A 57,022-nucleotide genomic window follows, 5' to 3' on the forward strand; every position below is an offset into this window, starting at 1 on the left:
GGACAGCCGCAGCATCTGGATATCCAGATCCGGCATGGCCTTCTTCGCCTCGGCCAGGAAGGCCGCGGCCTCGTCCTCCTCGTAGGCGGTGTACACCGTGATGGTTTCGGCCAGGGCAGAGCCAGCAAAGGTCAGCAGGGCCAGGGACAGAGTGGTACGACGCAAGATTCCGAAGCAACGCATGGTGTTTCTCCCGATTGGAATGGCTGGCAGAGATAAGTAGAGCAACCACTGGAAGAAAGTATTTTTTCTAATATTTATGACAGTACTAATGTTGTTTTTAAAAAATTTTAGCCAGGTCTTTCCAGTCATTTTTGATCAATTGTCGTTTCTGGATAAAAACCTCTACCTTTGCCTCCAAGAGCGACAGGAACGATCACAGTCATCCCAACACTGTTACTCTCCAACCCCATCCCGCTGGATCACATCCCCGCTCTCCCGAGGTCGATCATGAGTTCGCCATCCCCTCTCTCCTCTCAGTCCGAGCAGCCCGAGCTGGGCAAGAAAGGGCGGCGTCAGCAGGCGTTGCTGCAGCTTCTCGAAGCGACCGCCTACCTCTCCGTCGAGCAGATCGCGGAGCGCTTCCAGATCACCACCCAGACCGCCCGGCGTGACATCGCCGATCTCGCCGCCCTGGGTCGGGTGACCCGGCATCATGGGGGTGTCGCCCTGGCGCTGGGTATCGATGTCGTCACCTATCGGCAACGCCGGATCGAGCGGGTGGAGGCCAAGCGCCGGATCGCGCAGGAAGTGGTGACCCTGATTCCAGACGGAGCCTCGGTGTACTTGGATTGCGGCACGACCTGCGAGGCCATCGCCGACGTCCTGGTGCAGCGCTCGGGCCTGAAGGTGGTGACCTGCAACCTGCGGGCGGCCTCGTTGCTGGCGGAACGCACGGATTTCACCATCGCCGTGCCGGGCGGCTTCGTGCGCAACGCCGACGGCAGCGTCTTCGGCGAAGGCGCGACGGACTTCCTGCGGCGCTTTCGCTTCGACCTGGCGCTGATCTCGGTCAGCGGCATCGAGATGGATGGCCGCCTGGCCGACGACGATCACCAGGAAGTGGCCCTGGCGCGGACCGCCATCGCCCTGGCGCGGACGGTGCTGCTGGCGGTCGACAGCTTCAAGTTCGGCCGCAGCGGCCTGGTCGAATTGGGCAATCTGCGTGACGTGTCGCTGCTGGTCACCGAGGCAGCGCCACCGGCCGAACTGGTACCGGTCATTACCGATGGCAAGGTCCGGGTACAGGTCTGCCGCTGAGCGCCGGCCAGACAGCCGGGGCTAAAGGGGCGTCACCGTCACCTCTACCGCCGGATCATGGCTGCCGCCGCCGAGGATCACGCCGCGCAGGGGCGAGACATCGGTGAAATCGCGGCCCCAGGCCAGGGTGATGTGCTCCAGATCCGGCAGGACGTCGTTGGTGGGATCGAAGTCGACCCAGCCGAGTACCGGGCAATGTACGCTGACCCAGGCGTGGGAGGCATCGGCGCCGATCAGCCGCGGCTTGCCGGGCGGCGGCCGAGTGAGCAAATAGCCGCTGACATAGCGGGCCACCAGCCCCAGGCCGCGCAGGCAGGCCAGCATCAAATGGGCGAAGTCCTGGCAGACGCCATGGCGGTGTTCCAGCACCTCGCGCAGCGGTGTCGCCACCTGGGTGGCGGTGGCATCGAAGCGGAATTCGCGGTGGATCTTTTCCATCAGCGCCCGGCAGCCCAGCAGCAGCGGCCGGCCCGCGGGGAAGCAGTCCGCGGCGAAGCGGGCGAAGGTCCGGTCGATGGGCACCGCCGGCGACTCGAAGCGGAAGTGGTGGACGTCCAGGGCCACGGTGGCAGCCGGATAGCGCAGGCCGGCGCGCACCTGTTCCCAAGCGGGCGAGTCCTCCAGCCGCAGCCCGGCGCGGGAATCCACCTCCACCTCCAGGTCGGTGCCCACGTAGAGCTCGTCGTGCGGCCGCTCGAAGGCCAGTCGCGTCAGGGGATTGCCGAAGGCATCGGTGGCGTCCTGACGCTGGGTCGGCGCCGGTAGGATGGCCAACTGTCGGGACAGGCAACGTTGCCAGGCGCAGTCGCGCGGCAACAGGTGCAGCAATTGCTGCGACAGCGACACCGGGGCCTCGTAGCGGTAATGGGTGTCGTGCTGGATGCGATAGCGAACCTGATTCATCACATGGATACCGTTCGTTGGCTCACGGCGTCGACATGGGCGAAGCAGCGATAGATGACCCGCTCGGACAGTTGGCCGCTGGCATCGGCGATCTGCCGCAACAGCCGTGCCAGGCCCTGCTGCACCTCAAGCCGGCCGACATCGCCGAACAGGGTGCTTTCCAGGGTGCCGAGGTCGAAGCGGCGCAGGCGATCATAGGCATCGTTCAACGCGGGCTCACGTGGCAGGCCGTGGTAGCGCTCCAGGTGCTCCACGGCGTTGATCAGCGCATGCAGCTGGAAGCGGATCGAATAGGGGTTGTGCTCGTGCAGCATCAGCAGGTCCAGCACCGGGATCAGTTGGGGCGCCGCCTGGTAGCGGGAGCGATAGGTGATGATGCTGTTACCCAGCTCCAGCAGCCATTCCAGCCCGGCCGCGTCCCAGGTGGCCCCGCCTTCGAGGAAGTGCGCCACGCTGCCGGCGAGGAATTGCACCCGCTCGATGCGCCGGCCGATCATCAGGAAGCGCCAGCTCTCGTCGTGGGTCATATCGTCGAAGGTGAAGCCGGCCACCGCCGCCAAGGCCATGACCAGGCGGTTGAGGCTTTGCAGTGCCTCGCCCGACTCGCTGCCCACCTGGCCCAGACCGCGGGCCTCGCGCTCCACCTCGCGGATGGCGCGCCAATTCTCCGGGGACAGCCGCCCACGGACCTGGGCCGCAGCCCAGTGCAGGCGTTGCAGGTTGGCGCCCAGGCCACTGGGGAATTCGCCGGGGCCGAGGGCCGCGTGCAGCTGTTCGGCGAGGGTGCCCTCTTCCGGCAGCAGTTCCAGAGCCATGGCCAGTTCGATGGCGGCCTGCACCGCCGGGCCCTGGTCGTCGGCATCCAGGTAGCGGCTGAGCACGATGCGCAAGAGGCGCGCGGCGTCCTCGCAGCGCTCGCTGTAGCGACCGTACCAGAACAGATTTTCGGCAGTACGCGAGGGCAGGAAGGGATCCTTGCGCACCAGATCGCGCACGCCCAGGACCCGGGCGCTCGGCACCTCGGTCGCGCTGCGCCCGCCACCCAGTACCCAGGTGTCCTTGCTCGAACCGCCGCGCTGCATGGAGACCACCTCGGCGCCCTCGTGGGCGACCCGGGTCAGGCCACCGGGCATCACCCAGTAGCCGCCTTCGCTGGCCACCGCATAGACGCGCATGCCGATGGCCCGCGACTGCAGGCTGCCGCCCTGCCAGACCGGCGCCCGGGAGAGCTGGATGCGCTCCTGGGCGACATAGGCATGGGGCCGCGCCTCGATGCGCTCGCGCAGAGCGGCACGCTCCGCGGCATCCAGTGCCTTGCCGAACACCGGTTCGAAGCGCTGGGAGGGATAGGCTGGCTTGATCACCAGTTCGCCCAGCCGCGCCAGGGCCTCCTCCCGTACCGGCGTCTCGCCGCACCACCAGGTGGCGACGGCGGGCAGCGCCAGGGACTCACCCAGCAGCGCCTGGCACACCCCCGGCAGAAAGCCCAGCAGTCCGGGCGACTCCAGCAGACCGCTACCCAGGGCGTTGGCCATGATGACGTTGCCCTGGCGCACCGCCTCCAGCAGGCCGGGCACACCCAGGGCCGAGTCGGTGCGCAGCTCCAGGGGATCGCAGAAGTCGTCGTCCAGCCGGCGGAACACCGCATGGACGCGTCTCAGGCCGCTCAGGGTCTTCAGGTAGAGGCAGGCGTTGCGCACCGTGAGATCCTGGCCTTCCACCAGGGGAAAGCCCAGTTGCCGCGCCTGGTAGAGGTGCTCGAAATAGGTCTCGTTGTAGCGGCCCGGGGTGAGCAGCACCGCCAGGGGCGCCTCGTCGCCGGTATCCAGTCCGGCGCTAAGGGTGCGTTGCAAGGCCTGGAAATAACCGTTCAGCGACTGCACCTGCAGGTCGCGGTGCAACTCGGGAAAGGCCCGCGCCACGATATGCCGGTTCTCCAGGGCGTAGCCGGCGCCGGACGGCGCCTGGGTCCGGTCCGCCAGCACCCACCAGCGGCCATCCGGTGCCCGCGCCAGGTCTACCGCGTAGACGTGCAGCCAGGTATCGCCAGGCGGTCGCAGGCCCTGGCAGGCCCAGAGGAAGTTGTTATGGCCGAACACCAGTTCGGGCGGCAGCAAGCCCTCGCGCAGCAGGCGCTGCTCGCCGTAGAGATCGCCCAACACCCGGTTCAACACCCTGGCCCGTTGCGCCACCCCGGCGGCCAGCGGCGCCCACTCCTCCGCCGAGATCAGCTGCGGCAGCAGGTCCAGGGCCCAGGGTCGATCGCTGCCCTTGGGATCGGCGTAGACATTGTAGGTCACGCCGTTTTCCTGGATCTGCCGGGCGATCAGCGCCTGGCGCTGGTCGAGCTGCGCCGGGCGCAGACCGGCCAGGTGCCCGTAGAAGCGCCGCCAGGTCGGACGCACGCCACCGCGGGGGTCCCAGAGTTCGTTGAAGCTGCCGGCCGCCTCGAGGGCGGCACGTGGGGGGGTTGGGTGCATGTCTAGTGCGGTCGGCTGACGTGGGTCTGACGCAGATCCAGGGTGAAGGGCGTTTCCAGACTGCTGTCGAGGGGCAGCGGCACCTGGCGTCCCGGGGTGTGCCCGAAACGGAAGAACCGCGCCAGGCGTCGGCTTTCCGCCTCGTAGGCGTTGACCGGTAGCGTAGCGTAGTTGCGACCACCGGGATGGGCCACATGATACTGGCAACCGCCCAGGGAGCGCTGCATCCAGGTGTCCAGCAGATCGAACACCAGGGGTGCATCCACCCCCAGATTGGGTTGCAGCGCCGATGCTGGCTGCCAGGCGCGGAAGCGCACCGCGCCGACGTATTCCCCGACCCGGCCGGTCGGCCGCAGCGGTACCCGGGCGCCGTTGCAGAGCAAGGCATAGCGATCGGGCGCCAGGCCCGTGACCTTCACCTGCACCCGCTCCAGGGAGGAGTCGACGTAGCGCACCGTCCCGCCGATGGCGCCCTCCTCGCCCAGCACGTGCCAGGGCTCCAGCGCCTGGCGCAGTTCCAGCTCGATGCCCTTGACCGCGAAATCGCCGTACTTGGGAAAGCGGAATTCGAAGTGCGCGGCGAACCAGGCGGGATCGAAGGCATAGCCGGCCTCGCCGAGCTCGGCGAGCACGTCCTGGAAGTCTTCCTGGATGAAATGCGGCAGCAGGTAACGGTCGTGCAATTCGGTACCCCAGCGCGCCAGCCGCTCGGGGGCATAGGGCTCCCGCCAGAAGCGCGCCACCAGGGCGCGCAGCAGCAGTTGCTGCACCAGTTGCAGGCGGCCATGGGGCGGCATCTCGAAGGCACGCAACTCCAGCAGGCCGAGGCGACCACTGGCGCTGTCGGGCGAATAGAGTTTGTCGATGCAGAATTCGGCGCGGTGGGTGTTGCCGGTCACGTCCACCAGCAGGTTGCGCAGCAGACGGTCGACCAACCAGGGCGGGCAGTCCGTTCCCGGCGCCGGGAATTGGGCGAAGGCCAGCTCCAGTTCATAGAGGGCGTCGTTACGCGCCTCGTCGACCCGCGGCGCCTGGGAAGTCGGACCGATGAACAGGCCGGCGAACAGGTAGGACAGCGAGGGATGGTTGTGCCAGTAGCTGATCAGGCTGCGCAGGAGATCGGGACGGCGCAGGAACGGCGAATCGGCCGGCGTCGCTCCGCCGAGCACGCAATGGCTGCCGCCGCCGGTGCCGGTGTGGCGGCCATCGATCAGGAACTTCTCGCTGGTCAGGCGCGACAGGCGCGCGGCCTCGTAGAGGAATTCGGTCTGCTCGACCAGGGCATCCCAACTCGCCACCGGATGGATGTTGACCTCGATGACACCGGGATCGGGGGTCACCCGGAAATTGATCAGCCGGGCATCGCGTGGCGGTTCGTAGCCTTCGAGCACCACCGGGCAGCCCAGGGACGCGGCGGTGTCCTCGATGGCGGCGACCAGCTCCAGGTAATCCTCCAGCCGCGCCAGGGGTGGCATGAACAGGTACAGCCGGCCCTCGCGCGGTTCGGCGCAGAAGGCGGTGCGGACGATGTCGGCGGCCGAGGTGAAGGCCTCCGGGGCGGTCTGGGCGGCTTCCCGCACTGGCCGCGGCTGACGCCAGCGCTCCTGCAGACGGATGGGATCGGGCAAGGGCGCCAGCGGCTGGTTGGGATCGGTCGGATGCAGGTAGGGATAGTCTTCTTCGCGCACCCAGGGCTGGGAATCCAGCGGTAGGCGATAGCCCAGCGGCGAATCACCGGGCACCAGTCGGCACTGTTCCTCGCGCAGGAACCAGGGCCCGCTGCGCCAGCCGTCCTCGGCCGCGGTACGGGCCAGCGGCAGCACGTAGCCCACCACCTGATCCAGGCCCTGGGCGAACACCCGGCGCAGACGCTCGCGCTCCAGCGGATCGCTCAGCCGCGCATCGCTGGCGTCGACGTTGATCGGCAGGCGCTGCTCGCGCCAGAGGTAGTAGAGCCAGTCTTCGAAGGCCGGGAAGCGGTGCTCGTCGGCCACCCCCAGGCGCTGCGCCACGCCGCGCACGAAACGCTCGGCCAGCTCGGCATCGGCGCCGTAGTCGAGGCGTTCGTCGGCGAGCAGCGCCGCATCGCGCCACAGCGGCTGGCCGTCGGCCCGCCAGAAACAGTTGAGCGACCAGCGCGGCAGCTGCTCGCCGGGATACCACTTGCCCTGGCCGAAATGCACCAGGCCCTTGGGCGCATAGTGCTCGCGCAGGCGCTGGAACAACTTGGTGGCCAGACGGCGCTTGTTCGGCACCAGGGCGGCGGTGCTCCACTCCTCGTCGTCGGGATAGTCGAGGGCGACGAAGGTGGGCTCGCCGCCCAGGGTCAGGCGTACGTCCTGCACCAGCAGGTCGCTGTCCACCCGCTGGCCGAGGGCGAGGATGTCCCGCCACTGGTGCTCGGCATAGGGCCGCGTCACCCGCGGCGCTTCCCACAGGCGTTCCACCGCCATGTGGTGCTCGAAGGTGCATTCGCTCTCGCTGACCAGCCCGGAGATCGGCGCCGCCGAGGCCGGTTCAGGGCTGCAAGCCAGCGGGATATGCCCTTCGCCCGCCAGCAGTCCACTGGTGGGGTCCAGGCCGATCCAGCCCGCGCCGGGCAGATAGACCTCACACCAGGCGTGCAGGTCGGTGAAGTCCACGGCGGTCCCCGAGGGGCCGTCCAAGGCCTTCTGGTCGGCCGTCAACTGGATCAGGTAGCCGGAGACGAAGCGGGCCGCGAGGCCCAGGTGGCGCAGCAGCTGCACCAGCAGCCAGGCGCTGTCGCGGCAAGAGCCCGAGGCCTTGTCCAGGGTTTCCTCGGGCGTCTGCACCCCGGGTTCGAGGCGGATCAGATAGGCCACGTCGTGGCTGAGGCGCTGGTTGAGGGCGACCAGGAAATCCAGGGTCGGCACCGGTTCGCGGGAGATCTCGGCCAGGTAGCGCGCGAATGCCGGGGTGGCCGGCAGGCATTCGCGGAAGGCGCTCAGCTCGCGGCGTTCTTCTTCGGCATAGGCGAAGGGAAAGCGCTCGGCGTAGGGCTCCAGGAAAAAATCGAAGGGATTGAACACCGCCATCTCGGCGACCAGGTCGACTTCCACGCGGAACTCACGGGTAGACTCTGGGAACACCAGACGGGCCAGGTAATTACCCTGAGGGTCCTGCTGCCAATTGATGAAATGCCCTTCCGGCTGCACCCGCAAGGCATAGGAAAGGATCCGGGTCCGGCTATGGGGCGCCGGGCGCAGGCGGACGATCTGCGGGCCCAGTTCCACCGGGCGATCATAGGCGTAATGGCTGACGTGCTGCAGGGCGACATGGATGGACACAGGGAGACTCCGTTCACCGGTTATGCGGAAGTTAAGAGCAAATCTCGTGCCCCGGAATCCAGGCAGGGCCGCAAAGGGCCTAACGCGCGGGTCAGGCGACGAACAACCCGGAACTCCAAGCGCCAGCCACTCTACTAAATCGCTAGCACGATGCCAGCGTTTCGCTGGTCGTCGGTCGTCCTCGCCAGGTATCTCTCATGCGCAATTTTCTTGGAAGCTACAGTTCGAACCGTTTGCAGCGCAACGCCCTACGGGCTCTGCCCGTCCAACGCAAGGTCGCCAACTGCACCTGCGGCCAGTCCATCTTCTTTCCCAACAGCGAATGCCTGGCCTGTGGCAATGCCCTGGGCTATGCCCCGGATCAGGGCACGCCGACCGCCCTGCAGCCCGTCGACGACGGCCTCTGGCAATTGCCGGAGACCTCGAGCAGCCTCTACCGGCGCTGCGCCAACCTGGATACCCCGGCGGCTTGCAACTGGCTGGTACCGGCCGAGGCCACCAGTGAATTCTGCCTGGCCTGCCAACTCAACCACACCATCCCGGATCTGTCCTTCGAGGGTAATGGCGAGCGCTGGCGCAAGCTGGAGTTGGCCAAACGCCAACTGGTCGCCCAGTTGCTGGGCCTGGGCCTGCAGGTGATCCCGCAGAGCGTGGATGCCGAACGTGGGCTCGCCTTCGACTTTCTCGCGCCCGATGCCACCGGCACGCCGACCACCGGTCACGCCAACGGCCTCATTACGCTGAACATCCTAGAAGCGGACGACGCCCACCGGGAAAAGGTGCGCGCCGACATGCACGAGCCCTATCGCACCCTGCTCGGCCACTTCCGTCATGAGGTCGGTCATTACTACTTCGATCGCCTGGTCGCGGGGACCGATTGGGAAGAACCCTTCCGCGCCCTGTTCGGCGACGAGCGCGCCGATTATGGCGAAGCCCTCCAGCGGCACTACGAGCAGGGCGCACCGGCGGATTGGGAAAGCCAGTACGTCAGCGCCTACGCCACCATGCACCCCTGGGAGGACTGGGCGGAGACCTGGGCCCACTATCTGCACATGATGGATACCCTGGCCACCGCTGCCAATCTCGGCATGAACGCCACCACCACGCAGCTGGATTTCCAGCCGTTCACCCGCGAGGCGCTGTACGAGGCCGAAGACCGCAGCGACGATGAATTCCTCGGGTTCGCCAACGCCTGGATCGAACTGGCGGCCATGCTCAACGAGCTGTCGCGCAGCATGGGGCAACCGGATTTTTATCCCTTCGCGCTACCGGCGCCGGTGATCGCCAAGCTGCATTTCATCCACAAGGTCATCCATTCCGCGCAACCCAGCGTATTGGAACAGGGACTGGCGACCGATCAGACCGCCGCTGGGGCCACGCTCGGGGCAACCGTCTGACCGCTGCCGTCCTGCTCAGCCGAGCAGGACGATTCCCCAGACCGCGGCGATGATGAACATGGCCACGAACTGCGCGGCACTGCCAAGATCCTTGGCGTTCTTCGACAGTTCGTGCCAGTCCAGGGAAATGCGGTCGACCACCGCCTCGATGGCGGCGTTGAACAGCTCGACCACCAGCGACAGCAGACAGACCGCCACCAGCAGGGCCCGCTCGCCGCGGCTCACCTCCAGCCAGAAGGCGATAGGCAGCAACACCACATTGAGTGCCACCAGGGAACGAAACGCCGCTTCCTGGCGGAAGGCCGTGCGCAAGCCAGCGAGGGAATAGCCCGTCGCGTTGATGACCCGGCGTAGACCGGTCTTGCCTTTGTAGGGAGAAATCACCGAGAGCTCCATCAGCAGGGTCGAGCCGCCGCGTCTAGCCGACGGCAGGTACAGAAAGTGTGAAATCCAGCGCTTGGTCGCCGCTTGGCCGCCCTGGTATGAGCGCAACCGCCGAAAGAGCGTCGGTCTAGCTAGAGGTACTCTCCAGTTGCTGCAGCAACAGCGCCGCCTGGGTCCGGGTGCGGACGCCCAGCTTACGGAAGATGGCCGTGGCATGGGCCTTCACCGTGGCTTCGGAGACATTCAGCTCGAAGGCGATCTGTTTGTTCAACAGCCCTTCGCAGAGCATGGTGAGCACCCGGAATTGCTGGGGCGTGAGGCTGGCGAGGCCGGCGCTGGCGGCCTTGGCCTCTTCGCTGAGGGCGACAGCGCCCTCGACCTGCGGTGGCCACCAGGTATCGCCATCCAGCACCTGATTCACCGCCTGCTGCAGGGTGCTCAGATCGCTGGATTTGGGAATGAAGCCACTGGCGCCGAACTCCCGGGCGCGCTGCACCACGGCGGGTTCTTCCTGGGCCGAGATCATCACCACCGGCACCTGCGGATACTGCCCGCGCAACAGCACCAGGCCGGAGAAGCCATAGGCACCGGGCATGTTCAGGTCGAGCAAGACCAGATCCCAATCGGTACGGTCAGCCAGGCAGGCCTGGAGTTCGGCGATGTCGGCCACTTCGGTGAGCCGCGCCTGGGCGCCCAGGCCCAGGGTGAGCGCCTGCTGCAGCGCGCTGCGGAACAGCGGGTGATCGTCGGCGATCAGGATCTGATAGGCAGCCGCCATGGTGTAGCTTTCCTTCTTGTAGTAGGGGTCGCGAAGACCAGGCGCCTGGCGCGCCGGCTGCGTTCAAGATGGCGCCAGCATGCCGAACGCCGTGGACGGCGGCAAGGCCGAACGGACCGCGGACGGTAGGCAAAGGCTTAACGATTACGGCACAGTGGCGGTTTTTGCCAAGAGATACCCGATGCCCAGCGCCGCGCTCCGTGCCGATCTGCTCATGCTGCTCACCGCTCTCATCTGGGGCAGCGCCTTCATCGCCCAGACCGGCGGCATGGAGCATATCGGCCCCTTCCTCTACACCGGCCTGAGATTCGCCCTGGGCGCCCTCACCCTGGTGCCGCTGCTGCTGTTCCTGCGCCGGGGCGGACGGCAGCAACCCTTCACCCGGGATACGCTCAAGGGTGGCCTGCTGATGGGCCTGGTACTGACCCTGGGTATCAATCTGCAACAGGTCGGCCTGCTGTTCACCAGCGTGACCAACTCCGGCTTCATCACTGGCTTGTACGTCATCGTGGTACCGCTGCTGGGGCTGCTGCTCGGTCAGCGCAGCCATGTCGGCACCTGGGTCGGCGCCTGCCTCGCGGTGGTCGGCATGGCACTGCTCAGTATCGGCGACAACTTCCAGATCGCCGCGGGCGATCTGCTGCAACTGGCCGGCGCCCTGGCCTGGGGCGTGCACGTACTCTTGGTGGGGCACTACTCCAGCCGCCACGACGCCACGGTGCTGTCCATCCTGCAATTTCTGGTCTGCACCGTTCTGAGTCTGCTGCTGGCGCTGGTCTTCGAACCCATCCAATCGGCTCAGATCGGCCTGGCCCTGCCCGAGCTACTCTATGGCGGGGTGATCGCCGCCGGCATCGGCTACACCCTGCAGGTCTTCGCCCAACGCGGCGCCATCGCCTCGCACGCGGCGGTCATCTTTTCCCTGGAAGCGGTATTCGCCGCCTTCTTCGGGTCCTGGCTGCTGGGCGAGTCGCTCAGCGGTCGCGGCTATCTGGGTTGCGCCCTGATGTTCGCCGGCATGCTGGCCGCCCAGCTCTGGCCGCGGCAGCAGCCGGTGGAAGCCAAGCCGGTCAACTAGAGCTCAGAGTCTTCAACTGCTGACTGGCGGGACTGTCCGCCGCCAGCGGCAGATGGTGCTTGGCATCCAGATAGCGCTCGCTGAAGACGTCCAGATAGGCTTCCAGCAGTCGCCCGGCAGGCGCCTCGCCGGCCAGTTCCAGGCACAGAGCCGCCACCTCGGCGGTGCAGAGATGCTCGCCCCGGGTGGAGCGCCGCAGCCGATAGCGGGACAGGGCATTGGGCTGGAAACTCAGCACCGGCAGGCCGTCCAGATAGGGACTCTTGCGAAACATCTTGCGCGCCTCGGTCCAGGTAGCATCCAGCAGCACGAACAGCGGACGCTTGCCGGGCGCCAGGGGCAGGCTCTCCACCACCCGTTCGGGCGCGGCGTATTCGCCGGGAAACACCAGTAGCGGCTGCCACTCGGGCTGCTGCAACAAGGCTGGCAGCGCCGGATCGACGGAGGTCCGACTCCAACCGAAGGCATGGGTGTCGGCCACCACGTCGGCGATCAGCCAGCCGGTATTGCTCGGCTTGAGCGGCTCCACGTCGTGCATCAGCAGGCACATTCCGGCATGGGTCTGGCGGAGTGGACGCAGATCGCAGAGGCAATGACTGGGCGCCAGCCGGCACTGCGGACAACGCGCCATGCGTGAACCGCGCGCGATGAAAGGCTTGATGCTGCGCGCCAGGCGCTCCTGGCGCAGACGAGCCACGGCATGCAAGGGGATATCGGGGATGGAGATCATGCCGGGCTCGTGGGCAAAAGCGTAGTTTACCAGAGCGATCAGGATGCCCGCGGCGGCCAGGCGAGGTACCCTGCATAGACGCTGTGCGAACCCCTGCCCGTGACCACGGTCGAAACGGGCTCCTCTACGCTGGAGATTACGATGCCTCGTTTTGCTTTGCTCGTCCTGACGCTCGCCCTGCCCTTCACCGTCCAGGCGGCCGAGTCGCTCAAGGAACACGAGCTCAACCAGATGCTGCGCAAGGTGGCCGCCGAGAGCAGCCAGGGTACGCCCCGCGCCATCAACGAAGACATCCTCGACCGTGGCTACACCGTGGAGGGCAAGCAGTTGATCGACCACCTCAGCGTTCGTCCGGCCCATGCCGCGCGCATGCGTGAGAATCCGGCCACGGTGCGGGTGCAACTCGCCGAGAGCGTCTGCCAGAGCAACGGCTACCGCCAACTCCTGGCCCGCGGCGCCACCCTGGTCTATGACTTCACCGAATACCAAACCAACAAGCCGATCATGGTCGAGCGCTTCCAGGCGGCCGACTGCGGCCTGGGCCAGTAAGAGAACCTTCGCCCCATGACCGAGGACAACGACGACAGCTATCTGGCCCGTCACGTGGAGCCCAGCGCCGCCGATCTCGGTCAGCGGATCGATGAACTGCTGCAGCACGCCCTACCCGGGGGCAGCCCGAACCTTGCGCTCTACCGCGAGATGCTGGAGACGGTGGTGCGCATGGCGCAGACCAATCCGGCGCGCTGGGATGCCAAGATCATGCTGCAGACGCTCAAGGAGCTGGAGCAGGCCTTCCGCACCCTGGAACGTTTCCGACGGCGGCGCAAGGTCACGGTGTTCGGCTCGGCGCGGACCCGGATCGACCATGCCCTCTATGGGCTCGCCCGCGAACTGGGCGCGGCCCTGGCGCGACGCGACATGATGGTGATCACCGGTGGCGGCGCCGGCATCATGGGTGCGGCCCACGAGGGCGCCGGACCCGAAGCCAGCCTGGGCTTCAACATCACCCTGCCCTTCGAGCAGCGGGCGAATCCGACCATCGAAGGCACGGATCACCTGCTGTCCTTCCACTTCTTCTATGTGCGCAAGCTGTTCTTTCTCAAGGAAGCGGACGCCCTGGTGCTCTGCCCGGGCGGCTTCGGCACCCTGGACGAGACCTTCGAGGTGCTCACCCTGATCCAGACCGGCAAGAGCCCGCTGGTGCCGCTGGTCCTGCTGGACACCCCCGAGGGCCACTTCTGGGACGATGCCCTCGCCTACCTGCAGCGCAATCTGCTGGAGGAAGGCTACATCCTGCCGGCCGATCTCAAGCTGGTGCGTCTGGTCCGCTCGGCCGAAGCGGCGGCAGCCGAGATCGAACACTTCTATGGCAACTACCACTCCACCCGCTGGCGCGATCGACGCTTCTACGTCCGCCTCAAGCATCCGTTGACAACCGCCTGCCTGGAGCGCCTGGCCACCGACTTCGGCGACCTCTGCCGAACTCCCGGCTTCACTCAGTTGCAGCCGGGGGAAGGCACGGCCGACGAAGCGGAATTCGCGCATCTGACCCGACTCACCTTCGACTTCCACGGCCGCCACTATGGCCGCCTGCGCGAACTGGTGGACGAGCTCAATCGGCCGGAGCATTGGGTGACCTGAAAAGGTACGCCCGGTAGGTTGGCGCTGAGCGCGGCGAAGCCCAACAAGGTTTGCCGGCCCGGGCGATGTTGGGCTTCGACGATAGAGCCGTCTCAACCCAACCTACGGCGAGCGCGGTAGGTTGGCGCTGAGCGCGGCGAAGCCCAACAAGGTTTGCCGGCCCGGGCGATGTTGGGCTTCGACGATGGAGCCGTCTCAACCCAACCTACGGCGAGCGCGGTAGGTTGGCGCTGAGCGCGGCGAAGCCCAACAGGGTTTGCCGGCCCGAGCGATGTTGGGCTTCGACGATGGAGCCGTCTCAACCCAACCTACGGCGAGCGCGGTAGGTTGGCGTTGAGCGCAGCGAAGCCCAACACCCCCGGCTTCACGACACTACCGCCGACTCAACACCCGATTGATCCCGTCCATGGCATAGCCGCGATAGGCCAGGAAGCGGCCCTGCTTGGCGCGTTCCTTGGCGTCGGCTGGTGGTGTACCGAACTTCTTGCGCCAGACCTCTTCCAGTTGCGCCTGCCAGTCCACCTCGGACTCACGCAAGGCGGCCTCTATCTGGTCGCGCTTCAGACCGCGCTGGCCCAGCTCTTCGCGGATACGCAGGGGGCCATAGCCGGCCCGGGCGCGGCTGGCGATGTAGCTGTCCAGGTAGCGGCTTTCATCGAGCAGGCCGTCTTCGGCCAGGCGATCCAGCACCGGGCCGAGCAGGCTCTCCTCGGCGCCGCGCCGACGCAGCTTACGCGACAATTCCTCACGTCCGTGCTCGCGCCGCGCCAGCAGGTCCATGGCGGCCAGGCGGATGGCGGCGGTGGTATCCAGTGGATTGCCCAAGATAGGTCTCCCTTATGCACTCCCTATGCGAAGACCCCCGCACGGGGCGGGGGTCGTCTCAAGCATGGGTGCGCGATCAGAAGTCGACGTCGGCGTCTTCTTCGACAGCCACTTCGGCTTTCTGATTGCTCGGCTGGCTCAACAGCTTCTCGCGGATAGCCTTGTCCACGGCAGCCTTGACCTCGGGATTGTCCTCCAGGAACTTGGCGGCATTGCCCTTGCCCTGGCCGATCTTGCTGCCCTGGTAGCTGTACCAGGCGCCGGACTTCTCGATCAGGCCCAGCTGTACGCCCAGGTCGATGATCTCGCCGTTCAGGTAGATACCCTTGCCGTAGAGGATCTGGAACTCGGCCTGGCGGAACGGCGGCGCCACCTTGTTCTTGACCACCTTGACGCGGGTTTCGCTACCGATCACCTCATCGCCTTCCTTCACCGCGCCGATGCGACGGATGTCCAGGCGAACCGAGGAGTAGAACTTCAGGGCGTTACCACCAGTGGTGGTTTCGGGGTTGCCGAACATCACGCCGATCTTCATGCGGATCTGGTTGATGAAGATCACCAGGCAGTTGGCGTTCTTGATGTTGCCGGTGATCTTGCGCAGCGCCTGGGACATCAGGCGCGCCTGCAGACCCACGTGCATGTCACCCATCTCGCCTTCGATCTCGGCCTTGGGCACCAGGGCGGCCACGGAGTCGACGATGATGACGTCGACCGCGTTGGAGCGCACCAGCATGTCGGTGATTTCCAGGGCCTGTTCACCGGTGTCCGGCTGGGACACCAGCAGGTCGTCGACATTGACGCCCAGCTTGCCGGCGTAGTCCGGGTCCAGGGCGTGTTCGGCGTCGACGAAGGCGCAGGTAGCGCCCTGCTTCTGGGCCTGGGCGATGACCGACAGGGTCAGGGTGGTCTTACCCGAGGATTCGGGACCGTAGATCTCGACGATCCGGCCCTTGGGCAGGCCGCCGATGCCGAGCGCGATGTCCAGCCCCAGGGAGCCGGTGGAGATCGCCGGAATGGCCTGGCGCTCGTGATCGCCCATGCGCATCACGGTGCCCTTGCCGAATTGCTTTTCGATCTGTCCCAAGGCCGCGGCCAGGGCGCGCTTTTTGTTGTCGTCCATTAGATTCCTCTCAGAGAAAGAAGGGGCCAGACGGCCGTGGATACCTGTATAAGTGAACAGTATTAAACCATAGTCGCCACCCGGTTGCTACACCTGGGCGGCTTTTTCCTCGTCCAGAAACGCCAAAACACCCTGCAGGGCGCGGACCTGGGTCTGGTGGCGTACGGCGGCCCGATCACCGGCGAAAACCTGCCGTTCGGTACGCAGTTTTTCGCCATCCAACCAGGCCAGCCAGACGGTGCCTACCGGCTTGCCAGGCACCGCGCCACCCGGTCCGGCGATGCCGCTCACCGCCACCGCGAAGCGGGCCATGGCACGGCGTTGGGCACCGCGCGCCATGGCGACCACCACCTCTTCGCTGACCGCCCCGACCTGATCGAACAGGGCCGCGGGGACGTCGAGCTGCAGCGTCTTCTGCCGATTGGAATAGGTGACGAAACCGGCCTCGAACCAGGCCGAGCTACCCGCGATGCGGGTGATCGCCTCGGCGATGCCGCCCCCGGTACAGGATTCGGCGGTGGTGACCTGGGCACCGGCCGCCTGCAGGGCTTCCCCCAGGCGTATGGCGAGACTATCGATGGCGTCCATCAGCACCTCTCTGGCAAAAGCGGACATAGCACGTGACCGCGGCAAAGCACCTCCTGCGGCGACCACTGGTCGGCACGCACCTTAGACCGGCTTGCCGGCCAGCGGCAGAAAAGATTTACTGAAACCGGTTTCAGGCACCTACAAAATCCTAACAGCGGTACGCCATGAACGATGTCTTTCTTCCCGGTCTGCGCACCTCCCGCGCGACCATCGCCGAAGTGGCCGCCGCCGCCGGCGTGTCCAAGGCCAGCGTATCCCGCTATATCAGCGGTGATCGCCGCCTGCTGTCCGACTCCCTCGCCGCCCGTATCGAGCAAGCGGTGACCGCCCTCGACTTCCAGCCCAACCAGATGGCCCGCGGCCTAAAGCGCGGTCGTAGCCGGTTGATCGGCATGCTGGTGGCCGACCTGCTCAACCCCTACTCCACCGCGGTGATGCACGGCGTGGAAACGGCGTGCCGCCAGCAGGGCTATTCGCTGCTGATCTGCAACACCGACCAGGACGCCCGCCAGGAACGCCAGCAACTGGCCGCGCTGCAGTCCTACAGCATCGAAGGCCTGATCGTGAACACCTTCGGCCAGCACGCCGCCGATTTGCGCCAACTGGGCAGCCGGCTACCCCTGGTCTTGCTGGATCGTGAGTTGCCAGGGGTCGAGGCCGATCTGGTCGGGCTGGACAACTACCAGGCCATCGCCTCGGGGGTCGCGCATCTGCAGCAGCAGGGCTATCGCGATCTGCTGCTGGTGAGCGAACCCCTCAATGGCACCAGTTCCCGCGTCCAGCGCCTGACCGCGTTCGAAGCCCTGCTGGTCGAGCATCCCAGCTGCCAGGGCGCCCATTGCACGGAGGCCGACGATCCCCAGGCGCTCCAGGCCGCGCTCGCCGGCTTCCTGGCCAGCCCCGGACCCGGCCCCAAGGCCGTGCTCACCGCCAATGGCGTGGCGACCCTGGCGACCACCCTGGCGCTGCAGGCCCTGGGCGAACCCCTGTTCGAGCGGATCGGCTTGCTGGCGCTGGATGACCTGGACTGGTTCCCTCTGGTCGGCGGTGGCATCAGCGCCCTGGCCCAGCCCACCCACGCCCTGGGCGTCGCCGCCTTCGAACGACTGCAACAGCGTATCGACGGCGACCGTAGTGCGCCGACCCAACAGACCTTCAGCGCGGAGTTGCGTATCCGTCAGTCGACTCGCGCCCGTAACTGCTCGTAACCGGGGCACCTTTCGCCCTTTTGCTCGTCTTTTGATGAAACCGGTTTCAGGAGAACAACAATGCCACCGGAGATCGCCATCACCACCTCGGCCTTTGGTGCCGATGCGGTGCGTAGCCAAGGCCAGGCCGCCTGGCTCGACCTCATTGCCGCCGCGTGCGCCACCCATGTGGAGATCCGTGCGGAACTGTTCAACGCCGCTCCCGATCTGGCAGCCCTGCGCGACGCCATCGCGGCGGCGGACCTCGGCTGCGTCTATTCGGTGCCGCTGGAACTCTGGCCCGAAGCGGGTGCCGGCCTGTCGCCGCGTCTGCCCCAGGCCCTGGCCGAAGCCCGCCAACTGGGCGCCGACACCCTCAAGGTCTCGCTCGGCCACTATCGCCCTGCCATCGATCTGCGCGCCCTGGCCGAGTGGCTGGACGACAGTGGCCCGCAGCTATTGGTGGAAAACGACCAGACCGCCCAGGGTGGCCGGGTCGAGCCGTTGCGCGCCTTCATTCAGGCAGCCCGCGCGGCCGGACTACCGGTGGGGCTGACCTTCGACGTCGGCAACTGGCGCTGGCAGGACGAGGACCCGCTGCAAGCCGCTCGCCTGCTCGGCCCGGATGTCCGTTACCTGCATTGCAAGGCGGTGCGCCGGCGGGCGGGCGGGCTACACGCCGTGCCGCCGGAGGCCGCCGATCTGCTGGCCTGGCAGGGTCTGCTGGCGCACTTCCCCGCGGGCCTGCGGCGCGCCATCGAGTTTCCCCTGCTGGGTACCGATCTGCTGGCCGAGACCCGGCGCCAGGTGGCGGCCCTGCGTACCCTGGACGCCCCTACCTACGAGGAGCGCCGCCATGGCTGAATTCGACATCCTCGCCTTCGGCGAAACCATGGCCATGTTCGTGGCCGAAACCCCCGGTGATCTCGCCAGCGTCGGCCAGTTCGGCAAGCGCATCGCCGGTGCCGACAACAATGTGGCGATCGGCCTCGCCCGCCTGGGTTTCAAGGTCGCCTGGCTATCGCGGGTCGGCAACGACTCCTTCGGTCGCTTCGTGCGCGCCAGTCTCGAAGCCGAGGGGCTGGACTGCAGTCGATTGAAAGTCGATCCCAAACATCCCACCGGCTTTCAGCTCAAATCCCGCGCCAACGATGGCAGTGATCCGGTGGTGGAGTATTTCCGCCGCGGTTCGGCGGCCAGTCATCTGAACATCGAAGAAGACTTCGACGCCAGCCTGCTCCAGGCGCGCCATCTGCACGCCACCGGCATTCCGCCGGCGCTGTCGCCCAGCGTCAGGGCCTTCAGCCGCCATCTGCTGGAAGCCATGCGCGGCGCCGGACGCAGTATCTCCTTCGATCCCAATCTGCGCCCCTCGCTGTGGGACAGCGAAGACCAGATGCGCCGCGAACTCAATGAACTCGCCGGCCTGGCCGACTGGGTCCTCCCCGGCCTGGCCGAGGGGCGGCTGCTGACCGGCTACGACAGCCCGGCGGACATCGCCGCCTTCTACCTCGACCGCGGTGCCCAGGCGGTAGCCATCAAGCTCGGGCCGCAAGGCGGCTACTGGCGCACCGCCACGGCGGAAGGCGAGGTACCCGGTGTCGCCGTGGCCGAGGTGGTCGACACCGTCGGCGCCGGCGATGGCTTCGCCACCGGTTTCGTCAGCGCCATGCTCGATGGCCTGAACGTAGCCGCCGCCGTCGCCCGCGGCAACTGGATCGGCGCCCGCGCCGTGCAGGTGGTCGGCGACATGGAGGGCCTGCCCTACCGCCACGAACTCCCGTGATCCGTACCTCTAGCCTATTCAAAGGCTCGCGAGCTAGAGACAAACAAGGCGAAAAGACCTGAGGAAGCGGAGTTTACGAGCGGTAAATGAGCATTCCGACCGGGCTGGCCTTCCAGGGGCTTTTCAACGCCGTTTGGCCGACGCGCAGCAGCCTTTGAACAGGCTATTACAAGAACAATCAAGCAGGTGATCCTATGAACGCTTCCCCTCTCGCTCCACGCCGCTGGTGGTATCTGATGCCGGTGGTCTTCATCACCTACAGCCTGGCCTACCTCGACCGGGCCAACTACGGTTTCGCCGCCGCCTCGGGCATGGCCGACGACCTGGGCATCACCCCGGCCATGTCGTCGCTACTGGGCGCGCTGTTCTTTCTCGGCTATTTCTTCTTCCAGGTGCCCGGCGCCATCTATGCCGAGAAGCGCAGCGTCAAACGGCTGATCTTCTGGAGCCTGATCGGCTGGGGCGGACTCGCCACCCTCACCGGCCTGGTGCCGAACGTCACCTTGCTCATCGCCATTCGCTTCCTGCTGGGCGTGGTCGAGGCCGCGGTGATGCCGGCGATGCTGGTCTATCTCTGCCACTGGTTCACCAAGCGGGAGCGCTCGCGGGCCAACACCTTCCTGATCCTCGGCAATCCGGTGACCATCCTCTGGATGTCGGTGGTCTCGGGCTATCTGATCCACGCGCTGGACTGGCGCTGGATGTTCATCATCGAAGGCCTGCCGGCGGTGATCTGGGCCTTCATCTGGTGGCGCCTGGCCGCCGAGCGCCCCAAGGACGCCAAGTGGCTCGACGCTCAGGAAAAGGCACGCCTGGAAGCCGCGCTCAAGGCCGAGCAGCAAGGCATGAAACCGGTGAAGAACTATGCCGAAGCCTTCCGCTCGCCCAAGGTCATCCTGCTGTCGCTGCAGTATTTCTGCTGGAGCATCGGCGTCTACGGCTTCGTCATCTGGCTGCCGTCGATCCTGCGCCAGGGCGCGCACCTGGACATCGTCCAGGCCGGCTGGCTGTCGGCGCTGCCCTACCTCGCCGCCGTGCTGACCATGGTCGGCGTGTCCTGGGCGTCTGATCGCCTGCAGAATCGCAAGCTGTTCGTCTGGCCGCCGCTGCTGATCGCCGCCCTGGCCTTCCTCGGCTCCTTCGCCCTGGGCAGCCAGCACTTCTGGTGGTCCTATGCGCTGCTGGTGGTTGCCGGCGCCTGCATGTACGCCCCCTATGGCCCCTTCTTCGCCATCGTCCCCGAGATCCTGCCCGGCAACGTCGCCGGTGGCGCCATGGCGCTGATCAACAGCATGGGCGCCCTGGGCTCCTTCGCCGGCTCCTATCTGGTGGGCTACCTCAACGGCGTGACCGGTGGACCCGGGGCATCCTTCGGCTTCATGGGTGGCGCCCTGCTGGTCGCGGTGGTCTTGACCCTGCTGCTGCGCCAGGGGCCGGCGCCGGTCGCCGCCTCACTCAAAGCCGCCCCCAGTCACTGACAGGAACTCCCATCCATGAAAAAGAAGGTGATCCACTACAAGGCCCTGTCCCCGGCCCTGACCGCGCGGCTGGCAGAGGCCTTCGACCTGGAGTACGTCGACGTCAAGGCGCCGGGCGGCGAAGCCCGGCTGCGCGAGCGCCTGCCCGAGGCCCAGGGCCTGCTCGGCTCCAGCTTCAAGCTGACCCCCGAGCTGCTGGACCTGGCGCCCCGGCTGGAGGCCATCGCCAGCGTCTCGGTCGGTTTCGACAGCTACGACCTGCCCTACCTGGAGCGCCGCGGCATCCTGCTCTGCAACACCCCGGACGTGCTCACCGAAAGCGTGGCCGATGCCGCCTTCGCGCTGCTGCTGGCCACCGCGCGGCGCATCGTCGAACTGGCGGACTGGGTCCGCGCCGGGCAGTGGCAGGCCAGCCTCGGCGAGGCGCACTTCGGCTGCGACGTCCATGGCAAGACCCTCAGCCTGGTCGGCATGGGTCGTATCGGCCAGGCCATCGCCCGGCGCGCCCACCTGGGTTTCGGCATGCAGGTGAACTACACCGCCCATGCCGCCAAGCCGGAGGTGGACGAACGCTACGGGGCGCGCTTCCTGCCCCTGCCCGAGCTGCTGGCGAGCTGCGACTTCCTCTGCGTCACGGTGCCGCTGAGCGACGAGACCCACCATCTGCTCGGCGCCGCCGAACTCGCCCAGTTGCCGGCCCACGCCATCCTGATCAACGTTTCGCGCGGACCGGTGATCGACGAAGCGGCCTTGATCGCGGCCCTGCAGGAAGGCCGCCTACGCGGAGCCGGGCTGGACGTCTTCGACCGCGAACCCGTGGCGCCGGACTCCCCGCTGCTGCAGCTGCCCAACGTGGTGCCCACGCCACACCTGGGCTCGGCGACGCGGGAAACCCGCGAGGCCATGGCGCGCTGCGCGGTAGACAACCTGCTGGCCGCGCTCTCCGGACACCGTCCGGCGAATCTGGTCAATCCGGAAGTCTGGACGCGGCGGCAGTGAGTCTTGGCCGGCATTTGCGGTCAGATGAGCATCACCCCAACGGAGAACCACCATGACCGCCTTCGACGATCCCCATGCCTTCGTCAACCGCGTGCGTGAACAAGCCGCCGATGCCGAGCGCAGCGGCGATATCCCGCGTCTGCTGCAACTGGTCGACGAACTGGCCTCGGCCTTCGAACGTCAGGCCCGCAGCATTGCTCAGGACAACGCGGACGTCGTCCGTGCGGTGGAAGAATTCGAGCGCCATGAGGGCACCTGATCAACTCATGACGCCTGACTGTCCCGTCGTGCCCTCTTCAAGTAGCGTGACGGACCGGCGTCTCGAGGTCTAAGCCTTAGTGTCCATCTCCACCCCCACCCTGCTCGGCCGGCTGCTGCAGCTGGCCCCGCGGGATGCTCCCGCCCCCTTGCGCTATCTGGGCGCCGCGCTGCTTATCGCGCTCGCGGCCGGTATCCGCCTGAGCCTGGGTATCGACAGCCTGCCATACCTGCTGTTCATCCCCTTCATCATGACCGCAGCCTTCTGGTTCGGCCTGGGTCCGGGGATCTTCGCCACGCTGCTGGCGGTATTGCTGGCCGAGACGCTGTTCGTCAAGGCGCCGGCCTACTTTGCCCTCTTCTCCGAGCGCTGGGTGTCCCACGCGCTGTTCGTCTTCGTCAATGTGGTCATGGCGGTGGTCTGCGTCGCTCAGCGCCGCAGCCTGGAATCCCTCTACCGCTTCGCTGGCAACCTGGGCGAACAGGTGACCCTGCGGACCCGCCAGCGCGACCTCATCTGGCAAGCCAGTCCGGATCTGATTTGCACGGCAAGTCTGGAAGGCCAGTTGCTCGACCTCAACCCGGCCTGGACCAGTACCCTAGGCTGGACCGAGGAACAGCTACGCCGGGAGCCCTTCATGGCCTTCGTCCATGCCGATGATCGGACGAGCACCGAAGCCGCCCTGGCCCGCCTGGCGACCGGCGAGCCGGTGTTCGGCTTCGAGAATCGCTATCGGCATCGCGACGGCGGCTATCGCTGGCTGTCCTGGAATTCGGTGCTGCAGGACGGGCTCATCTACTCGACGGTGCGCGAAGTCACCGCCATTCGCGAGCAGCAGGCGGCGCTTCAGCACGCCGAAGAGCAGTTGCGCCAGAGTCAGAAGATGGAAGCCGTGGGCCAACTCACCGGAGGCATCGCCCACGACTTCAACAACCTCCTGACCGGAATCATCGGCAGCCTGGACATGCTGTCCCTACGTCTCGAACAGGGGCGCTTCACCGATCTGCAGCGCTACGCCAGTTCGGCCAAGGGTGCCGCGGAACGCGCCGCCGCCCTCACCCATCGCCTGCTGGCCTTTTCCCGCCGCCAGGCCCTCGACCCCACGGCGACCCGCACCAACGACCTCGTGCGAGGCATGGAAGAACTCATCCGCCGCTCGGTTGGTCCGCACATCCAGATCCATAGCGAGCTGGCCGAGGATCTGCACATCACTCTGTGCGATCCGCATCAGCTGGAGAACGCTCTGCTCAACCTGTGCATCAACGCGCGGGATGCCATGCCCGATGGCGGCATGCTGCGCATCGTCACGGCCAATCAGCGGCTGGCCGACGACCAGGCCGCGGCCCTCGAATTACCCGCCGGCGACTACGTGACCCTGGCCGTGGTCGATACCGGTTCCGGCATGGCCCCCGAGGTGCTGGCCCACGCCTTCGACCCCTTCTTCACCACCAAGCCGGTCGGCATGGGTACCGGCCTGGGCCTATCGATGATCTATGGCTTCGCCAAGCAATCCGGAGGACTTGCCCACATCGCCTCGACACCGGGAGCGGGCACTACCGTCACCCTCTACCTGCCGCGCCTGGCCGAAGTCGAATCCCTTCCCGTCGCGCCACGGCCGGCCGCGCTGACGCGTTATCCCGCAGGCCTGACGGTATTGGTGGTGGACGATGAACCCATGGTGCGCACCCTGGTGGACGATGCCCTGCGCGAGCACCGCATCCAGACCCTGGAAGCGACCGATGCCACCACCGCGCTGCGGGTACTGGAGTCCGCTACGCCACTGGACCTGCTGATCGCCGACGTCGGCCTGCCGGGCGGCCTGAGCGGTTGCCAGCTGGCTGCCCTGGCCAAAGAACGGCGACCGGACCTCAAGATCCTGCTGATCACCGGCTATGCCGAGGCCCAGCTACCCGGTGAATCCACCGCCCTGGCGGGCATCGAGGTGCTGGCCAAGCCCTTCACCCTCGAACGCCTCCTGGCCCAGATCGACCTGCTTCTGGGCGGACGCGACAATCAACCACCCGCGTGAGACCCGCCGGCTGAACGATCCGGGGCCGACAAAAGCCGTGAGTTATTGGACAATACGCGGCTATCCAACAGGCAACCGGATCAGACTACCCGCATGAGCGACCTCTCCGCGCACACGCCCATGATGCAGCAGTACTTGAAAATCAAGCATCAGCATCCCGAACAGCTGCTGTTCTATCGCATGGGCGATTTCTACGAGTTGTTCTACGACGACGCCCGGCGCGCGGCCAAGTTGCTCGACATCACTCTGACCGCCCGCGGCGCCTCGGCCGGCAAGTCCATCCCCATGGCCGGCATCCCCTTCCACTCCGCCGAAGGCTACCTGGCCAAGCTGGTCAAGCTCGGCGAGTCGGTGGTGATCTGCGAGCAGATCGGCGATCCGGCCACCAGCAAGGGCCCCGTGGAACGCCAGGTGGTGCGCATCATCACCCCCGGTACCGTCAGCGACGAAGCCCTGCTCGACGAGCGCCGCGACAACCTGCTGACCGCCGTGCTGGGTGACGAGCGCCTGTTCGGCCTGGCCGTGCTGGACATCGCCAGCGGCCGCTTCACCGTGCAGGAACTGGCCGGCTGGGAGACCCTGCTCGCCGAGTTGGAGCGTCTTAATCCCGCCGAACTGCTGATCCCCGACGACTGGCCCGCCGGGCTGCCCGCCGAGAAGCGCCGCGGCGTGCGCCGCCGCGCGCCCTGGGACTTCGATTGCGATTCGGCGCTGAAGAGCCTGTGCCAGCAATTCGGCACCGGCGATCTAAAGGGCTTCGGTTGCGACAAGCTGGGCCTGGCCATCGGCGCCGCCGGCTGCCTGCTGGCCTACGCCAAGGAAACCCAGCGCACCGCCCTGCCGCACCTGCGCAGCCTGCGGCACGAACGCCTGGACGACACCGTCATCCTCGACGGCGCCAGCCGCCGCAACCTGGAACTGGACGTCAACCTGGCCGGCGGTCGCGACAACACCCTGCAATCGGTGGTCGACCGTTGCCAGACCGCCATGGGCAGCCGCCTGCTGACCCGCTGGCTGAATCGCCCGCTGCGCAACCGCGCGGTGATCGAAGCGCGCCAGGACGCCATCACCTGCCTGCTGGAAAGCTATCGCTTCGAGGCCCTGCAGCCGCAACTCAAGGACATCGGCGACCTGGAGCGCATCCTCGCCCGCATCGGCCTGCGCAACGCCCGTCCGCGCGACCTCGCCCGTCTGCGCGATGCCCTGGCCGCGCTGCCGGCGTTGCAGGAGGGGCTGACGCAGATGATCGCCCCACACCTACTCGACTTGGCCAAGAGCATCCAGACCTATCCGGAGCTGGCCGCCACCCTGGCCCGTGCCATCATCGACAACCCGCCCGCGGTGATCCGCGACGGCGGCGTCATCAAGCGCGGCTACGACGCCGAGCTGGACGAGTTGCAGACGCTCAGCGAAAACGCCGGCCAGTTCCTCATGGACCTGGAGACCCGCGAAAAGGCCCGCACCGGCCTGCAGGGCCTCAAGGTCGGCTACAACCGCGTCCACGGCTACTTCATCGAGATCCCCAGCAAGCAGGCCGAGTCGGCCCCGGCCGACTACATCCGCCGCCAGACCCTAAAAGGCGCCGAGCGCTTCATCACCCCGGAACTCAAGGCCTTCGAAGACAAGGCGCTGTCCGCCCAGAGCCGCGCCCTGGCGCGCGAAAAGGCCCTCTACGAAACCCTGCTCGACGAACTCATCGGCCACCTGGCACCGCTGCAGGACAGCGCCGCCGCCCTGGCCGAACTGGACGTCCTGGCCAACTTCGCCGAACGGGCGCTCAATCTGGACCTGAACAAACCACGCTTCGTCGAGGAGCCCTGCCTGAAGATCGGCCAGGGTCGCCATCCGGTGGTGGAGCAGGTGCTGGAAACGCCCTTCGTCGCCAACGACGTCACTCTGGACAACGACACCCGCATGCTGGTGATCACTGGCCCGAACATGGGCGGTAAATCCACCTATATGCGCCAGACCGCCTTGATCGTGCTGCTGGCCCATGTCGGCAGCTTCGTCCCGGCGGCCAGTTGCGAGCTGTCCCTGGTGGATCGCATCTTTACCCGCATCGGCTCCAGCGACGACCTGGCCGGTGGCCGCTCCACCTTCATGGTAGAGATGAGCGAGACCGCCAACATCCTGCACAACGCCAGCGAACACAGCCTGGTGCTGATGGACGAGGTCGGCCGCGGCACCAGTACCTTCGACGGCCTGTCGCTGGCCTGGGCCGCCGCCGAGCAACTGGCGCGACTGCGCGCCTGGACGCTGTTCGCCACCCACTACTTCGAACTGACCGTCCTGCCGGAAGGCCAGCCGACGGTGGCCAACGTCCACCTCAACGCCACCGAGCACAACGATCGCATCGTCTTCCTGCACCATGTGCTACCCGGCCCGGCCAGCCAGAGCTACGGCCTGGCCGTGGCGCAGCTGGCCGGTGTCCCCGAGGACGTCATCCTGCGCGCCCGCGAGCACCTCGCCCGTCTGGAAGCCGCCAGTTTCAACGGGGAAGTCGCCGGTGCGCCAGCGGTGAGCGCACCGCCCAAGACCCGCCCGCTGCAGGCCGATCTGTTCGCCAGCGCCGCCCATCCTCTTATCGAGGAACTGGAACGCTTGCAGCCAGACGACATCACACCCAGAAAGGCCCTGGAGCTTATCTACGAATGGAAAAAGCGTATCTGAGTTAACGGATACGAGGCTTCTGGCAATGCTGCTAGAATCCGCCGCCTTAGCCTGAGGAGAATGAGCAGATGACCTTCGTCGTCACTGACAACTGCATCAAATGCAAATATACCGACTGCGTGGAAGTCTGCCCGGTGGACTGCTTCTACGAAGGCCCCAACTTCCTGGTGATCCACCCGGACGAGTGCATCGACTGCGCCCTGTGCGAGCCCGAGTGCCCGGCCCAAGCGATCTTCTCGGAAGACGAGGTACCGGCCGGCCAGGAAGCCTTCATCGAACTCAACAGTGAGCTGGCCAACATCTGGCCGAACATCACCGAGAAGAAGGATGCCCTGCCCGACGCCGCCGAGTGGGATGGCAAGCCCAATAAGCTCCCCCAGCTCGAACGCTAGACGTTGCCTGAAAAGTCCAGGCGATAAAAAAGGGGGCGGATCGCTCCGCCCCCTTCGTCCCTGTCCCTGAAATCCTGCCACCGTCCTGGTGAACCTCGTCCTGAGGTGTTCCCGATCCGCGTCCTGCCGATCCGTGTCGTCCTTAACACAGAGCCGATACTACTCTTGTAGCGAACGCCGGCAATCTGCCATCCGGCTCGGCACCTGCCCGCCCAGCGTCAGACCCGAACCAAAAAATCCCTTACGTAACAGTCACTTGAGATTGGCAATGCGGACCAAGCGAGGCTTTCCGGCAATCCTCGGCGCCTCCCGCTTACGCGTCCTGTAAGCCGAGACCTACAGTGCGACACAGAAAAAAGCCCGGACTAATCCGGGCTTCGTTGGGTTGGTGTTCAGCTAGTGGCGTCAGAACAGCGCGTCGCTGGACAGGCCGTTACGCTCGAAGATCTCTCGTAACCGCTTCAGCGCCTCGACCTGAATCTGCCTGACCCGCTCGCGGGTCAGGCCTATTTCCTGCCCCACTTCCTCCAAGGTGCAGGCCTCGTGTCCGCGTAGCCCGAAGCGACGAACCACCACTTCCCGCTGCTTTTCCGGCAGCTCTAGCAGCCACTGGTCGATGCTCTGGTTGAGATCGGAATCCTGCAGCAGCTCGCAAGGATCGGTGGGTCGGTCATCGGTGAGAGTATCGAGCAGGGTCTTCTCGGAATCGGGGCCGAGCACCATGTCGACCGAGCTGATGCGCTCGTTCAAGCCCATTACCCGCTTCACGTCCGCTACCGGCTTTTCTAGCAGCGCCGCGATCTCTTCCGGCGAAGGCTCATGATCGAGCTTCTGAGTCAGTTCCCGCGCCGCGCGCAAGTGCAGGTTGAGCTCCTTCACCACGTGGATGGGCAGGCGGATGGTACGGGTCTGATTCATGATCGCCCGTTCGATGGTCTGCCGGATCCACCAGGTGGCGTAGGTCGAGAAACGGAAACCGCGTTCCGGATCGAACTTCTCCACCGCACGGATCAAGCCGAGGTTGCCCTCCTCAATCAGATCGAGCAGCGACAGGCCCCGGTTGATGTAGCGCCGCGCGATCTTCACCACCAGACGCAGATTGCTTTCGATCATGCGCTTGCGACCGGCGGGATCGCCGCGTTGCGCCAGCCGTGCGAAGTGCACCTCTTCGGCTGGCGAGAGCAGTGGCGAGAAGCCGATTTCGTTGAGATAGAGTTGCGTAGCGTCGAGTGCCTTGCCGTAGTCGGCCAGCTTCGCCCCACGAAGAACCTGATTGCCGCGCCCGGACAGCGCCTTGCCCATGGCGGTATCGGCAGATTCCTCACCGAAGCGGTTGGAATCGAGAAGCAGAACGTCGTCTCCGAGGTCGTACTCGGTTTCTTGTTTAATCTGGATCATCTTGAGTAACCCTTGCTCGTCTGTGCTTCGAGCCAGGGCGTACCGATACGTTGCCGATGCGCCATGACTCGCCCCCAAAGGATTGCGGGATCGAGTCGGCGCCTAGCGAATCAGCGATTGGGCAGGAACTGCAAGGGATCCACCGGTTTGCCCTGACGGCGGATCTCGAAATGGAGCTTGACCCTGTCGGTACCGGTCGAACCCATCTCGGCAATCGTCTGCCCTATCTTGACACGCTCACCTTCCCGAACCAGCAACCTACGGTTGTGACCGTAGGCACTGACGTAGGTTTCGCTGTGTTTGATGATAACCAGTTCTCCATAACCCCTCAGACCGTTGCCCGCGTACACCACGGTGCCGTCGGCGGCGGCCATGACGGGCTGTCCTTCCTGCCCGGCGATGTCTATTCCCTTGTTCAGCGTACTGCTGGCGGAGAAGCGACTGATCAAAGTACCTTTCGTCGGCCAAGCCCAACCGGCAGCCGATTGGGGCACGTCGCGAGTGGGTGTCTGGGCAGGTGTCACCGGGGTCGGCGGGGGTGCCTCGGGCAGATTCGCGGTCACTACCGGCGTGGCGGCGCTGGGATTCGAGGTGACCGGCGGTGAAGTCGGCACCGGCGTCGCGACCGGATGCCCCGCCGCCGGGCCGGTAGCGACCGCAGCGGGCGATCCCGTGGCCGGGCGCCGGATGATACGGCTGGAGCCGCTGGCGGTCGCCGTGGAACCGCTGCCAAAGCGGATCACCTGGCCGACGTGGATGACATAGGGCGCACTGAGGCCATTTTGCGCCGCCAGGGCACGCCACTCCCACCCATTGCGGGAAGCGATGGAAAACAGGGTGTCGCCGCGTTTGACGCGATATTGACCGGACGTGACCTGGGGAACACCACCGCGGCTATCGCTACGTTCGACCACCGGCGCCCGCGAACCCGAGGTCGAGCACCCCGTCAGCAACAGGGCCACGAGCAACCCCGCCAGCCAAACCGCTCGCCCTCGTCCTGGAAATCCTTGCGCTCGGGCCTTCACCCGTTCCTCCCGCAGAGTCTGATCATCTAGCGTCCGGTCATCCTGCCGGGCTCAAGCGGTCGCAGCCGCCAGGCTGCCTTGGAGCCCGACGCGCAGGTAACGTTCCCGGGTCTCTCACTGAGCCAGGGGCCCGTTGAGCAGCGGCACGAAACGCACGGCGTTGAGTTCATGGCGAACGAAGCCGTCGTCCTGGCGCACGATCAGCAAGAGCTTCTGCTCTTCGTCGACGCCCACCGGAATCACCAGGCGGCCACCCGGCGCCAACTGGTCGAGCAGCGCCTGGGGCACCTCGCGGGCGGCAGCGGTGACGATGATGCCATTATAGGGTGCCAGGGCCGGCCAGCCTTCCCAGCCATCGCCCCAGCGGAACACCACGTTGCGCAGATTGAGTTCGAGCAGGCGCTCCTTGGCGCGATCCTGCAGCGATTGGATGCGCTCGACGGAAAACACCCGCTCCACGGTCTGCGCCAGGATGGCGGTCTGGTAACCGGAGCCGGTGCCGATCTCCATGACCTTGTCCAGCGGCCCACCCGCGAGCAGCAGCTCGGTCATGCGCGCCACCATGAAGGGCTGGGAGATGGTCTGGTTGTGGCCGATGGGCAGCGCCGTGTCTTCGTAGGCGCGATGGGCCAGGGCCTCGTCGACGAACAGGTGACGCGGCGTGCGACGGATCACCTCCAGCACCTGGGCGTTGGACAGCCCTTCCTCGTAGAGTCGCTGGATGAGCCGCTCGCGGGTGCGCTGGGACGTCATGCCGATGCCGTGTCTTTGCATATGCTCTTGCCCCTGATTCATGCCAGCAGCTCCGTCAGCGCCGACAGGCCGGCGAAGCCCTCGCGGAAGGTACGGTCGAACTGCAGCGGCGTGACCGATACATAGCCCTCTAGTACAGCATGGAAATCCGTACCTGGGCCGCCGTCCACCGCATCGCCCGACACGGAGATCCAGTAGCCGACCTTGCCCCGCGGATTGACCTCGCGCACCGGCGGCTTGGCCTGGGCCCGATGGCCGAGTCGCGTGAGCTGCACACCCTTGATCTGCTCCAGCGGTAGATCGGGGATATTGACGTTGAGCACCGTACGCGGCGGCAGGTCGAGACGCTCGTGCAGGGCGACGATGCGGGCGGCGATCTCCGCCGCGACGGCCATACGCTCGGCACTGCGCGATACCAGCGAGAAAGCGATGGCCGGACGGTTGAGGAAGCGCCCCTCCATGGCCGCGGCCACGGTACCGGAATAGAGGACGTCATCGCCCAGGTTGGCGCCCAGGTTGATGCCGGCCACCACCATGTCCGGGGTCTCCTCGAGCAACCCGTTGAGGCCGAGGTGAACGCAATCGGTGGGCGTGCCGTTGACGCCCAAGTAGCCGTTGGGCAAACGCTGGGGATGCAGCGGCCGATCCAGCGTCAGGGCGCTGCTCACACCGCTCATGTCATAGAGCGGCGCAACCACCTGGCACTCGTAGTCCGCACGGGCGGCGAGCGCGGCATGCAGCGCGGCGATACCGGGGGCGAGTACCCCATCGTCGTTGGCGATCAGAAGTCGCATGGATGTTCCGTCTGCCCCGCCTCGCCGAGCGTTACCAGCTCGCGAACCACTGCGGTGGCGAAACAGCCGGCCGGCAGGACGAATTCGATTTGCAGAATGTCAGGAGCGGGATAATGCCACGTCAGGCCGCCGATGGGGAGGCGCAGGATGCGCCGTTCATGCGACAGGCCGGCACCGGCCAGCCAGGCGGGCAGCTCTCCGGCGGCCTCTGCCACGCCTTGCTCGAGACTGGCAGCCGGGCCTGCTACCGGCGAATCCCCTTTGCCCCAGAGGGGGCCGGTGGGGTGCAGGTCGAGGGCCGCGAGGCGTGGATCGGCCAGATCCGCGGCGGTTGCCGGGAACTGGCTGCGGCTATCGGTGAAGGCCAGCAGGTCACCTTCACGAACCTGATTCCAGGAGCCTTCGGCGACGCGCCGGGCCAAAACCTGATTGAACAGCCAGCTGCGCGCGGCGGACAAGGTGCGCGAACGGCGGTTGCGCTGCTCGGGCAGGCGCTGGTCGCGCGCGCAGTCCCGGGCATCGGCCAGATTGCTGCCCTGGTAGCCGAAACGCTGCGGCCCGAAATAATTGGGCACGCCCTGGGCGGCGATGGCCTGCAGCCGAGCCTCCAAGGCCGCCGGATCGGCCTTGAGGCCAGTCAGGCGCAGGCGGAAACCGTTGGCGGCATGGGCGCCCCGCTGCAATTTGCGACGATGCCGGCCCTGCTGCAGGATCACCAGCGTCTCGTCACAGGCGGCGGCCAAATCCGGATCGGCCTTGCCGGGCAGGTGCAGGCTGAACCATTGACGGGTCAGCGCCTGGCGATCCTTGAGTCCGGCGTAGCTGATCGCCCGCTGTGGTACGCCAGCGACGCGGGCCAGACGACGCACGGCTTCTTCGGTATTGAGGCCACGCTTCTCGACCCACAGCCAGAGATGCTCGCCATCGCCACTGAGCGGGATGTCCAGCACCTCGTCCACCTGGAAGTCTTCGGCACTGGCCTTGAGGATCGCCTGGCCACAGGGCTCGCCATGGGCACGCGGCCCGAGCAGCTGGTCTTCGGTCATAGCGGCAACAGCAGCGCCACGGCGTGCACGGCGATCCCTTCCTCGCGCCCGACGAAGCCTAGGCGCTCGGTGGTGGTGGCCTTGACGTTGACCTGGCCCAGCTCGACCTGCAGGTCTTCGGCGATGGCCTGGCGCATGGCCTCGATGTGCGGCGCCATCTTCGGCGCCTGGGCGGCGATGGTGCCGTCGACGTTGCCCACCTTCCAGCCCTGCTCCCGCACCAGGCCGACCACGTGGCGCAACAGCACCCGGCTGTCGGCACCCTTGAAGCGCGGATCGGTATCGGGGAAATGCTTGCCGATGTCGCCCAGCGCCGCGGCGCCCAACAGGGCGTCGGCCAGGGCGTGCAGCAGCACGTCGCCGTCGGAGTGGGCGACCAAGCCATGGTGATGGGGGATACGAATGCCACCAAGGGTAATGAAGTCGCCCTCGCCAAAGGCGTGAACGTCGAAACCGTGACCTATGCGCATGAAAAAAGACGCCCTGGAAAATGACAGGGCGTCGATTCTACCGGCTGGCAACAGCTCCCGTCGCCCTTAGGCTCTGTACCAAAAGTGCCTGCGCTCGGTGATGCTTCGTTGAAAAAGGCTTCGGAATGCTCATTTACCGGTCGTAAACTCGTTCGCGAGCCCGGTCCGCTTCCTCAGCGCTTTTCGCCTCGCCTGACCTTCGCTCGGCGACTTTTCGTACAGAGCCTATGGGGCGGTGAGAGCCGCCGCATGGTGCCGCAGATGGTCGTCGATGAAGCTGGCGACGAAGAAATAGCTGTGGTCGTAGCCGGGCTGCAGACGCAGTTCCAGCGGATGGCCGACGGCTTCCGCGACGCGTTGCAGGGCCTGGGGCTTGAGCTGCTCGGCGAGGAAGCTGTCCTGCTCTCCCTGGTCGACCAGCAGCGGCAGCCGCTCCTCGGCCTTCTCCAGCAGCGCACAGGCGTCCCACTCGGCCCAGGTGCTGCGGTCTTCGCCCAGGTAGTTCGAGAAGGCCTTGTGCCCCCAGGGACAATCCAGCGGATTGACGATGGGCGAGAAGGCCGACACCGAGCGATAGCGGCCCGGATGGCGCAGGGCGCAGATCAGGGCGCCATGGCCGCCCATGGAGTGACCGCTGACGCCGCGACGATCCGAGACCGGGAAATTGGCCTCGATCAGCGCCGGCAGTTCTTCCACCACGTAATCGTGCATGCGGTAGTGCTTGGCCCAGGGCTGCTGGGTGGCATTGACGTAGAACCCTGCCCCCAGGCCGAAATCCCAGGCCTTCTCGGGATCGTCCGGCACGTTCTCGCCACGCGGACTGGTATCCGGCGCTACCAGCACCAGACCCAACTCGGCGGCCAGGCGCTGGGCACCGGCCTTCTGCATGAAGTTCTCGTCGGTGCAGGTCAGCCCCGACAGCCAGTAGAGCACCGGCAGGTCGTTGCGCGCCTCCGCCTGGGGCGGCAGGTAGACGGCGAAGGTCATGTCGCAGTCGAGGCTGCGAGCACGATGGCGATAGCGTTTGTGCCAACCGCCGAAACTCTTGTTGCTGGAGAGCAGTTCGAGACTCATGGTCATCTCCCGCGCAGAGGGCGCACTGGGCGCCCTCCTAGCAATCAGTAGTGGACGACGGTGCGGATGCTCTTGCCTTCGTGCATCAGCTCGAAGGCTTCGTTGATCTGCTCCAGGCCCATGGTGTGGGTGATGAAGGTGTCCAGCGGAATCTCGCCGCTCTGCGCCTTGCGCACGTAGCCCGGCAGTTCGCTGCGGCCCTTGACGCCACCGAAGGCGCTGCCGCGCCAGACGCGACCGGTCACCAGTTGGAACGGCCGGGTGCTGATCTCCTGGCCGGCACCGGCCACGCCGATGATCACCGACTCGCCCCAACCCTTGTGGCAGCATTCCAGCGCCGCGCGCATCAGGTTGACGTTGCCGACGCACTCGAAGCTGTAGTCGACGCCGCCGTCGGTCAGCTCGACGATGACTTCCTGGATCGGCTTCTGGTGCTCCTTGGGATTGATGAAGTCGGTGGCGCCCAGTTCACGGGCGATGTCGAACTTGGACGGGTTGATGTCAATGGCGATGATGCGGCTGGCCTTGGCCATCTTGGCGCCGATGATGGCCGCCAGGCCGATACCACCGAGGCCGAAGACGGCGACGGTGGCGCCCTCTTCCACCTTGGCGGTGTTGAGCACGGCGCCGATGCCGGTGGTCACGCCGCAACCCAGCAGGCAGACCTTCTCCAGCGGCGCCTCCTGGGGGATTTTGGCTACCGATACCTCCGGCAGCACCGTGTATTCGGAGAAGGTGGAGCAGCCCATGTAGTGGTAGATCGGCTCGCCGTTGTAGGAGAAGCGGGTGGTGCCGTCGGGCATCAGGCCCTTGCCCTGGGTGGCACGAACCGAGCTGCACAGGTTGGTCTTGCCGGATTTACAGAATTTGCACTGGCCGCACTCGGCGGTGTACAGCGGGATGACGTGATCGCCCACCGCGACCGAGGTCACGCCCTCGCCCACCGCCTCGACGATGCCACCGCCCTCGTGACCGAGGATGCAGGGGAAGACCCCTTCGGAATCCTGGCCGGACAGGGTGTAGGCATCGGTATGGCAGACGCCGGTGGCGACGATGCGGATGAGCACTTCGCCGGCCTTGGGCGGCTCGACGTCCACTTCGACGATCTTCAGGGGCTCGTTGGGCGCGAAGGCTACGGCGGCGCGGGACTTGATCATGGTCGACTCCGACAGGACGAAAAAACGAAGGAACCAGTGTAGACGCCTGAAATCCTGGAACAATCGGGCATACTGGAATTCATTTTTGCTACAGGGAAACAATCATGGGTTGGGAGGGCATCGACGAATTCGTCGCGGTGGCGAGTACCCTGCACTTCGGCCAGGCCGCCGACCGCCTGGGCACCTCGACCTCCCACGTCAGCCGCCAAGTGGCGCGCCTGGAAGAGCGCCTGCAGGCGCGGTTGCTCTATCGCAGCACCCGTAGCGTGGCCCTCACCGAGGCCGGCCATACCTTTCTGCAACACTGCCGGCGCTTGCAGGAAGCCCGCGACGAAGCCCTGCGCGAGGTGAGCGATCTCTCCAGCCAGCCCAAGGGATTGATCCGCATGACCTGCGCCGTGACCTACGGCGAGCGTTTCGTGGTGCCCCTGGTCAACGACTTCCTCGCTCGCCATCCCGAAGTCAGCCTGGAGCTGGACCTGACCAACCGCACCGTCGACCTCTTGCACGAAGGCTACGACCTGGCCATCCGTCTGGGCCGCCTGGCCGACTCGCGCCTGGTGGCGACACGGCTGGCGCCGCGGGAGCTCTATCTGTGCGCCGCGCCGAGTTATCTGGAACGCTACGGCGCGCCCCATACCCTGTCCGAATTGAGTCGCCATCGTTGCCTGGTCGGTACCAGCGACATCTGGAGTTTCCGCGAAGAGGAGCGCGAAGTGCTGCACCGGGTGCAGGGTTCCTGGCGCTGCAACAGCGGCCAGGCGGTGCTGGACGCCGCCTTGCGTGGCTTCGGCCTGTGCCAGTTGCCGGACTACTACGTGCTGCCGCATCTGGCCCGCGGCGAGTTGCGCGCCCTGCTGGAAAATCGCCAGCCACCCAACACGGCGGTCTGGGCGCTCTATCCGCAGCGCCGCTTTCTCTCACCCAAGATCCGCCTGCTGGTGGAGCACCTTAAACAGGGGTTGAGCACACCGCGTCCCCGGGATCGCCACACATCCGGAAGCTGAGCGCAGCGGAGGAACCGCGCCTTTCCACGGGCCTTCGAAACAGGTGTCGGTCGTCGCGGCACCGCCCCTCCCGGTGGCGCCGCGACGTCTCTTGCCGCTGGAGGTCCCATGAACGACACCCTCGATCATCACGCACTCGCCACCTGGATGAAGGCGGCGGTTCCACCCTGCCTGTCGCTCTACCTACCCACCGAGCGTGCCTTCCCGCAACGCGAGCAGAACGTCATTCGCTTCAAGAATCTGCTGCGCACCGTCGAAGCCGATGTGCGCCAGCGCTTCCCCGAAGCCGATACCACCGCCCTGCTCGCCCCCCTGACCGCTCTGATCGACGACGCCGACTTCTGGAATCATCCACGCGGCGGCCTGATCATCCTGCGCGATCGCGATCATCTGCACCTGCTCAAGGTAGCTGGCGGCGTACCGGAAACGGCGATGGTCAACCATCACTTCCACCTGCAGCCACTGCTGCAACTGGCCCAGACCACCGGCCGCTACCAGGTGCTCTGTCTGTCCCGCGACCATGCCCGCCTGTTCGAAGGCAGCCGCGACAACCTGGTGGAGGTCGAATTGGCCGAAGGCGTGCCCCGGACCCTGGAAGAGGCCCTGGGCACCGACCTGACCGAAGGTAACCAGCGTGGCCTGCCCCAGGGTTTCGGCCGTGCCAGCGAGCGCGGCGACGCCATGCAGCACAACGCCGGCGGCATCAGCAAGCATGACGAGCAGAACGTCGATCGCGAACGCTATTTCCTGGCCCTGGATCGGGCCCTCACCCGCGAGCACTCGCAGCCGAGCAAGCTGCCCTTGCTGCTCGCCGCCCTGCCGGAGCATCAGGCGGTCTTTCGCCGGATCAGCAACAATCCCCTGCTATTGGCCGAGGGCCTCGCGGGCGATCCGGGGCCGCTCGACAATGACACCCTGAGAGAGAAGGCCTGGGCGGTGATGGAGCCGCATCTCGATCGGCATCTGGGTGAATTGCTGGATACCTATGCCCAACGCCAGGGGCAGGGCCTGGCCTCGGATCGGCTGGAGGAGATCGGCGGCGCCGTACTGGATGCCCGGGTCGCCACCTTGCTGGTGGAAGCCGACCGGCGCATTCCCGGCCATCTGGATTTCGATCGCCGCTTGCTGGTGCCTTCCGACCCGGCCGGCGCGAACACCGAGGACCTGCTGGACGAACTCAGCCTGCAAACCCTGCAACAGGGTGGCCAGGTACTGGTGCTGCCGCGCGAGCGGATGCCGGGCAAGACCGGCGCCGCGGCCATATATCGCTTCTAGGCTCCGCCCGATCTCGGCGACTTTTCAGACAAGCCTAGGAGGCTGGCGTGTCCGCCAGAGCATCGAGCTGCCAGCTGCGACGCAGCCAGTCCAGGTCTTCCGGCCGGGTGATCTTGAGATTGTCCGGCCGGCCTTCCACCAGGCGCGGCGCCAGGCCCGCCCATTCCATGGCCGAGGCCTCATCGGTCACAGCGACGCCGGCCGCCAAGGCATCGGCCAGGGCTCGACTCAGCGGTCCCAGACGGAACATCTGTGGCGTATAGGCCTGCCAAACCAGGCTGCGATCCAGGGTAGCCGCGACCCGGCCATCGGCACCGGCGCGCTTGAGGGTATCCCGCACCGGCACCGCCAGCAGCCCGCCCACGTCATCAGCGGCCAGGCTGGCGAGCAGGTGATCGATATCACTGCGCTGCAGATTGGGCCGCGCCGCGTCGTGCACCAGCACCCAGGCATCGTCCGCCACGCCCTGGGCACTCAGCAGCAACAGCGCCGACAGCACCGAACTGGCGCGCTCGGCGCCGCCTTCGGCGCAGCGGATGCGCGCGTCCTGGGCGAGAGGCAACTGCGGCCACCAGGGATCGTCGTTGGCCAGCGCCACCACGATACCCAGGGTGCCTGGATGTTCGAGGAAAGCCGCCAGGGTGTGCTCGATGACGCTACGGCCGGCCAATTCGAGATACTGCTTGGGCCGATCCGCGCGCATGCGCGAACCGACGCCGGCGGCCGGCAGGACGGCCCAGAACGAGGGTGCAGGAGTCATCTATTTATTTGGATTGCAGGAAGAGGGTTTCGCCCTGTTTGACCATGCCGAGCTCGTGGCGGGCACGCTCCTCGACGGTCTCCATGCCTTTCTTGAGCTCGACGACCTCGGCTTCGAGGATCTCGTTGCGCTCCAGCAGGCGCTTGTTCTCGCCGTTCTGGTCGGCGATCTGCTGCTTGAGTTCGCGCACCTGGGCGAAGCTGCCATCACCGACCCACAGGCGATACTGGAGACCGCCGAGCAGCAGGAGCAGGAAGGGAAACAGCCAGTAGGGACTTCGCATGGACGGTACGGATTCGCGGACGGCGGATGCCGCAAGGGGCGGCGGCAAAAACGAAAACAGGATAGAAGCCCAGCTCTACGCTTGTAAACTGGGCATCTATCCTGTGGTTCGTCAGACGATTCAGGAGGCGACGAACTGAATCCCCGCCTCCGCGCTCGCGCAGCCCTTAGCTACGGAACTCGGCACGGCCGCGGTACGGCGCCTTGGCACCCAGTTGCTCTTCGATACGCACCAGCTGGTTGTACTTGGAGACGCGGTCGGAACGGCACAGCGAACCGGTCTTGATCTGACCAGCGGCGGTACCCACGGCCAGGTCGGCGATGGTGGAGTCTTCGGTCTCGCCGCTGCGATGGGAGATCACCGCGGTGTAGCCGGCGGCCTTGGCCATCTGGATGGCTTCCAGGGTCTCGGTCAGGGAGCCGATCTGGTTGAACTTGATCAGGATCGAGTTACCGATACCCTTCTCGATGCCTTCCTTGAGGATCTTGGTGTTGGTGACGAACAGGTCGTCGCCCACCAGCTGCACCTTGCTGCCGATCTTGTCGGTCAGCGCCTTCCAGCCGGCCCAGTCGGACTCGTCCATGCCGTCTTCGATGGAGATGATCGGGAACTGCTCGGTCAGACCAGCCAGGTAGTCGGCGAACCCATTGGCGTCGAAGGTCTTGCCTTCGCCGGACAGGTCGTACTTGCCGTCCTTGTAGAACTCGCTGGAGGCGCAGTCCAGTGCCAGGGTGACATCGGTGCCCAGCTCGTAGCCGGCCTTCTGCACGGCTTCGGCGATGGCGGCCAGGGCATCGGCATTGGAGGCCAGATTCGGGGCGAAACCGCCTTCGTCACCCACGGAGGTGCTCAGGCCACGGGCCTTCAGCACGGCCTTGAGGTGATGGAAGATCTCGGCACCCACGCGCAGGGCGTCGGCAAAGCTCTTGGCGCCGACCGGCTGGACCATGAATTCCTGGATGTCGACGTTGTTATCGGCATGCTCGCCGCCGTTGATGATGTTCATCATCGGTACCGGCATGGAGTACTGACCGGGGGTGCCGTTCAGGTTGGCGATATGGGCGTAGAGCGGCAGGTCCTGGTCTTCGGCAGCGGCCTTGGCGGCGGCCAGGGACACGGCCAGGATGGCGTTGGCGCCCAGCTTGGCCTTGTTGTCGGTGCCATCCAGCTCGATCATGGCGTGATCCAGGGCCTTCTGGTCGGCAGGATCCTTGCCCAGCAGCAGGTCACGGATCGGACCGTTGATGTTGCCCACAGCCTTCAGCACGCCCTTGCCCAGGTAGCGGCTCTTGTCGCCGTCGCGCAGCTCCAGGGCCTCGCGCGAACCGGTGGACGCGCCGGACGGCGCAGTGGCGCGACCGACGATGCCATTGTCCAGGATAACGTCCGCTTCAACGGTGGGGTTGCCGCGGGAATCCAGGACTTCACGTCCCTTGATGTCGACGATCTTAGCCATTTTTGTATCGATCTCCATGTTACCGGTCATTGACGGATCAGCCTTCGGCTGTGCCTAGGCTTTTTGGTTCAAGCCGCCATTTAGGCAGTTTCGATCGGCGTGAACGACTTCACCAGTTCGTCCAGCGCCTTGAGCTGGGCCAGGAAGGGCTCCAGCTTGTCCAGGCGCAGGGCGCAGGGGCCGTCGCACTTGGCATGTTCGGGATCGGGATGGGCTTCGAGGAACAGACCGGCCAGGCCCTGGCTCATGCCGGCCTTGGCCAGGTCGGTGACCTGGGCGCGGCGGCCACCGGCGGAATCGGCGCGCCCGCCCGGCATCTGCAGGGCATGGGTCACATCGAAGAACACCGGGTAGCCGAAGCTCTTCATGATGCCGAAGCCGAGCATGTCGACCACCAGGTTGTTGTAGCCGAAGGAGGAGCCGCGCTCGCAGAGGATCAGCTGATCGTTACCGGCTTCTTCGCACTTGGCGAGGATGTGCTTCATCTCCTGGGGCGCGAGGAACTGGGCCTTCTTGATGTTGATCACGGCGTCGGTCTTGGCCATGGCCACTACCAGGTCAGTCTGCCGCGAGAGGAAGGCCGGCAGCTGGATGATGTCGCACACCGCCGCCACCGGGGCGGCCTGGTAGGGCTCGTGGACGTCGGTGATCACCGGCACGCCGAAGGTGGCCTTGAGCTCTTCGAAGATGCGCAGGCCGGCTTCCATGCCCGGGCCGCGGTAGCTGGTCACCGAGGAACGATTGGCCTTGTCGAAGCTGGCCTTGAAGACGTAGGGGATGCCCAGCTTCTCGGTCACCTTGACGTATTGCTCGCACACCTGCATGGCCAGGTCGCGGGATTCCAGCACGTTCATGCCGCCAAACAGCACGAAGGGCTTGTCGTTGGCGATCTCGATGTTGCCGACGCGGACGATCTTCTGAGCGGTCATGATCAATCCTTCTTGGCGTAGCGCAGGGCGGCGTTGACGAAGCCGCTGAACAACGGATGGCCGTCACGTGGGGTGGAGGTGAACTCCGGGTGGAACTGGCAGGCGACGAACCAGGGATGATCCGGGGCCTCCACCACTTCCACCAGGGCGCCGTCGCCCGAGCGACCGGAGATCTTCAGGCCAGCGGCCTCGATCTGCGGCAGGAGGTTGTTGTTGACCTCGTAGCGGTGACGATGGCGCTCGACGATGACGTCCTGGCCATAGCAGTCGTGCACCAGGGTATCGCCGATCAGCTGGCACTCCTGGGCGCCCAGGCGCATGGTACCGCCCAGGTCGGAGGCCTCGGTGCGGATCTCGGTGGCACCGGTGGAATCCTGCCATTCGGTGATCAGGCCGACCACCGGGTGGCCGCTGGCCTTGTCGAATTCGGTGGAGTTGGCGTCTTTCCAGCCCAACACGTTACGGGCGAATTCGATCACCGCCACCTGCATGCCCAGGCAGATGCCCAGGTAGGGAATCTTGTTCTCGCGAGCGTACTGCACGGTGGCGATCTTGCCTTCCACGCCGCGCAGGCCGAAGCCGCCGGGGACCAGGATGGCGTCGACGCCCTTGAGCAGATGGGTACCCTGCTGCTCGATGTGTTCGGAATCGATATAGCGCAGGTTGACCTTGGTGCGGCTCTGGATGCCGGCGTGGGTCATGGCCTCGATCAGCGACTTGTAGGCGTCGAGCAGTTCCATGTACTTGCCGACCATGGCGATGGTGACTTCGCGCTCGGGGTTGAGCTTGGCATCCACCACGCGATCCCACTCGGACAGGTCGGCCGGCTTGCACTCGAGGCCGAAGCGCTCGACGACGAATTCGTCCAGGCCCTGGGCGTGCAGCACGGAGGGAATGCGGTAGATGGTGTCGACGTCTTCCAGGGAGATGACCGCCCGCTCTTCGACGTTGGTGAAGAGCGCGATCTTGCGGCGGGAGGAGCTGTCGACGGTGTGGTCGGAACGGCAGATCAGCACATCGGGCTGCAGGCCGATGGAGCGCAGTTCCTTGACCGAGTGCTGGGTCGGCTTGGTCTTGGTCTCGCCGGCGGTGGCGATGTAGGGCACCAGGGTCAGGTGCATCAGCATGGCACGGCGCGCGCCGATCTCCACCCGCAGCTGGCGGATGGCTTCGAGGAAGGGCTGCGACTCGATGTCGCCGACGGTGCCGCCGATCTCCACCAGGGCCACGTCGGCATCGCCGGCGCCCTTGATGATGCGCCGCTTGATCTCGTCGGTGATGTGCGGGATCACCTGCACGGTGGCGCCCAGGTAGTCACCGCGCCGCTCCTTGCGCAGGACGTCCATGTAGATGCGCCCGGTGGTGAAGTTGTTGTTCTGGGTCACGGTGGTGCGGATGAACCGCTCGTAGTGACCCAGGTCCAGGTCGGTCTCGGCGCCGTCGTGGGTGACGAACACTTCGCCGTGCTGGAAGGGGCTCATGGTGCCGGGATCCACGTTGATGTACGGGTCCAGCTTGAGCATGGTGACCTTCAGCCCTCTCGCTTCCAGAATGGCGCCCAAGGAGGCCGAAGCGATGCCTTTCCCCAAAGAAGAAACAACACCGCCCGTGACGAAAATAAAGCGCGTCATGAAAATTCCTAGAATCTGCGTTGAGGCGGAGAGCCGCCGATGAAAGCGAGAGCGGTCGGCCTGCTGCCGGACCAATGCACACCGTCCACTCGGAGCGAGCGGAAAATGCGGTACAAGACGGGAGCGTAGTCTAGCCTAAAGGTCATCCCAGCTCAAACCCGCCCATGCCGTCGGCGGGCAGCCATTCGAGCCGCCCTCCACCTGGCAGCCCATCCAGGCCGGGCAGATTGGCCACCGCCAGCAGTTCGTCGCCACGCCAGAGCAGCGGCAAACGGCCGCGCAGGAACGGCGGCACCCCGCGCTCGTTGAGCAGGCGCTTCAGATCGCGGGTGCCGCGACCGGGTACGACGAAACGCTCGCCACCCTGCCGATAGGCGACACTCCAGCCAGGTGCGGCGCCCTCCCCGGCAAAGACCAGTCGACCATTGCCGGGAAGCTCCAGGGTATGGGCTTGCGCGGTGACGACCAGGGGCAGCGGCTCCACCGACCACGTCGCGGGCACCCACCAGATCCGTCCAGCGCCACGACGTACGCTGCCACCTTCCAGGCGCCACAGCGGATCGCTCGCCTCACCGCTATCGCGCAGAGCCTGCCAACCGGCCCAATGGGCGCTGTCAGGCTGGCGGGTCAAGGACGCTAGCCAGGCGCGCAGGGCATTGCGCTGTCGCGTCTCGCTCAAGGCCTGCAAAGGCGCCAGGGCCAGACTGGGCAGCGGGAGCCAGGCGAAGGGCTGCTCGCCCGCCTGGGCGTGCTGCAGATCGAGGACAGCCAACTCCCTGAGCAATTCGTCGGCTTCGGCCAGATGGCCGGCGCTGCGCGCCATGACCTGATCGACGCCCGGCCAACGACTTCTTAGCCGTGGCAACACCTCATGCCTGAGGTAGTTGCGATCCAACTGGGTATCGGCATTGCTGGGATCTTCGATCCACGCCAGCCCGGCGGTCTCGGCATAGGCCAACAGGGTGCTGCGCGGCTCGTCCAGCAAGGGTCGCCAAAGACGACCGGCCGCGAAGGACCGCGCACCCGGCATGCCGGCCAGCCCCTTCACCCCGGCGCCGCGCACCAGGCGATGCAGCAGCGTTTCCAGTTGATCGTCACGATGCTGGCCGAGCACCAGGCAGCCATCCGCTGGAAGGGCCTGGGCGAAGGCGGCATAGCGCGCCTCGCGGGCGGCACGTTCGAGACTTGCCAGGTTATCGGTGCGGACGTGCAGGGTATCGAGGGATACCTGTAGCGCTTGGCAGACTTGGGCGCAGTGGCTGACCCAGGCATCGGCTGCTGGCTGCAGCCCGTGGTGTACATGGACCGCCTGCAGGTCGGCAAGCAGGCCGCGCTCACGCAACTGCGCGAAGAGATGCAGCAGGACGGTGGAGTCGAGTCCGCCGGAGAAACCTACCCGCCAGTGACGGGTAGGCGGCTGCCGCTCCAGGCGGGCGTGCAGCCGGTCCAGCAGCCCCATGACGGCGGGGTCAGGAGATGCCGTAGCTCATCAGGCGCTCGTAGCGACGCTCCAGCAACGCCGGCACGTCATAGCCCTTGAGGTCGTCGAGTTGTTGCAACAGCGCGCTGCGCAGGCTGGCGGCCATCGCCTGGGGATCGCGATGAGCGCCACCCAGCGGCTCGTCGATCACCTGGTCGACGATGTTCAGGCTCTTCAGGCGCTCGGCGGTGATACCCATGGCCTCGGCGGCATCGGGCGCCTTCTCGGCGGTCTTCCACAGGATGGAGGCGCAACCTTCCGGCGAGATCACCGAGTAGGTTGAATGCTGCAGCATGTTGAGCTGGTCACAGACGCCGATGGCCAGGGCGCCACCGGAACCACCCTCGCCGATCACGGTGGCGATGATGGGGGTCTTCAGGCGCGCCATGACGCGCAGGTTCCAGGCGATGGCTTCGCTCTGGCCGCGCTCTTCGGCATCGATACCCGGGTAGGCGCCGGGGGTGTCGATGAAGGTAAGGATCGGCATCTTGAAGCGCTCGGCCATCTCCATCAGGCGGCATGCCTTGCGATAGCCTTCCGGACGCGGCATGCCGAAGTTACGGCGCACCTTCTCACGGACTTCACGGCCTTTCTGGTGGCCGATGACCATCACCGGGCGGCCGTCCAGGCGGGCGATGCCGCCGACGATGGCCGGATCATCGGCGAAGTGGCGGTCACCGTGCAGCTCTTCGAAATCGGTGAAGAGGTAGCCGATGTAGTCGAGGGTGTAAGGCCGCAGCGGATGCCGCGCCAGGCGGGCGACCTGCCAACTGGAGAGGTCGCTGAAGATGCTCTTGGTGAGCGCCTGGCTCTTCTCCTGCAACCGGGCGATCTCGTCACTGATATTCAGCGCATTGTCGTTACCGACCAGTCGAAGTTCTTCGATCTTGGCCTGGAGATCGGCGATAGGCTGTTCGAAATCGAGATAGTTCGGGTTCATGGGCATCCGTTAGTGCAATCTAGAGCCAAGGGCCGGGGCGCCTACCTTAAGGGATCGGACGGGACAGGTCGAGACTCCTGCCGCGTCACCGGCACCCGCCGCTGGCGAGGGTTGGGACGGAGCGCGCGAGGCGCTCGGACTTAACGATAGTTGAGAAAGACGTTCTCCCTGCCGAACTGGTCACGCAGGGTTTGAATCAGGCCGTCGGCCGGGTCGATCCGGTAGTTCTCACCGAATTGCAGCAACGCCCGCGCGGTGGGGCCCTGGTAGTCGATGGTCACCGGGCAGGCGCCGCGGTGACGACCGCAGAGTTCACCCAGCCAGCGCAGGCGGTCACCCGCCAATGCCTCGCTGCGCACGGCGATCCTCAGGCTTTCCGCCAGGGCGGTACGGGCCTCTTCCAGGCCCAGCACCCGCTTGGCGCGCAGGCGCAGGCCGCCGGAGAAGTCATCCTGGCTGACTTCGCCCTCGACGATCACCAGGGCATCGGTCTGCAGCAGCGCCTGGGCGGCGTTGAAAGCCTCGGCGAACAGCGACGCCTCGATGCGTCCGGAGCGGTCGTCCAGGGTGACGAAACCCATTTTGTCGCCACGCTTGTTCTTCATCACCCGCAGGTTGACGATCAGCCCGGCTACGGTCTGGGTCTCGCGCGACGGTTTGAGGTCGACGATGCGCTGGCGCGCCAGACGGCGCACCTCACCTTCGTATTCCTCGATGGGGTGCCCGGTCAGGTACAGTCCCAGGGTCTCCTTCTCGCCGCGCAGGCGCTCTTTGAGATTGAGCTCCCGAGCCCGACGGTGGTTGACGTAGACATCGGCCTCGGGTTCGGCGAAGACCCCGCCGAAGAGGTCGACGTGGCCGCTGTCGTGGCTGCGGGCGGTCTGCTCCGCGGAGGCGATGGCCTCTTCCATGGCCGAGAGCAGCACGGCGCGATTCTGGTCGATGGTGGCCTGATAGGCCTTGATCTCGTCGTGGTAGTGCGGCCCGAGACGGTCGAGGGCGCCGGAGCGGATCAGGGCTTCCAGAGTGCGCTTGTTGATGCGCTTGAGGTCGACCCGGGCGCAGAAATCGAAGAGATCCTTGAACGGCCCCTCGGCCCGCGCCTCGACGATGGCCTCCACCGGTCCCTCGCCGACGCCCTTGATGGCGCCCAGGCCGTAGACGATGCGTCCGCCGTCGTTGACGGTGAACTTGAACTCGGAAATGTTCACGTCCGGCGTATCGATGCGCAGCTTCATGTGGCGGCATTCCTCGATGAGGATCACCACCTTGTCGGTGTTGTGCATGTCCGCCGACAGCACCGCCGCCATGAAGGGCGCCGGATGATGCGTCTTCAGCCAGGCGGTCTGGTAGGAGACCAGACCATAGGCGGCAGAGTGCGATTTGTTGAAGCCATAACCGGCGAATTTCTCCACCAGGTCGAAGATGTTGCCCGCCAGATCGGCATCGATGCCGTTGTTGGCGCAGCCTTCGATGAAACCGCCACGCTGCTTGGCCATCTCCTCGGGCTTTTTCTTACCCATGGCGCGGCGCAGCATGTCGGCCTGGCCCAGGGTGTAGCCACCCATGACCTGGGCGATCTGCATCACCTGTTCCTGATAGAGGATGATGCCGTAGGTCGGCGCCAGCACCGGCTGCAGGCCATCGTACTGGTAGTCCGGGTGCGGGTAGGCCAGCTCGGCGCGGCCGTGCTTGCGGTTGATGAAGTCGTCCACCATGCCCGACTGCAACGGACCGGGACGGAACAGCGCCACCAGGGCGATGAGGTCTTCCAGGCAGTCCGGCTTGAGCTTCTTGATCAGCTCCTTCATGCCGCGGGATTCCAACTGGAAGACGGCGGTGGTCTCGGCCTTCTGTAACAGGGCGTAGGTCGGCTTGTCGTCCAGCGGGATGAAGTCGATGTTGAGCGGCGGGCGCCCTTCCGCCTCTTCCGTGCGGTTGATGGTCTCCAACGCCCACTTGATGATGGTCAGGGTCCGCAGACCGAGGAAGTCGAACTTGACCAGACCGGCCTGCTCGACATCGTCCTTGTCGAACTGGGTCACCAGGCCGTTGCCGTCCTCGTCGCAGGCGATGGGCGAGAAGTCGGTCAGCTTGGTCGGCGCGATCACCACGCCCCCGGCATGTTTGCCGGTGCCCCGGGTGATGCCTTCGAGCTTCAGGGCCATGTCCCAGATTTCCTTGGCGTCCTCGTCAGTCGCCAGGAAGTCGCGCAGCGGCTCTTCCTGCTCGTAGGCCTTCTGCAGGGTCATGCCCACTTCGAAAGGGATCATCTTCGACAGGCGATCGGCCAGGCCATAGGACTTGCCCTGTACCCGCGCCACGTCGCGCACCACCGCCTTGGCCGCCATGGTGCCGAAGGTGATGATCTGACTCACCGCCTCGCGACCGTACATGTCGGCCACGTATTCGATCACCCGGTCGCGGCCGTCCATGCAGAAGTCGACGTCGAAGTCGGGCATGGAGATCCGTTCGGGGTTGAGGAAGCGCTCGAACAGCAGGTCGTAGGCCAGCGGATCGAGGTCGGTGATTTTCAGGACATAGGCCACCAGGGAACCGGCACCCGAGCCCCGGCCGGGGCCCACCGGCACGCCGTTGTTCTTCGCCCACTTGATGAAGTCCATCACGATGAGGAAGTAACCGGGGAAGCCCATCTGGATGATGATGTCGAGCTCGAAATTGAGTCGGTCGACGTACTCCTGGCGCTTCTCTTCGTAGTTTGGCGTGGTCTCGCGCGGCCAGAGCACGGCCAGCCGCTCCTCCAGACCTTCGAAGGACACATGGCGCAGGTAGTCGTTGATGGTCATCCCGTTGGGAATCGGGAAGTTGGGCAGGAAGTATTTGCCCAGCTGGATCTCGATATTGCAGCGCTTGGCGATCTCGACGGTATTTTCCAGCGCCTCGGGCAGGTCGCTGAACAACTCGGCCATTTCGGCCGCCGACTTCAGGTACTGCTGATCACTGTACTTGCGCTCGCGGCGCGGATCGTCCAGCGGGCGACCTTCACCGATGCAGACGCGGGTCTCATGGGCCTCGAAGTCTTCGGCCTTGAGAAAGCGCACGTCGTTGGTCGCCACCAGGGCACCACCACAGCGGTCGGCCAGGGCCACGGCGGCATGCAGGTGTTCTTCGTCACCGGCCCGCTCGGTGCGCTGGACTTCCAGATAGAAGCGATCCTGGAACACCTGCTGCCATTCCTCGAACAGCTGATCGGCCAACGCCAGATCGCCCTCGAGCAGCGCCAGGCCGATCTCCCCTTCCTTGGAGCCGGACAAGGCGATCAGGCCCTCGCTCGCCTCCTTCACCCAGTCGCGCTGGATGATGATCTGGCCTTCCTGCTGACCTTCCTGGAAACCGCGGGACAAGAGCTCGGTAAGGTTGCGATAGCCCTTGGCATTCATCACCAGCAGGGTCATGCGGCTCAAGGGGGCATCGCCGTCCCGGCCGGCGAGCCAGATGTCCGCCCCGGCGATGGGCTTGATCCCGGCACCCATGGCGGCCTTGTAGAACTTGACCAGCGAGCAGAGGTTGCCCTGGTCGGTCACCGCCACCGCCGGCATTCCGGCTGCCTCGGCGGCCTTGACCAGCCCCTTCACCCGCACGATCCCGTCGACCAGGGAGTACTCCGTATGTAGGCGCAGGTGGACGAAGGATGCGGACATGGCAGAGACCTCTTGATGCATGAGGCGCGAGATTGTACCGGATAGTCGAAGCGGGGTCAGAGCGTCGCGACGGCTGTCAGCGAAGACGGTCAGTAGGTGGCGACGATCTGGGTCGAGGCCTGGGTCTCGAGGGCGAGCCAGGCGTCGCGCACCGGCGCGAAGGAGCGACGGTGGATGGGCGTTGGTCCCAGGCGCTTGAGCGCCTCGAGGTGCTCGGCGGTGGGATAACCCTTGTGCCCAGCCAGGCCATAGCCGGGATAGAGCGCATCCAGCGCTTGCATTTCACGGTCGCGAGTCACCTTGGCCAGGATCGACGCGGCAGCAATTGCCGGAACCTGGCTATCCCCCTTCACCACCGGCGAACTGGGTACGGCCAGCTTCGGACAGCGGTTGCCGTCGATCAGCGCCAGCCGTGGCTGCACCGCGAGCCCTTCGACGGCCCGCTGCATGGCCAGCATGGTGGCATGCAGGATGTTCAGCCGATCGATTTCGGCGACCTCGGCCCGGGCGACGCACCAGGCCAGGGCCTTCTCCTGGATCTCGTCGAACAGGGCCTCGCGCCGCAGCAGCGACAGCTTCTTCGAATCGTTCAGCCCTAGGATGGGCTTGCCCGGATCGAGGATGACCGCCGCCGTGACCACGGCGCCGCACAGCGGACCGCGACCGACCTCGTCCACCCCGGCGACCAGCGCCTCGACCAGATTGAAGTCCAATCCCAACTGCATCAGCTGCGCTCCTGCAGCAGATCCAGCACCGCACGCGCCGCCTGCACCGAGGCATCACGCCTCAGGCTGTGATGGATAGCCGCGAAGCTATCGGTCTGCTGCTCGGGTTGTTCCAGAAGTGGTAGTAGCTCGGCCACCAGTCGCTCTGGCGTCGCCTCGTGCTGGATGAGCTCGGGCACCAGCTTGCGCCCGGCCAAGAGATTAGGCAGCGAGATATAGGGACTCTTCACCAGTTGCTTGAGGATCAGATAGGTCAGCGGCGCCACCCGATAGGCCACTACCATGGGGCGCTTGAACAACAGCGCCTCTAGCGTCGCGGTGCCCGAAGCGATCAGCACGCCATCGCAGGCGGCCAGCACCTCATGGGAACGGCCATCGGTCAGCAGCAGCGGCAAGGGCGGCCGGCCTTCCAACAGCTGCTCCACCTGCGCGCGGCGCGCGGCGTTGGCGCAGGGCAACACGAAGCGCACGCCTGGGCGTACGGCCAGCAATCGAGCGGCAGCATCGAGGAACAGCGCCCCCAGGCGCCCTACTTCACCGCCGCGACTGCCGGGCAACAGGGCGATGACCTGCCCGTCTTCCGGCAAGCCCAGAGCCTGTCTGGCCACCTGGCGGTCGCTGTCCAAGGGAATGGTATCGGCCAGTGGATGACCGACGAAGCGTACCGGTACTTGCTGCTCTTCGTAGAAACGGGCCTCGAAGGGAAACAGGGTCAGCATCAGGTCGCAGCCATCGCGAATCTTCAGCACCCGCTTCTGCCGCCAGGCCCAGACCGAAGGACTGACGTAGTGCACGGCCGGGATGCCTGCGCGATGCAGCTGAGCCTCGATCTCCAAGACGAAATCGGGGGCATCGATGCCGATGAAGACGTCCGGCCGCGCCTCGAGCAACTGGGCGATCAGCGCCTTGCGTCGGCCGAGCAATTCGCGCAGGCGGCCAAGCACCTCGACCAGTCCCATGACGGCCAGGCGTTCCATCGGGAATTCGGATACCAGCCCTTCGGCTTCCATCCGCGGACCACCGACACCCATGAAGGAGATATGGGGATGCTGCGCACGCAGCGCCTGCATCAGACCCGCGCCGAGCAGATCCCCCGAGGCCTCTCCCGCCACCAGCGCCACACGCAAGGGGCGCTGGGCGAACTCAGCGGGTGATGCCACGCGTGGCACTCAGGATGGAGTCACGGAATACCGCCACTTCGGGAAACTGCTGAGCCACCGGCTCCAGCTCCTTCATGGCGTCATCGACGGTCAGCCCTTGGCGGTAGACCACCTTGTAGGCACGGCGCAGTTCCTTGATCGCCTCGGCCGAGAAGCCGCGACGGCGCATACCTTCGAAATTCATGCTGCGGGCTTCGGCGGGGTTGCCGAATACCGTGACATAGGCTGGCACATCCTTGCCGATCGCCGTGCCCATGCCGGAAAAACTATGGGCACCGATGCGGCAGAACTGATGCACCAGGGTATAGCCGGACAGGATCGCCCAGTCGTCGACATGCACGTGCCCGGCGAGCGCCGTGTTGTTGACCAGGATGCAATGATTGCCGATCACACTGTCATGACCGATGTGCACATAGGCCATCAGCAGATTGTGATCCCCGATAGTGGTCTCTTCACGATCCTGCACGGTGCCGCGATGGATGGTGACCCCTTCGCGGATGACGTTGTGATCACCGATACGCAGGCGAGTCGGCTCGCCCTTGTACTTGAGATCAGGGGTGTCTTCGCCAATCGAAGAAAACTGGAAGATCCGGTTGTGACGCCCGATAACGGTCGGACCCTTGAGGATGACGTGCGGACCTACCACTGTCCCCTCGCCTATCTCGACATCCGGCCCGATGATCGACCAGGGGCCGACCTGGACATCGGCGGCGAGCCGTGCCTGGGAGTCGACGATAGCCCTGGGGTCGATCAACGTCATAGTTTGCGTTCCGCGCAGATGATTTCAGCCGAGCAAACAGGCTTGTCGTCAACGCTGGCCTGGCATTCGAATTTCCAGATGCCGCGCTTGGTACTGAGGAAACGAGCCTCGAGAACCAGGCGGTCGCCGGGCGTCACTGGCTGACGAAACCGCAGCTTATCCGATCCGACGAAGTAGTACAGGGTGCCATCCGCGGGCGAGGAATTCATCATCTTGAATCCCAGCACACCGGCGGCCTGGGCCATCGCTTCGACGATGAGCACACCCGGCATGATGGGGTGCTGCGGGAAATGGCCGGTGAAGAACGGCTCGTTGATGCTGACGTTCTTGTAGGCGCGAATACGCTTGGCTTCGATATCCAGCTCCGTCACGCGATCCACTAACAGAAAGGGATAGCGATGCGGGAGATATTCACGGATCTCGTTGATGTCCATCATGGTCGGGGAAGGCCTGTTCAAAGAAGGGAAACATCCGATGCAGAATCAAGCATCAGAAGCGGCGTCATCCCGCGAGGTCACGGTAGCCACGATTTTTTCCAGATGTTGCAGACGGCGGGCCATGTCATCGAGGTGACGAATCCGAGCAGCGCTCTTCTTCCATTCACCTGCTGGCTGCATGGCCGTGCCCGAGGAATAGGCGCCTGGCTCGGTAATCGAGCGTGTCACCATGGTCATACCGGTGACGAACACGTTGTCGCACACCTCGATATGACCCACCATGCCCACGCCACCGGCGATGGTGCAGTGCTTGCCGATCTTGGTACTGCCAGAGATACCGACGCAGGCGGCCATGGCGGTGTGCTCACCGACTTGGACGTTATGCGCGATCATGATCTGGTTGTCGAGCTTCACACCGTTGCTGATCACCGTGTTCGCCAGGGCGCCACGGTCGATGGTGGTATTGGCGCCGATCTCGACGTCATCGCCGATCAGCACCCCCCCCAACTGGGCGATCTTCTGCCACTGGCCGCGCTCGTTGGCGAAACCGAAGCCCTCAGCACCGATTACGGCACCGGACTGCACGACGGCGCGTTCACCAACGATCACATCGTGATAGAGCGTCACCCGCGGCGCCAACCAGCTGTCAGCGCCTATGACGCTACGAGCACCTACCACACAGTGGGCACCCAGACTGACACCGGCACCGATGCGCGCCTCGGCCTCGATCACCACGTAGGGACCGATGGCGGCCGTTGGGTCGACGACAGCATCCGCAGCGACCAGGGCTGTGGGGTGGATGCCCGCCGGGCTGCGGGGTTTGCGATCGAACAGATGGGACAACCGGGCATAGGCCAGATAGGGATTGGCCAGGATCAGGGCGTCGCCGGCATAGCCTTCGGCATCCTTCTCCGATAACAGTACGGCACCTGCCTGGGTGTCGCCCAGGTAGCGGCGATACTGGGGATTGGCCAGAAAACTCAACTGGTCGGGACCGGCCTCGGGCAAGGTGGCCAAGCCGGTCACAACCCGCTCAGGCGTACCGCGCAACTCCACGGTCAACTGGCGGCTGTCGAGCCACTGCGCCAGTTCGCCCAGCGTAAAGGTCGTATGGCTCATCAACGACCCGCGTTCATCCGCTCGATCACCTGACGGGTGATGTCATATTGCGGCTTCACGTCCACCACGGCACCACGCTCGAGCACCAGGTCGTAATCGCCCTTCTTCAGCACCTCTTCCACTGCCTTGTCCAGACGCGGCTTCAGCTGCTTGAGCATGTCCCGATCGGATGCGGCCTTGGCATCGTTCAGCTCTTTGGACTGGAACTGGAAGTCACGGGCCTTCTGCCGGAAATCGTTCTCGAGACGGGTACGTTCGGCTTGCGCCATCTTGTCACCACCCTTGTTGAGCTTGTCCTGGATGTCCTTGGCGGAGCTTTCCAGGCCCTTCAACTTGTTGAGCTGGGGACCGAATCTTTTTTCGGAATCGACCGCGTATTTCTTGGCGGCATCCGACTCCAGCAGGGCCATCTGGTAGTTCAGCACGGCGATCTTGGTATCGGCGAAAACCGGGGCAGCAACGAGGACGGCAGCGAACAGAGCGTAACGGGTGTACTTGTGCACAGTTGACTCCTGCGTAAAGCGCAAAGGTGTAGCCTGGGTCAGAACGTCTGACCCAGCGAGAACTGGAAGACCTGCGGATCGGAGTTTTCCGGCTTCTTGACCGGTACACCGAGGCTGAAGCTCAACGGCCCCAAAGCAGTGACCCACGTCAGACCGACACCGACGGAACTCGCCATGTTCGAGAAGCTGACGTCACCGCAGTTCTGGGTCGAGCTCAGGTAGCACTTGGTGCTGAACACGTTACCCACGTCCCAGAACAGTACGGTACGCAGGGACTTCTGGTCCTTCACGAAGGGCAAGGGGAACAGGTATTCCACACCGCCGGTGATCAGCACGTTGCCGCCGAAGGCCTCTGACTTGTCACGATCGCGATAACCCTGGCCTTGAGCACCATACTTGGTCCCACGAGCCGGATCATTGTCGATATAACTAGGAGGAGTAGTCCGCGGCCCCAAGCTGCTGTCCTCGAAGCCCCGTACCGAGTTGAAACCACCGGCGTAGTAGTTCTCGTAGAACGGCAGACCATCGGTGCTACCGTAGCCGTCGCCATAACCCAGTTCGGTATGGAAGCGTAGCGCGGTATTGTCGGTCAACGGAGTGAACAGCTGGCCACGATAGTCGAGCTTGTAGAAGCTCAGGTCGCTACCGGGGATGGTGATCTGCCCGGTCAGGCTCTGGGAGGCGCCACGGGTCGGCAACACACCCCGGTTGAGCGTGGAGCTGGACCAGCCGATGCTCGCCTTGAAGTTGGTAAAGTTATCCCCTTCGCGCTCTACGAAATCGTAGATTTCGTCGGCGCTGTAGGTACCAGGATTGATCTCGTCCTTTTGCACGCTCAGACCATAGGTCAGGCGCGAGGTCTCGCTGATCGGGTAGCCCAGGGTGACACCGGTCCCCAGACTGTTGATCGAGTAGTAGGAGACGTCACTGTCGTACAGTTTGCTGTAGTCGGTGCTGCGGTAGAAGATGTTGTAACCCAGGCTCACACCATCGGGCGTGAAGTAGGGATCGGTGAAGCTGAAGTTGTACCGGCTCTGGTACTGGGAACGGGTCAGACCGATGCTGACCTGGTTACCGGTACCCAGGAAGTTGTTCTGGCTGATGGAGCCACCGAGGATCAGACCGGCGCTCTGGGCGAAGCCGATGCTGGCGGTGATGGAGCCGGAAGGTTGTTCCTCGACGTTGTAGTTGACGTCGACCATGTCGTCTGTGCCAGGCACCTGGGGCGTCTCGACCTTGACTTCCTTGAAGTAGCCCAGGCGCTCGAGGCGGGTCTTGGACTGGTCGATGAGATAGGTGGAAGCCCAACCGCCTTCCATCTGCCGCATCTCGCGACGCAGCACCTGGTCTTCGGTCTTGGTGTTGCCGCGGAAGTTGATGCGATTGACGTAGGCGCGCTTGCCCGGATCGACCACGTAGGTCAGGGACACGCTGTGGTCATCGTCATGGGGCTCGGGCAAGCCGTTCACGTTGGCGAAGGTATAGCCCTCGTTGCCCAGGCGACGGGTGATCAGGTCGGCAGTGGTGGTCATGACCTTGCGCGAGAAGACCTGACCGGGCTGGACCAGCATGAGTTTGCGCAGCTCTTCTTCCGGGACCTTGAGATCGCCGGATAGCTTCACATCGCGAACCGTGTATTTCTGGCCTTCGTTGATGTTGACCGTGATGTAGACGTGCTTCTTGTCGGGCGTGATGGACACCTGGGTCGAGGTGATGTCCATGTTGATGTAGCCGCGGTCGAGATAGTAGGACCGCAGCCGCTCGAGGTCACCGGCCAGCTTCTCACGCGAATACTTGTCGTCGTTCTTGAAGAAGGACAGCCAGTTGCTCGGCTTCAGCTCGAACAGCGAGGTGAGATCATCCTCGGGGAAGACCGTGTTACCCACCACGTTGACGTGGGAGATGGTCGCGACCTGGCCTTCGTTGATGTTGATCTTCAGCTGTACCCGGTTACGGGGCTGAGGGATCACCTCAGTATCGATGCTGGCGGAGTAGCGCCCCTGGGCGACGTATTGGCGCAGCAATTCGTTGCGCACACCTTCGAGCGTGGCGCGCTGGAAGATCTCGCCCTCGGCGAGACCTGCCTGCTTGAGACCCTTCATCAGGTCATCGGTGGAGATCGCCTTATTCCCTTCCAGGGTGATGCTGGAAATGGTGGGGCGCTCCACGACATTCACGACCAGGACGTTACCGTCGCGACCCAGCTGGATGTCTTGGAAGAAGCCGGTACGGAAGAGCGCTCGGGACGCTTCGGCCAACTTGTTGTCGTCGACGGCCTCGCCCACGTTCAGCGGCAGGGCGCCGAAGACGCTGCCGGACGATACACGTTGCAGTCCGTTGACACGGATATCGGAGATGGTGAAGGACTCGGCGTGTACCTCGCCGATCATCAGCGCGGCTATTACCGCAGGTAGCAGCAGGCGTTTCATGAGTCCCTTTTATTCCAACTGGCAAATAAAGAATCTGCCGCACTGGGCGGCAGATTCGGCAATCAGCAGAGTGTCAGAGGCGACCGAGGTCATTGACCAAGGCCAGCAGCATCACACCCACGACGAGGCTAATACCGATCTGCATGCCCCATGTCTGCACACGCTCGGACAAGGGCCGCCCGCGAATCCACTCGACGACATAGAACACCAGATGGCCACCGTCGAGCACTGGGATCGGCAACAGATTCAGAACCCCCAGGCTAATGCTCAGGTATGCCAGAAAATTGAGGAAGTCCCCGAGGCCTGACTGAGCAGAAGCGCCCGCCACTTTAGCAATGGTTATCGGCCCGCTCAAGTTTTTTACCGACAGCTCTCCCAAGAGCATCTTCTTCAGGGAAACCAGCGTCAGCACGCTCATCTGCCAGGTACGGCTAACCCCCTCCCCGACCGCTGCCACCGGTCCATAGCTGATTTCGCGCACCATATCCGCCGGCCACTTGACGGGAGCTACGCCAGCACCGAGATAGCCCGTCTCTGTCGAATCGACACGGTGAGCCCCCAGATGGACGGATATTTCCTGCCGCTGGCCCTGCCGCTCGAAGGTCAGCGTTACCTTGCGATTGGGATGGGCGCGTACCCAATCCACAGCCTGCTGCCAATCACCAATGGCGTCACCGTCCAGGGCAACCAGACGATCACCCGTTCGTAGGCCGGCGGCCTGAGCCGGACCTACCGGATCCAGTTCAGCGACGACCGCCGGCACCCGGGGCCGCCAGGGCTTTAGACCCAGGGCCTGAATGGGATCGGGATCTTCGGCGCCACGCAGCCAGGCATCGAGCTGGATGACAGTGCTTTGCTCTGCCGTGGTGCCCGGCAGCCTGTAGCGAATCTCCAGCGGACCACTCTCGCCCAGTCGATCGACCAATAGCAGATTGACCGCTGACCAGCTATCCACTTGAGAGCCATCGACCGCGGTCAGTTCAGCCCCTATCGGAATGCCAGCCATGGCTGCGGGGGTACCGGACACAACCGAACCCACCACCGGGAGAGGCTGCTGGGAGCCCAGCATTGCCAGCAGCCAGAAGAACAGGATGGCCAGCAGGAAGTTGGCGATAGGACCTGCCGCCACGATGGCGATGCGCTGACGCACCGTCTTGCGATTGAAGGCGGCATGCTGCTCTTCGGGCGCAACCGGCGCTTCGCGCTCATCCAGCATCTTCACGTAGCCACCCAAGGGGATGGCTGCGACGACGAATTCGGTGCCGTGTCGATCATGCCAGCGTGCCAGCGGCTTACCGAAGCCAACGGAAAAGCGCAGCACCTTAACGCCGCAACGGCGCGCCGTCCAGAAATGACCATACTCGTGGATGGTCACCAGCACGCCCAAGGCGATCAGGGTTCCCAGTATCGTATAAAGGATGGTCATGGACTGCCTCCGCTACCTCAGTGTGCAGATT

The 57,022-nt window shown here is 65.2% G+C and carries 51 protein-coding genes; 17 read left to right on the forward strand and 34 right to left on the reverse strand.

The window, feature by feature from the left end:
- A partial coding sequence (locus FAZ11_RS21230) for a hypothetical protein (protein WP_241667492.1) occupies nt 1-183 on the reverse strand: 183 nt, incomplete at its 3' end.
- A gap of 267 nt (nt 184-450) precedes the next feature.
- On the opposite strand from FAZ11_RS21230, the gene FAZ11_RS21235 reads away from it, so the two are divergent.
- Nucleotides 451-1,260 carry a DeoR/GlpR family DNA-binding transcription regulator gene (locus FAZ11_RS21235; RefSeq protein ID WP_137279589.1) on the forward strand — a complete coding sequence of 270 codons (810 nt, stop codon included), beginning with the start codon at nt 451-453 and terminating at the stop codon, nt 1,258-1,260.
- Nucleotides 1,261-1,281: 21 nt separating this feature from the next.
- Here the strand turns inward: FAZ11_RS21235 and FAZ11_RS21240 are convergent, their stop codons facing one another.
- Genes FAZ11_RS21240 through FAZ11_RS21250 form a run of 3 tightly spaced genes read right to left on the reverse strand, consistent with a single transcriptional unit; the run spans nt 1,282 to nt 7,951 of the window.
- Nucleotides 1,282-2,163 carry a transglutaminase family protein gene (locus FAZ11_RS21240; protein WP_137279588.1) on the reverse strand — a complete coding sequence of 294 codons (882 nt, stop codon included), beginning with the start codon at nt 2,161-2,163 and terminating at the stop codon, nt 1,282-1,284.
- On the reverse strand, nt 2,163-4,643 hold the full coding sequence (locus FAZ11_RS21245) for a circularly permuted type 2 ATP-grasp protein (protein ID WP_058772479.1): 2,481 nt from the start codon (nt 4,641-4,643) through the stop codon (nt 2,163-2,165). Before FAZ11_RS21245 ends, FAZ11_RS21240 begins: the two co-directional genes overlap by 1 nt.
- Nucleotides 4,644-4,645: 2 nt before the next feature.
- Entirely contained in the window at nt 4,646-7,951 is a 3,306-nt protein-coding gene (locus tag FAZ11_RS21250) for a transglutaminase family protein (RefSeq protein WP_137279587.1), read from the reverse strand.
- A 197-nt stretch (nt 7,952-8,148) separates the two neighbouring features.
- Here FAZ11_RS21250 and FAZ11_RS21255 point away from each other — a divergent pair, with 197 nt between their 5' ends.
- Complete coding sequence (locus FAZ11_RS21255) at nt 8,149-9,348, forward strand: zinc-binding metallopeptidase family protein (RefSeq protein WP_058762023.1); 1,200 nt, start codon at nt 8,149-8,151, stop codon at nt 9,346-9,348.
- A gap of 15 nt (nt 9,349-9,363) precedes the next feature.
- On the opposite strand, the gene FAZ11_RS21260 is transcribed toward FAZ11_RS21255, so the two are convergent.
- Entirely contained in the window at nt 9,364-9,744 is a 381-nt protein-coding gene (locus FAZ11_RS21260) for a diacylglycerol kinase (protein WP_193557184.1), read from the reverse strand.
- Between the two features lie 115 nt (nt 9,745-9,859).
- Nucleotides 9,860-10,510 (reverse strand): response regulator transcription factor ErdR, encoded by a 651-nt coding sequence (erdR, locus tag FAZ11_RS21265; protein ID WP_058762022.1) that lies wholly within the window; start codon nt 10,508-10,510, stop codon nt 9,860-9,862.
- 181 nt (nt 10,511-10,691) lie between these two features.
- On the opposite strand from erdR, the gene FAZ11_RS21270 reads away from it, so the two are divergent.
- Nucleotides 10,692-11,588: a DMT family transporter gene (locus tag FAZ11_RS21270; RefSeq protein WP_058762021.1), complete on the forward strand. Its 897-nt coding sequence runs from the start codon at nt 10,692-10,694 to the stop codon at nt 11,586-11,588.
- Here FAZ11_RS21270 and FAZ11_RS21275 read toward each other — a convergent pair.
- The gene (locus FAZ11_RS21275; protein WP_058772480.1) at nt 11,581-12,318 is read right to left on the reverse strand and encodes a tRNA-uridine aminocarboxypropyltransferase; all 738 of its coding nucleotides are present in this window, start codon (nt 12,316-12,318) and stop codon (nt 11,581-11,583) included. The genes FAZ11_RS21270 and FAZ11_RS21275 overlap by 8 nt on opposite strands.
- Nucleotides 12,319-12,459: 141 nt before the next feature.
- On the opposite strand from FAZ11_RS21275, the gene FAZ11_RS21280 reads away from it, so the two are divergent.
- Together FAZ11_RS21280 and FAZ11_RS21285 are read left to right on the forward strand one after the other, a co-directional pair.
- On the forward strand, nt 12,460-12,867 hold the full coding sequence (locus FAZ11_RS21280; protein WP_058762019.1) for a quorum-sensing-regulated virulence factor family protein: 408 nt from the start codon (nt 12,460-12,462) through the stop codon (nt 12,865-12,867).
- A 15-nt stretch (nt 12,868-12,882) separates the two neighbouring features.
- A complete protein-coding gene (locus FAZ11_RS21285) occupies nt 12,883-13,959 on the forward strand; it encodes an LOG family protein (protein WP_058772481.1) in 1,077 nt (358 codons plus the stop codon).
- A gap of 372 nt (nt 13,960-14,331) precedes the next feature.
- Here the strand turns inward: FAZ11_RS21285 and recX are convergent, their stop codons facing one another.
- From recX to FAZ11_RS21300, 3 genes are all read right to left on the reverse strand, one after another.
- Entirely contained in the window at nt 14,332-14,784 is a 453-nt protein-coding gene (recX, locus tag FAZ11_RS21290) for a recombination regulator RecX (protein WP_074529546.1), read from the reverse strand.
- 76 nt (nt 14,785-14,860) lie between these two features.
- Nucleotides 14,861-15,904, reverse strand: coding sequence for a recombinase RecA (gene recA / locus FAZ11_RS21295; protein ID WP_058772482.1), 1,044 nt, complete (start codon nt 15,902-15,904; stop codon nt 14,861-14,863).
- Nucleotides 15,905-15,991: 87 nt separating this feature from the next.
- Nucleotides 15,992-16,492: a CinA family protein gene (locus tag FAZ11_RS21300; protein ID WP_058772509.1), complete on the reverse strand. Its 501-nt coding sequence runs from the start codon at nt 16,490-16,492 to the stop codon at nt 15,992-15,994.
- A gap of 164 nt (nt 16,493-16,656) precedes the next feature.
- Here FAZ11_RS21300 and FAZ11_RS21305 point away from each other — a divergent pair, with 164 nt between their 5' ends.
- From FAZ11_RS21305 to fdxA, 9 genes are all read left to right on the forward strand, one after another.
- Nucleotides 16,657-17,700 carry a LacI family DNA-binding transcriptional regulator gene (locus FAZ11_RS21305; RefSeq protein ID WP_058772483.1) on the forward strand — a complete coding sequence of 348 codons (1,044 nt, stop codon included), beginning with the start codon at nt 16,657-16,659 and terminating at the stop codon, nt 17,698-17,700.
- Nucleotides 17,701-17,760: 60 nt separating this feature from the next.
- A complete protein-coding gene (locus tag FAZ11_RS21310; protein WP_058772484.1) occupies nt 17,761-18,543 on the forward strand; it encodes a sugar phosphate isomerase/epimerase family protein in 783 nt (260 codons plus the stop codon).
- Nucleotides 18,536-19,465, forward strand: a complete 930-nt coding sequence (locus tag FAZ11_RS21315) for a sugar kinase (protein WP_058772485.1) — start codon at nt 18,536-18,538, stop codon at nt 19,463-19,465. The genes FAZ11_RS21310 and FAZ11_RS21315 overlap by 8 nt, the downstream gene beginning before the upstream one ends.
- 194 nt (nt 19,466-19,659) lie before the next feature.
- On the forward strand, nt 19,660-20,943 hold the full coding sequence (locus tag FAZ11_RS21320) for an MFS transporter (protein ID WP_137279586.1): 1,284 nt from the start codon (nt 19,660-19,662) through the stop codon (nt 20,941-20,943).
- 15 nt (nt 20,944-20,958) lie between these two features.
- Nucleotides 20,959-21,942 carry a 2-hydroxyacid dehydrogenase gene (locus FAZ11_RS21325; RefSeq protein WP_058772487.1) on the forward strand — a complete coding sequence of 328 codons (984 nt, stop codon included), beginning with the start codon at nt 20,959-20,961 and terminating at the stop codon, nt 21,940-21,942.
- Nucleotides 21,943-21,994: 52 nt separating this feature from the next.
- Nucleotides 21,995-22,201, forward strand: a complete 207-nt coding sequence (locus FAZ11_RS21330) for a hypothetical protein (protein WP_058762011.1) — start codon at nt 21,995-21,997, stop codon at nt 22,199-22,201.
- Between the two features lie 79 nt (nt 22,202-22,280).
- Entirely contained in the window at nt 22,281-24,230 is a 1,950-nt protein-coding gene (locus FAZ11_RS21335) for an ATP-binding protein (protein ID WP_058772488.1), read from the forward strand.
- A 93-nt stretch (nt 24,231-24,323) separates the two neighbouring features.
- A complete protein-coding gene (gene mutS, locus FAZ11_RS21340) occupies nt 24,324-26,900 on the forward strand; it encodes a DNA mismatch repair protein MutS (protein ID WP_137279585.1) in 2,577 nt (858 codons plus the stop codon).
- Between the two features lie 68 nt (nt 26,901-26,968).
- A complete protein-coding gene (gene fdxA / locus FAZ11_RS21345) occupies nt 26,969-27,292 on the forward strand; it encodes a ferredoxin FdxA (RefSeq protein WP_007159459.1) in 324 nt (107 codons plus the stop codon).
- Nucleotides 27,293-27,697: 405 nt separating this feature from the next.
- Here the strand turns inward: fdxA and rpoS are convergent, their stop codons facing one another.
- The 8 genes from rpoS to FAZ11_RS21385 all read right to left on the reverse strand — a co-directional run bounded on the left by rpoS (nt 27,698) and on the right by FAZ11_RS21385 (nt 35,009).
- Nucleotides 27,698-28,690, reverse strand: a complete 993-nt coding sequence (gene rpoS, locus FAZ11_RS21350; RefSeq protein WP_137279584.1) for an RNA polymerase sigma factor RpoS — start codon at nt 28,688-28,690, stop codon at nt 27,698-27,700.
- Between the two features lie 110 nt (nt 28,691-28,800).
- Nucleotides 28,801-29,658 (reverse strand): peptidoglycan DD-metalloendopeptidase family protein, encoded by an 858-nt coding sequence (locus tag FAZ11_RS21355; protein ID WP_081319982.1) that lies wholly within the window; start codon nt 29,656-29,658, stop codon nt 28,801-28,803.
- 171 nt (nt 29,659-29,829) lie between these two features.
- On the reverse strand, nt 29,830-30,468 hold the full coding sequence (locus FAZ11_RS21360) for a protein-L-isoaspartate(D-aspartate) O-methyltransferase (protein WP_167371488.1): 639 nt from the start codon (nt 30,466-30,468) through the stop codon (nt 29,830-29,832).
- 38 nt (nt 30,469-30,506) lie between these two features.
- Nucleotides 30,507-31,262, reverse strand: a complete 756-nt coding sequence (gene surE, locus FAZ11_RS21365; protein ID WP_058762005.1) for a 5'/3'-nucleotidase SurE — start codon at nt 31,260-31,262, stop codon at nt 30,507-30,509.
- Nucleotides 31,250-32,308 (reverse strand): tRNA pseudouridine(13) synthase TruD, encoded by a 1,059-nt coding sequence (truD, locus tag FAZ11_RS21370; RefSeq protein ID WP_137279583.1) that lies wholly within the window; start codon nt 32,306-32,308, stop codon nt 31,250-31,252. Before truD ends, surE begins: the two co-directional genes overlap by 13 nt.
- Nucleotides 32,305-32,778 carry a 2-C-methyl-D-erythritol 2,4-cyclodiphosphate synthase gene (ispF, locus tag FAZ11_RS21375; RefSeq protein ID WP_058766625.1) on the reverse strand — a complete coding sequence of 158 codons (474 nt, stop codon included), beginning with the start codon at nt 32,776-32,778 and terminating at the stop codon, nt 32,305-32,307. Before ispF ends, truD begins: the two co-directional genes overlap by 4 nt.
- A gap of 225 nt (nt 32,779-33,003) precedes the next feature.
- Nucleotides 33,004-33,858, reverse strand: coding sequence for an S-formylglutathione hydrolase (fghA, locus tag FAZ11_RS21380; RefSeq protein ID WP_167497026.1), 855 nt, complete (start codon nt 33,856-33,858; stop codon nt 33,004-33,006).
- A gap of 38 nt (nt 33,859-33,896) precedes the next feature.
- Nucleotides 33,897-35,009 (reverse strand): S-(hydroxymethyl)glutathione dehydrogenase/class III alcohol dehydrogenase, encoded by a 1,113-nt coding sequence (locus FAZ11_RS21385; protein WP_058762003.1) that lies wholly within the window; start codon nt 35,007-35,009, stop codon nt 33,897-33,899.
- Nucleotides 35,010-35,113: 104 nt separating this feature from the next.
- Between FAZ11_RS21385 and FAZ11_RS21390 the strand changes: the two genes are divergently transcribed.
- Both FAZ11_RS21390 and FAZ11_RS21395 read left to right on the forward strand, forming a co-directional pair.
- Nucleotides 35,114-36,016, forward strand: a complete 903-nt coding sequence (locus FAZ11_RS21390; protein WP_058788512.1) for a LysR substrate-binding domain-containing protein — start codon at nt 35,114-35,116, stop codon at nt 36,014-36,016.
- 108 nt (nt 36,017-36,124) lie between these two features.
- Nucleotides 36,125-37,291: a baeRF3 domain-containing protein gene (locus tag FAZ11_RS21395; protein WP_058762001.1), complete on the forward strand. Its 1,167-nt coding sequence runs from the start codon at nt 36,125-36,127 to the stop codon at nt 37,289-37,291.
- Between the two features lie 34 nt (nt 37,292-37,325).
- Here the strand turns inward: FAZ11_RS21395 and ispD are convergent, their stop codons facing one another.
- On the reverse strand, nt 37,326-38,051 hold the full coding sequence (gene ispD, locus FAZ11_RS21400) for a 2-C-methyl-D-erythritol 4-phosphate cytidylyltransferase (protein ID WP_058762000.1): 726 nt from the start codon (nt 38,049-38,051) through the stop codon (nt 37,326-37,328).
- Between the two features lie 4 nt (nt 38,052-38,055).
- Complete coding sequence (locus FAZ11_RS21405; protein ID WP_007159473.1) at nt 38,056-38,334, reverse strand: septum formation initiator family protein; 279 nt, start codon at nt 38,332-38,334, stop codon at nt 38,056-38,058.
- Here FAZ11_RS21405 and FAZ11_RS24715 point away from each other — a divergent pair.
- Nucleotides 38,333-38,473, forward strand: a complete 141-nt coding sequence (locus FAZ11_RS24715) for a hypothetical protein (RefSeq protein ID WP_158295294.1) — start codon at nt 38,333-38,335, stop codon at nt 38,471-38,473. The genes FAZ11_RS21405 and FAZ11_RS24715 overlap by 2 nt on opposite strands.
- 27 nt (nt 38,474-38,500) lie before the next feature.
- On the opposite strand, the gene eno is transcribed toward FAZ11_RS24715, so the two are convergent.
- The 14 genes from eno to rseP all read right to left on the reverse strand — a co-directional run bounded on the left by eno (nt 38,501) and on the right by rseP (nt 56,991).
- Nucleotides 38,501-39,790, reverse strand: a complete 1,290-nt coding sequence (gene eno, locus FAZ11_RS21410) for a phosphopyruvate hydratase (protein WP_058772496.1) — start codon at nt 39,788-39,790, stop codon at nt 38,501-38,503.
- A gap of 80 nt (nt 39,791-39,870) precedes the next feature.
- On the reverse strand, nt 39,871-40,719 hold the full coding sequence (gene kdsA, locus FAZ11_RS21415) for a 3-deoxy-8-phosphooctulonate synthase (RefSeq protein ID WP_058761998.1): 849 nt from the start codon (nt 40,717-40,719) through the stop codon (nt 39,871-39,873).
- A 2-nt stretch (nt 40,720-40,721) separates the two neighbouring features.
- Entirely contained in the window at nt 40,722-42,350 is a 1,629-nt protein-coding gene (locus tag FAZ11_RS21420; RefSeq protein ID WP_058761997.1) for a CTP synthase, read from the reverse strand.
- 142 nt (nt 42,351-42,492) lie between these two features.
- Nucleotides 42,493-43,809, reverse strand: a complete 1,317-nt coding sequence (tilS, locus tag FAZ11_RS21425) for a tRNA lysidine(34) synthetase TilS (protein WP_137279581.1) — start codon at nt 43,807-43,809, stop codon at nt 42,493-42,495.
- 10 nt (nt 43,810-43,819) lie between these two features.
- Nucleotides 43,820-44,770: an acetyl-CoA carboxylase carboxyltransferase subunit alpha gene (locus FAZ11_RS21430; protein ID WP_058761995.1), complete on the reverse strand. Its 951-nt coding sequence runs from the start codon at nt 44,768-44,770 to the stop codon at nt 43,820-43,822.
- Nucleotides 44,771-44,910: 140 nt separating this feature from the next.
- A complete protein-coding gene (dnaE, locus tag FAZ11_RS21435) occupies nt 44,911-48,432 on the reverse strand; it encodes a DNA polymerase III subunit alpha (protein WP_058772498.1) in 3,522 nt (1,173 codons plus the stop codon).
- 89 nt (nt 48,433-48,521) lie between these two features.
- Nucleotides 48,522-49,157, reverse strand: coding sequence for a ribonuclease HII (gene rnhB / locus FAZ11_RS21440; protein ID WP_058772499.1), 636 nt, complete (start codon nt 49,155-49,157; stop codon nt 48,522-48,524).
- Nucleotides 49,157-50,284, reverse strand: coding sequence for a lipid-A-disaccharide synthase (lpxB, locus tag FAZ11_RS21445; RefSeq protein WP_167497027.1), 1,128 nt, complete (start codon nt 50,282-50,284; stop codon nt 49,157-49,159). The genes rnhB and lpxB overlap by 1 nt, the downstream gene beginning before the upstream one ends.
- 16 nt (nt 50,285-50,300) lie before the next feature.
- A complete protein-coding gene (gene lpxA / locus FAZ11_RS21450; RefSeq protein WP_137279579.1) occupies nt 50,301-51,077 on the reverse strand; it encodes an acyl-ACP--UDP-N-acetylglucosamine O-acyltransferase in 777 nt (258 codons plus the stop codon).
- Nucleotides 51,074-51,514, reverse strand: coding sequence for a 3-hydroxyacyl-ACP dehydratase FabZ (gene fabZ, locus FAZ11_RS21455; protein WP_058761990.1), 441 nt, complete (start codon nt 51,512-51,514; stop codon nt 51,074-51,076). The genes lpxA and fabZ overlap by 4 nt, the downstream gene beginning before the upstream one ends.
- A 45-nt stretch (nt 51,515-51,559) precedes the next feature.
- A complete protein-coding gene (lpxD, locus tag FAZ11_RS21460) occupies nt 51,560-52,636 on the reverse strand; it encodes a UDP-3-O-(3-hydroxymyristoyl)glucosamine N-acyltransferase (protein ID WP_193557183.1) in 1,077 nt (358 codons plus the stop codon).
- Complete coding sequence (locus tag FAZ11_RS21465; protein WP_058761988.1) at nt 52,633-53,136, reverse strand: OmpH/Skp family outer membrane protein; 504 nt, start codon at nt 53,134-53,136, stop codon at nt 52,633-52,635. Before FAZ11_RS21465 ends, lpxD begins: the two co-directional genes overlap by 4 nt.
- A gap of 38 nt (nt 53,137-53,174) precedes the next feature.
- Entirely contained in the window at nt 53,175-55,565 is a 2,391-nt protein-coding gene (gene bamA, locus FAZ11_RS21470; protein WP_058793266.1) for an outer membrane protein assembly factor BamA, read from the reverse strand.
- Nucleotides 55,566-55,638: 73 nt separating this feature from the next.
- Entirely contained in the window at nt 55,639-56,991 is a 1,353-nt protein-coding gene (gene rseP / locus FAZ11_RS21475) for an RIP metalloprotease RseP (RefSeq protein ID WP_058785198.1), read from the reverse strand.
- Between the last annotated feature and the right edge of the window lie 31 nt (nt 56,992-57,022).

This window comes from Pseudomonas rhizoryzae (assembly GCF_005250615.1).
In the GTDB taxonomy this organism is placed as follows: domain Bacteria; phylum Pseudomonadota; class Gammaproteobacteria; order Pseudomonadales; family Pseudomonadaceae; genus Chryseomonas; species Chryseomonas rhizoryzae.

What these genes read in the sequence shown, in the direction of transcription:
- FAZ11_RS21395 (WP_058762001.1), top strand. Translation starts at nt 36,125, where the DNA reads ATGAACGACACCCTCGATCATCACGCACTCGCCACCTGGATGAAGGCG.
- FAZ11_RS21320 (WP_137279586.1), top strand. Translation starts at nt 19,660, where the DNA reads ATGAACGCTTCCCCTCTCGCTCCACGCCGCTGGTGGTATCTGATGCCG.
- FAZ11_RS21235 (WP_137279589.1), top strand. Translation starts at nt 451, where the DNA reads ATGAGTTCGCCATCCCCTCTCTCCTCTCAGTCCGAGCAGCCCGAGCTG.
- erdR (WP_058762022.1), bottom strand. Translation starts at nt 10,510, where the DNA reads ATGGCGGCTGCCTATCAGATCCTGATCGCCGACGATCACCCGCTGTTC.
- ispF (WP_058766625.1), bottom strand. Translation starts at nt 32,778, where the DNA reads ATGCGCATAGGTCACGGTTTCGACGTTCACGCCTTTGGCGAGGGCGAC.
- FAZ11_RS21255 (WP_058762023.1), top strand. Translation starts at nt 8,149, where the DNA reads ATGCGCAATTTTCTTGGAAGCTACAGTTCGAACCGTTTGCAGCGCAAC.
- FAZ11_RS21270 (WP_058762021.1), top strand. Translation starts at nt 10,692, where the DNA reads ATGCCCAGCGCCGCGCTCCGTGCCGATCTGCTCATGCTGCTCACCGCT.
- lpxA (WP_137279579.1), bottom strand. Translation starts at nt 51,077, where the DNA reads ATGACGTTGATCGACCCCAGGGCTATCGTCGACTCCCAGGCACGGCTC.
- fabZ (WP_058761990.1), bottom strand. Translation starts at nt 51,514, where the DNA reads ATGATGGACATCAACGAGATCCGTGAATATCTCCCGCATCGCTATCCC.
- FAZ11_RS21390 (WP_058788512.1), top strand. Translation starts at nt 35,114, where the DNA reads ATGGGTTGGGAGGGCATCGACGAATTCGTCGCGGTGGCGAGTACCCTG.
- FAZ11_RS21325 (WP_058772487.1), top strand. Translation starts at nt 20,959, where the DNA reads ATGAAAAAGAAGGTGATCCACTACAAGGCCCTGTCCCCGGCCCTGACC.
- truD (WP_137279583.1), bottom strand. Translation starts at nt 32,308, where the DNA reads ATGACCGAAGACCAGCTGCTCGGGCCGCGTGCCCATGGCGAGCCCTGT.
- ispD (WP_058762000.1), bottom strand. Translation starts at nt 38,051, where the DNA reads ATGACTCCTGCACCCTCGTTCTGGGCCGTCCTGCCGGCCGCCGGCGTC.
- fdxA (WP_007159459.1), top strand. Translation starts at nt 26,969, where the DNA reads ATGACCTTCGTCGTCACTGACAACTGCATCAAATGCAAATATACCGAC.
- FAZ11_RS21305 (WP_058772483.1), top strand. Translation starts at nt 16,657, where the DNA reads ATGAACGATGTCTTTCTTCCCGGTCTGCGCACCTCCCGCGCGACCATC.
- bamA (WP_058793266.1), bottom strand. Translation starts at nt 55,565, where the DNA reads ATGAAACGCCTGCTGCTACCTGCGGTAATAGCCGCGCTGATGATCGGC.
- FAZ11_RS24715 (WP_158295294.1), top strand. Translation starts at nt 38,333, where the DNA reads ATGGACGGTACGGATTCGCGGACGGCGGATGCCGCAAGGGGCGGCGGC.
- kdsA (WP_058761998.1), bottom strand. Translation starts at nt 40,719, where the DNA reads ATGACCGCTCAGAAGATCGTCCGCGTCGGCAACATCGAGATCGCCAAC.
- rnhB (WP_058772499.1), bottom strand. Translation starts at nt 49,157, where the DNA reads ATGCAGTTGGGATTGGACTTCAATCTGGTCGAGGCGCTGGTCGCCGGG.
- FAZ11_RS21385 (WP_058762003.1), bottom strand. Translation starts at nt 35,009, where the DNA reads ATGATCAAGTCCCGCGCCGCCGTAGCCTTCGCGCCCAACGAGCCCCTG.
- FAZ11_RS21240 (WP_137279588.1), bottom strand. Translation starts at nt 2,163, where the DNA reads ATGAATCAGGTTCGCTATCGCATCCAGCACGACACCCATTACCGCTAC.
- FAZ11_RS21245 (WP_058772479.1), bottom strand. Translation starts at nt 4,643, where the DNA reads ATGCACCCAACCCCCCCACGTGCCGCCCTCGAGGCGGCCGGCAGCTTC.
- FAZ11_RS21405 (WP_007159473.1), bottom strand. Translation starts at nt 38,334, where the DNA reads ATGCGAAGTCCCTACTGGCTGTTTCCCTTCCTGCTCCTGCTGCTCGGC.
- eno (WP_058772496.1), bottom strand. Translation starts at nt 39,790, where the DNA reads ATGGCTAAGATCGTCGACATCAAGGGACGTGAAGTCCTGGATTCCCGC.
- FAZ11_RS21315 (WP_058772485.1), top strand. Translation starts at nt 18,536, where the DNA reads ATGGCTGAATTCGACATCCTCGCCTTCGGCGAAACCATGGCCATGTTC.
- FAZ11_RS21420 (WP_058761997.1), bottom strand. Translation starts at nt 42,350, where the DNA reads ATGACGCGCTTTATTTTCGTCACGGGCGGTGTTGTTTCTTCTTTGGGG.
- rpoS (WP_137279584.1), bottom strand. Translation starts at nt 28,690, where the DNA reads ATGATCCAGATTAAACAAGAAACCGAGTACGACCTCGGAGACGACGTT.
- recA (WP_058772482.1), bottom strand. Translation starts at nt 15,904, where the DNA reads ATGGACGACAACAAAAAGCGCGCCCTGGCCGCGGCCTTGGGACAGATC.
- FAZ11_RS21330 (WP_058762011.1), top strand. Translation starts at nt 21,995, where the DNA reads ATGACCGCCTTCGACGATCCCCATGCCTTCGTCAACCGCGTGCGTGAA.
- FAZ11_RS21300 (WP_058772509.1), bottom strand. Translation starts at nt 16,492, where the DNA reads ATGGACGCCATCGATAGTCTCGCCATACGCCTGGGGGAAGCCCTGCAG.
- FAZ11_RS21285 (WP_058772481.1), top strand. Translation starts at nt 12,883, where the DNA reads ATGACCGAGGACAACGACGACAGCTATCTGGCCCGTCACGTGGAGCCC.
- fghA (WP_167497026.1), bottom strand. Translation starts at nt 33,858, where the DNA reads ATGACCATGAGTCTCGAACTGCTCTCCAGCAACAAGAGTTTCGGCGGT.
- tilS (WP_137279581.1), bottom strand. Translation starts at nt 43,809, where the DNA reads ATGGGGCTGCTGGACCGGCTGCACGCCCGCCTGGAGCGGCAGCCGCCT.
- FAZ11_RS21430 (WP_058761995.1), bottom strand. Translation starts at nt 44,770, where the DNA reads ATGAACCCGAACTATCTCGATTTCGAACAGCCTATCGCCGATCTCCAG.
- surE (WP_058762005.1), bottom strand. Translation starts at nt 31,262, where the DNA reads ATGCGACTTCTGATCGCCAACGACGATGGGGTACTCGCCCCCGGTATC.
- rseP (WP_058785198.1), bottom strand. Translation starts at nt 56,991, where the DNA reads ATGACCATCCTTTATACGATACTGGGAACCCTGATCGCCTTGGGCGTG.
- FAZ11_RS21310 (WP_058772484.1), top strand. Translation starts at nt 17,761, where the DNA reads ATGCCACCGGAGATCGCCATCACCACCTCGGCCTTTGGTGCCGATGCG.
- mutS (WP_137279585.1), top strand. Translation starts at nt 24,324, where the DNA reads ATGAGCGACCTCTCCGCGCACACGCCCATGATGCAGCAGTACTTGAAA.
- FAZ11_RS21260 (WP_193557184.1), bottom strand. Translation starts at nt 9,744, where the DNA reads ATGGAGCTCTCGGTGATTTCTCCCTACAAAGGCAAGACCGGTCTACGC.
- FAZ11_RS21280 (WP_058762019.1), top strand. Translation starts at nt 12,460, where the DNA reads ATGCCTCGTTTTGCTTTGCTCGTCCTGACGCTCGCCCTGCCCTTCACC.
- FAZ11_RS21275 (WP_058772480.1), bottom strand. Translation starts at nt 12,318, where the DNA reads ATGATCTCCATCCCCGATATCCCCTTGCATGCCGTGGCTCGTCTGCGC.
- FAZ11_RS21360 (WP_167371488.1), bottom strand. Translation starts at nt 30,468, where the DNA reads ATGACGTCCCAGCGCACCCGCGAGCGGCTCATCCAGCGACTCTACGAG.
- dnaE (WP_058772498.1), bottom strand. Translation starts at nt 48,432, where the DNA reads ATGTCCGCATCCTTCGTCCACCTGCGCCTACATACGGAGTACTCCCTG.